Below are 57,120 nucleotides of genomic sequence, written 5' to 3'. Positions count from 1 at the left end.
CGTTAGGAGGTGTGGCCGAGTGGTTTAAGGCAACGGTCTTGAAAACCGTCGACTGTAACAGGTCCATGAGTTCGAATCCCATCGCCTCCGCCATATTGCTACACCGCAGAGCCCGCCTTTTGGCGGGCTCTGTCGTTTCTGTGGTTTGAGGAAGCTTTCTCTGCGAGCTGTGCCGTTTGCGCATTTGTTCCGGCCGTTTCCGCAAGTCGGGCTGAATTTAACTCAGCGGGTGGGCTTCACTATCTCTCCAGCCCGACGGTAAACCGTCTCAGTTATTCGCTTGTCGGTATGCCCCCAGAAGACGGCTTGCGTCACCCAAATCTAGGGTTTCACTCGCTGCTTTGGGGCGGATATCGCGGAATTGAAACCACCGAATGCTCTCGGCCAGCTTGATATCGCCATTCTCCTTCCTGTTTGATTGCCTCGTTACGAGCATCATCAAAGCGCAGGCGCAGCATGGGCGCAGTCACCTTCCGACCGTCCTCTGTGACAACCAAGTAGGGGTTGCGGTCGCCACTACGCAGTCGGGTCAACGAACTATTTACGCAAAGCCGAAGCGCTGCTGGCAGCCGCAGTATCGTGTCTTCCCTTTTGAATCAACTGCAGAGGCGTTGCGGTACGTCGAGCAGGGCAGATCAAAAGGTAAAGTCACCCTAAAAATCAAGTAAGTGCGTTACAAAAAAACTCGTAGATAACGTGTCTGCCCCAAATATCACATCCCAGCACCTGAATCAGAGGCACAGCCATCGCACAGCAGACACACGCAGAAGTAGCTGCAACTAGCAGTCTGACTTTTAGAACAGCCGCTAATCACCGGCAAATTTTCGTGCAGTTGCAGACCACGTTGAAATTGAAAAGGGTCGGTGTGGCGATCGGGATAATACATAGATCAACTTGCCACTTTTGTCTGGCAAGTTGATCTGCGTTTTTCAGATTACCGCGTAGGCAAGCGCTGCAAGTTGCTGAGCGCGTGGATCAATCATTGTGTGAGCGCCTGAGGTGGTTGTCACAAAGCTGAAGCTGATCTCACGTTCAGCGTCGGCGAAGGCAATTGGACCGCCCAGGCCTATATGTCCAAAGGTGTTAGGCCCCATGCAGTGCGAGGCATCCGGATCGGCTTTTTGCTCCATCATGCAACCTAGGCCATAACGCATTGGTCGCTTCCAAATGCGATCCATGCCGTTGCTGTGCTCTTTGGTGAACTCATTGAGCATCTCTCTACTGATCAAACGCCCAGCCAGTAATGTGCTGTAAAAGCCGGCTAAACCACCTGCCGTGCTGTGTGAACATGCACCGGGCTGTTGGAAGGCCCACCACCTGGGGTCAGATGAGCGCTTGGGCGTCATGCCTGGGTTGGTAAATGCCAGGGTTGAAATATCTTCTGAGTGGGTCACAACCAGATCTCGTAATTGCTTGGAGTAAGGATCGCCGATTCGTCCTTTAGCCGCGTCAAAATGGGCGATGCGACAATAATGGTGTTCTTCAACGCCCAGGTGAACTTCTAACCCATGGGGATGGGTTATTTCCTCACGGATAAAAGTGCAAGGGTTGCGACCGTCAGTTCGGCGTATCAGTTCTCCAATGATCCAGCCATAGGTTGTGGTGCCATACCCTAGCTCTGAGCCAGGTCTCCACCACAAGGGTTCAGCAGCCAAGACATTAACCATATGCTCCCAGTCATACATCGCAGGATTGTGGTCCGGCAGTCTCAACGTCGGAATCCCGGAGGTATGGCTCATTACATGGCGCAAGGTAATCTGCCCTTTGCCGCCCTGTGCGAACTCCGGCCAGTAATGAGCCACTGGGATGTCTAGTTCTAATTTCCCTTGCTCAACCAGCATTAATGCAGCAACTGCTGCGAACGGTTTGACAACGCAAAAGGTGTTGACCAATGTATCTTCCAGCCAAGGTTTATTGCCCTCAAGATCCGATGAGCCTGCCCATATATCAATGACAGTTTCATCGCCGATCTTAACGCAGAGTCCTCCCCCTCGCTCCTGTGGATCATTAAAGATAGACTCAAAAGCACACTTGACGCTTTCGAATTCTTTCGCCCATATCCCTTTTGCTTCCATGCTTAAGGCCCCCTGCGGTTAAAGTGGCTGTTATCGAACGTGAGTGTACGATGTCGTGATTGCGATTGTGCCAAAGGTTATGGTGAAGGCGTATTAACGCCAGAGCACTGTCGCTGGATTGTGCAAGTGCAGCGGATGCAGAGTAGTAATGTGGGTTACGTGTCTGTCTGAGTTTGCGTGTAACGGTTGGCGCGTTTATAGGTGCCAAAGTCATTAAAGCGAACACCCGCTTCGGCTAATAACTTGTGAGCAAACGCTGCTGTCATTTGGCGAAGGTAGAAGGGGTCTTTAACCACGAAATGATGAATGCAGTGCGTGCTTCCGAAGTTAAAGCAAAACAACTGGAATGGCCACAGCCACCAATGATTCATGACCTGAGTTTGCTGTAAAGCATTACGGGGCATCACATCGCCATAATAATGTATGTTGGAGCTAATAAAGAACAGGCAAAACTGGCGTATTATATTGGGCGCGATGATGATAACCACTGCGCTATTAATCACGCTCATCAGCAGGGAGGTGGTTGAGGAAGGCTGATACGCAAGGCCCATCATAGAGCACGCCCATGTGTAGAAGTGATACCCCAGGAACACATACCAGCAGCCCCAGTATAAAAGGCCCATGGGTGCATTTAAGCGAAGCACTTTGATCGTTAATCTGATTTTTTCTCGCCAGGTAGGCGCACACAAAGCATTCACAATGCCAAAAATGAATCCATCGACAAGTTTTAATAAGCGCTTGGCGCCCCACGGGCTACCGCTGGTGGTAATCCATGCTTCAACATCAGTATCGGTGCCCGACTCTTTATGATGGTGAAAGTGCAGTTCTCGTCTTAGCCAAGGGCTTGGCATCCCTGGCCGGGTGATCCAGCAAAGCAGCATCATCAGGTTATGTGCAAAGGGTTGTTTTCTGAAATATAAGCGATGGATTAAATCATGCTCCAATTCATGTATGAGTGACGTCAATAAAGCATTTATTAAAATGCACAGCCCTCCAGGTATCAGGCCTTTCACATACAGCGTACCCGTGGTTACCATGCCCGCCACAGAAAAGGCCATGACACTGGCACCTATCACGTTCTGATAGCCCAATAGCTTATATCGTGCGCGCAGATCATTACTGTGCTGTGTGATTTTTTGAGTAATGTCGTTTATTTGTGTTTGTTCTTTTTTTGACAAAGTAGGGGTTGAAACTTTATGTGTAGTGTTCATCACTTCATCCTTTGAAGACGATGGGTCGGTTCCGCTTCACTAGAAAAGCACATTTAAATTTTAGGGCAAGTTTTTTGAATTTTTTGAACGCTTGGCCTGACGAGCGGATATATAAACCGTTATTTTGTCTGACAATTAACTTGTTTGTGGGTCGTGATGGGGGGTGGGTTATAGGTAATCATCAATTTGGAATATAACGGGCGTGGGTGGATACCGATAACGGTCAGTTACTGAGCTATTCACTTTTTCGATCCCCCTGTGTTCCCATGGCCATGACATGTAAATCTGCCTGTGTGATTCCCGGTACAACGCGTTGCGAACAACTGACTGGTGTCGTGTGTTTTTCTGCACGGGCCTACAATCCGTACAAATGCCCCTGTGAATGACCTCCATAGCCGGGGTGACTGGCGTAACCGGTAAGGATGACTCGGAGGGGGGCAAGGCTCTATTGGCACGCGAGATGAATCTGGGGGTAAGAATTCCTTCAATGCAGCGGTAAATAGATCAGTCCAAGCTATTAATGCAGCTTTCCCTACTTTGCTGGCATTACTTGAATTTGTAGGGGGAGGTAACGTCACCCAAGCGGTGTGATTCGGCATACACACACTACGAGGGTATGCCACTGCGTCAACCGACAAAGCTTTCAGAAAGGGCCGGTACAGAAGTTTTGGAATGGCATGCTGATCATTGAACTTGGCTCAAATCCCCGAGCGGATCATCGGGTTGAGTAGGCGGCTCCCTAGGCTTAGCGCCTCTCCTACCATTCGGCGGAGGTCCGCGCTGTCGTCATTTTTCAGGCATAGCGCTAGGTTTTCGCCAATGGTGGTTGACGTTTCCGCGCCTTCAGGTTTTGCACGCAAAATGTGTAATCCATTGTTGGTCAGGATGACCTCGAAAAACGAAATGCCTGACATGCCGTCAAAATGGATGTACCCCACGTCAGCCAGCCATTTAATCGTGGCAAGGAAAAGACGTTCCTCTTTTTCGCAAGCCTCCCGATTAATGTCATGGGGGGATTTGTAGTCGATGAAGTCGGAAGAATCAATGTTGACGGGCAGGGGAAAGTTTCGGTAAAGGAGTCCCATCACCAAGCCGGTATAGCAGTCGAACAGTTCGATGTTGTTCGATGGCAAGGCGTTGATCGTGTGGACGTTTCTGTCTTTCAAGTGACCAGCTAGTGCTTTGAACATGCGAACCTCTGTCAGTGAAGTCTGTTTGGCGCCAGGAAATCTTCCATATGGGTATAGCACAAGGTCGCTCAGCGGCTCTGACAAGCCTCTGAGCGTGTAAGGTCAGCCCAAGATGCCTGCTGATGTTGCAGCCTTCAGCCAGTCCGGGAACTCTTCCATCAACTGGTCGTACAGTTGTTCTTCGCTGATGTCATTGAGGTCGTCCAGCGCAAAAAAACTACAGTTGTCGACTACCCGCCCCGGCATATCATCGAGTTTTTCCAGCACACCGTATCCACGACCGCCCAAGCCCACGAACTGCCAGAAAATCGGCAGTTTGGCGGCTTCGATCATCAGTTGGGTAATGGCGCGGTTTTCACTGACGCCGCCATCGCTAATGAACAGAACGTAGACCGGTGTACGGTCTGCGCTTTGCTGGTAATAGTCGATCACCTGGCGCATGGCTTTGGGTTCGTCATTGATGCGACGTCCCACATTCCAGTCGCGCCAGCCCTCGTTATCCTGTTCAACAAAGTGTTGATAGTTGCTCAGTGTGACGGGTGACAACTGGCAGGTTTTGGCACCGAATGCCCAGCAATCCAAGGCCCCGTCGTCGTCGAAATGCACGGCCAGTGGCAGCAGGCGATTAATCACTTCTTGTACACGGCCCTTGGCATATTGGCCGTGCATTGAGCCTGATGCATCGAGCACCAGCCCTACGCGAGCTTTTACGTTGTCGAGATTGGCTTTTGCAAGACTGATTTGGGCTTTTTTGGCCAAGCTGATCAATTGCGGTGCAGCGGTCGCGACTTTTTTCTCCAGGGAGATTTTTGCAGGCGCTGAAGCAGGCGTATCGATGACCGTTGCCCCAAAGTGGTTCACTAATGCTGCCAGGCCAGCGTTGAAACCTTGCAGGTTTGCTGCCAAGCGCCATTCACCATTTTTGCGATAAATATCTACCACCATGATGGCTTTCTCTTCGGCGAAAGTTGCGCCGTTGAAAGGGCAAGTGGCAAGCTCCTGATCCGCATGCATCACGGTGAAGTTGCTTGACTGGATATCACGCAAGCTGCCGTTTCCATCAACTGAGGCGCTGAACACCAGTCGTTCAATCGTCGCAGGCACGCGAGCGAGGTCGATGCTGAATGCGTTTCCGTCAGAGAGCGACAAGCTGTGGCAGGGGGATACGGGTTGATTGAAAAAAACCATATAGCGGTCGTCAGACAGCTTGCCTTGTGCATCGAGGCCAAAACACACGCAATCGAGTGTTAACGGGCTTTTAATATTGATGGTCAGCTTTATCTGCATCTCGTGAGTAAGGGTTGTCAGCGCGAGCCGCTGGCCTTGAGCGATGAGCATAATCAGGTGGTTTCCTTGACGTTAAGTCAGTCGTTAGAGGTAATAAATACTAAAAAAATCAGATGCATAACTGGAATTTTGAACCTGCGCTGCTATTACTGTTGGGCATCCGCAAATGTGTATGGTCGTTACTTAATTATTGCGCCGATGCTACTTCTTTTTGGAGGGCGAATGCCCAAGATCGCCTGGCTATGCCAAACCCTGGTGGCTGCGACCTTGCTGAGTGTGTTGGCGACGCCGGTGTATTCATCGCAAGGTCGGACCCTGAAGCTGGCTATTGGTGATGAACCCACTGAGGGGTTCGATCCCATGCTCGGTTGGAGCCACGGCAGCTATTTGCTGTTGCACAGTCCCTTGCTCAAGCAGAACGAAGACCTGTCCTGGAGCCGCTTTCTGCTTAGCGATTATCAAACCAGTGCGGATGGCAAAACATGGACCCTTACGCTCAAACCTGACTTGAAGTTTTCCGACGGCTCAGCCCTGACAGCCAAGGACGTTGCGTATACCTACAACAATGCCGCCGCGAGCGGGGGCAAGGTAGACATGGGCAATTTCCTTGATGCACACGTCCTTGACCCTCTCACTGTGCGTATTCATCTCAAGGCCCCGCAAAGCACGTTCGTCAATGTGCTTGGTTCACTGGGTATTGTGTCTGCCGACAAGTACGACGCTAAAACCTATGCGCAAAAGCCAATAGGCGCAGGACCGTACCGGTTGACCAATTACCAGCCGGGGCAACAGCTTGTTGTGGAAACCAATCCGTATTACGCCGGGCAGAAAAACGACTTTGACACGCTGGTATTTGTCTTTCTTGACGAAGACAGTGCATTCGCAGCAGCGCAAAGCCAGCAATTGGGCATTGTACGAATTGCCCCCTCGTTGGCGGTCACGCCTGCGCAGGGCATGAAGCTCTGGGTGCGGCCCAGTGTTGAAAACCGGGGCATTGTGCTGCCGACTATGGCATCTGGCGAAAAGGATGCGCACGGCGATCCCGTCGGTAATGATGTGACCGCTGATGTTGCGATACGTAAAGCCATCAACTATGCAATCAATCGTCAATTATTAGCCGATCAAATTCTTGAAGGTCACGCGATTGCCGCTTACACAGGTGTGCAAGGGCTGCCGTGGAACAACCCTGAGGCGGCCTTCAAAGATGGTGACAGTGCCAAGGCCAAACAGATTCTGAACGATGCAGGCTGGGTCGAAACGGCCAGCGGGACTCGCGAAAAAAACGGCCTTCCAGCAAAAATTACGCTGTGGTACGCCAGTGGTGATGCGACACGGCGTGATCTGGCTCAAGCGGTGCGCTCAATGCTCAAGCCCATCGGCATAGACATGGAGTTGAAGTCAGGCAGTTGGGAAACCGTCGAACGAAATATGCACGCGAATCCAACGCTTTTTGGCTGGGGCAGCCTCGACCCTATGGAGCTTTACCATCACTACAGCAGCGAAGCAGCGGGTGTTGAGTTCTACAATCCTGGTTACTACAAAAATCCTGTTGTTGATCAACATTTGCAGCAGGCACTGAATGCGCCAACTTGGCAGCAAGCCGTACCGTTTTGGCAACAAGTTGAATGGGACGGTAAAACGGGCGTAGGGATTAAAGGCGATGCAGCCTGGGCGTGGTTGCTTAATGTGCAACACACTTATTTGGCCGATCAGTGCATTGATTTGGGCAAAGGTGCCCCAGAAATTCACGGTTCCTGGTCACTGCTCAACAGTCTTGATAGTTGGCGGTGGACCTGTAAGTGATGTGCTGCTTTGCCAGGTTTAAAACGATCCTGGTGGCAGGATCTACACAAAACGCGCTCATGCGAAGTCAATCGAATGAGCGCGAGCCTGCAGCGCAAAATTTACAGCGCCAAGAATTCACCGTTTCACTTTTTACTGTCTGGATCACCAAAGCCTCTGTAGAAGCCTGCATAGGCATTGTGTCCTTTAGTGCTGTTGTCGTTGTTGCCAGCACGTTCGAGCTTATCTTTGCCATATTCTTCCGAGACTTTGCCTGCCATGCCAATACCTGCGCCAAACACTTTGGCTCCTAAGCCACCCGCAGCGCCGATTCTTTTGCCAGCCCCTTGCATCATCGCTCCGCCCAGCATCCAGCCAGCCCCTTGGGCTTTTTCTTTAGTGTCACTCTCAATGTGCAGTGCTTGTGGGAGTAACGCGTGTATTTGCTCGTTAAATGCTTGCTTGAGTGTGTCTGCCAGCGACGCGCGCTCTTGAGGATGAAGGGCGGCGGGGAAATAAGACTGCACTTCTGTCTTGATGGCTGACGTGAGTTTTTCCGATAGGGTGGACTTCGCTTTTTCGGGCGCAGGCGAAGTGAGCGGGGTAGTGATAGGCACAAGGGTTTCATGAATTTTCATAGGGGGTGACATTGTCCGATTACTGATTAATGCCGTCCTGACTAATTTAGTGTTCCATTACAAGTTTTTGTGGGGAAAACATTCCAATCAGTTCCATTGGCAGGTTTAGCCTGAAAGGACTGTAAGTAAATAAGCTCTATGGTTACCGAAGCGCACTCTGTGCTCAGGGGAAAATGGTCCATTGAATTGCGAGACAGCATCATGTTCTTGAGTACTCTGCGAGCCAGAACCGGACGGCCTCAACAGCCAGGCTCTTCAGCCAGCACGTCAGCGATCTCTGTGGCTGTAGCTTTGCTTGGCGCAATTATGCGTTTGGCAGGTCTGCTGCTGGTGACGGCTGCGGGTACGTTTACCCTGCTCAGCTTTTCGCCGGTTGATCCGATTCGAGCTTATATTGGCAGCGACTTGTTGCATGTCCCGCCTGATCAATACCCGCTGATCGCTGCACGCTGGGGTCTGGATTTGCCGTTATGGGAGCGTTTTGTGCACTGGTTTGTGCAGATTTTGCAGGGGGATTTTGGCTACTCGATGTTGTACAACGCCCCGGTCTCTCATGTCATCGGCGAGCGTTTTGCTACATCGTTCATGTTGCTGTTTTCGGCATGGATGTTCTCCGGGTGTGTGGGTCTTGCGATGGGAATGACAGCCGGGCGCTATTTGAATCGTTGGCCGGATCGGTTGCTTTCTACGGTGTCTTACGTATTGGTGTCCTTACCGACGTTCTGGATTGGCCTGTTGTTGCTGTCGTTGTTTGCGGTGACGCTTAATTGGGCCCCCATCTGTTGTGCGTGGACCCCAGGCAGCGATGCACAAACAGCGACGTGGGGCGACAAGCTCCGACACTTGGTGTTACCGATGCTGGCGCTGGGGTTGTTGGGTGTAGGCAATATCGCGCTGCATACCCGCTCACGGGTTGCCGAGGTGATGAACAGCGAATTCATTCGTTTTGCGCATGCTCAAGGCGATAAAGGATGGCCGTTGATCAACTTTCATGTGTTACGCCATGCCCTCACGCCAGCGGTGTGCTTGCAGTTTGCGTCGGTGGGGGAGTTGATTGGCGGCTCGTTGCTGGCTGAAAAAATCTTTGCTTATCCAGGCCTGGGGCAGGCCACAGTGGATGCTGGTTTGCGTGGGGACATCCCATTGTTAATGGGTATCGTCATGCTGTGCACGGTGCTGGTATTTATCGGCAACAGCATTGCGAATTCACTGTTACTGCGCCTCAACCGCGGGGTGGTGCGCCCCTCATGACCTACAATCCTAATCGCGCTTTATTACGCCTGAGCGCGTCTTTGCTGCTGTTGTTATCTCTGATTGCCTACGGCGTTTCAGTGTCGGGCGTGGATGTGAGCGTCGACTTGCTCGCACGGCGCCAGGCGCCCTCAAGCGCGTTCTGGTTTGGCACTGACAGCTTGGGGCGCGACCTTTGGTTGCGGTGCTTTCAGGGCATGACCACCAGTTTGCAAATCGGTCTGATCGCCGCCTTTAGCAGTGGTGCGCTGGCGATGCTGGCGTCCAGCCTGTGCGCCGTTAATAAAACCCTGGATTTCATCGTTCGGGGTGTCATTGACAGCCTGCTGGCATTGCCGCACCTGCTCTTGCTGGTGCTGATCTGTTTCACACTGGGTGGCGGTAAGCAGGGGGTGATTCTGGCGGTTGCATTGACGCATTGGCCACGGCTGGCGTTGATCCTGCGGGGCGAAATTTTGCGTATCCGTGAGACTGACTTTGTGATGCTGTCCTACCGCTTGGGCAACAGCCGTTTTTATTGCTGGCGCCATCATTTGCTACCGTTACTGCTGCCGCAATGGATCATCGGCACCTTGTTGATGTTCCCTCACGCCGTTTTGCACTCGGCTGCGCTGAGCTTTTTAGGGTTCGGTCTGGCACCCCATGATCCGTCGTTGGGGCTATTACTGGCGGATGCGTTGCGTTACCTGAGCAGTGGAGCCTGGTGGTTGGCATTATTTCCGGGTTTGATTCTGGTGGGATTGGTGTTGGTATTCGATCAGTTCGCCCGGGCGTTGCAGCAATTATGGATAAGGATCTCCTGATGCTCAGATTCGACCAATTTGCAATCGATATTGCGCAGTACCACTGGCTAGGCCACAAAACCTGGCACCCGTTGTTAAGCAATATCTCGCTTGAGATTCACCCCGGTGAACTGGTAGCGCTGGTGGGTTCCAGCGGCGAAGGCAAAAGTTTGCTACTGCAAAGTGCGCTGGGCTTGTTGCCTGAAAACATGCGTTGTCGTGGTAACACATGGCTGGATGGGGATGTGCTGGGTGAGGCCGATAAAGTTCATCAGCGCGGTAAAGTGCTGTGCTATGTGCCGCAGGGCGTTAGTGCCTTGAACCCGCTTATAAAAGTGGGCCCGCAGTTGCAACGTGCAGCGTTGTTGAGTGGCACCACGCTAAGCCTGGAGGAGGTTTCGCAACAACTTCAGCATTACAACTTGCAACCCGAACTGGTTAACGAGTACCCGCGCAGGCTCTCAGGCGGAATGGCCCAGCGGGTCTTGGCCAGCTGCGCTGCGCTTACCCACGCACGCTATCTCTTGGCAGATGAAATCACGGCTTGGCTGGATGACGAACACGCCTGTCAATTGTTGGCCCATCTCAAAAGCTATTGCCAGCAGGGCCGCGGGATTTTATGGGTGACTCACGATCTGGCGCTGGCGGCCCGTTTTGCCGACAAAATAGCGGTGCTGCATCAAGGCGAACTGCATGAAACCTTAAGCGCACAAGACTTGCGCGAGCATGGCGGTAGCCCGTGGTTACAGTCACTGTGGGCAGCTTTGCCCGAGCAACAGTTCATTGCTGGCCGCGTACCGGCGCTTGAGCGCCAGCCTTATGCTTGAGGTGGAGCAATTAACGATTGTGCAAAACGGCCAACGATTGTGGGACTCGGTGTCGTTTCAGGTCAGTGCAGGCGAACGTAAAGGTATTTCTGCCCCCAGTGGCTATGGCAAAACCACCTTGGGCCGTGTTCTGGCGCAATGGCAAAACGCAACCTCTGGCCGGGTGACCGTGGGCGCCAAACCGCTGTTGAAAAAGGGCTATTGCCCGATTCAACTAGTGCCTCAGCACCCGGAGCTGACCTTTAATCCTTACCGCACCACGGGTGATAGCCTGCGCGATGCTTGGTCTCCCAATGCGGCGTGGCTTGATCGTATGGCGATCAGTCCAGTCTGGCTGACTCGCCGCCCGGATGAGCTGTCGGGTGGCGAGTTGGCCCGTATCGCGCTGCTCAGGGCACTGGACCCGCGCACCCGTTACTTGATTGCCGATGAGGTGACGGCGCAGTTGGATGCGCATATTCAGGCGCAGGTGTGGCAGGTCCTGCTCGAAGAGGTCAAGCGCCGTGAACTGGGGCTGATTGTGTTCAGTCACAACAAGGTGTTGCTTGCGAAGGTGTGTTCAAGTATCTGGACGCCATTGCTCGACACGTGAGCACCCCAGGCCACTTTTGGGTGCGCAGCCTCGTGTGACGCGTCAAAGGCTACCGTTACGGTGTGACCAACCCATGAAATTTACAATATTCAGCCCATGGCATGCCTGCCATTTGTGCGACTTCGCGATGCACCTCCAGACGCTGGGCTTGAAAGGCGTCATCGCTTTCGCTGGTGAGTTTCAATGTCAGCTCCCAGGCAAAAAAGTCTAAACGCTCGGCCTCGGCTTCAAAGGCCTCATTCAGCCGTTCCTGGCGGTACTCCTGCATCGTTTGACCCACAGCGCGGGCTTCTAGCGGGTTAAGCGTGTCAAGTTGTTGTTTAAGATCCGGGTGTTCAGCAAGGAACCGATCAAGGGCTTTTTGATGTTGGGGGCAGGGTTCTGTCACGTGATTCTCCTGTGTTCAGCGGTGTTCATGCTGCTTGCGGTAGGCGCCCGGTTGCACGCCAATGGCTTTGTTGAACGCCCGGGTGAAGGCGGCGATCGATTGATACCCCACGGCGGCACACACGTGTTCAACGGTGTGCCCGGTTTGCAATAACTGGCAGGCATGACGCATGCGCAGCGCCAGCAAGACATGGCCGGGGGATTGCCCGGCATGTTCGCTAAACCGCTTGAAAAACGCCGAGCGTGATAATCCGGTACAGGCCGCCATGCTCTCCAGTGTCCACGGCTGCTCGGGGTGCTCAATCAATTGTTGCAGCAAGCCCGAAAGCGCCGGTTGCCGCGCCAATGCCACAAGGCCGCCGAGGTTCGGGTTATTGCTCACTTGCTGACGCAGCACATACAGAAACAGCAAATGGCTTAAACGCTCCAGCAGGGCATCGGAAGGCGCCGGAGTGCGTTGGCATTCTTGCAGGATCAACTCAAAGACGCTGCGCGCTGCGCTGGCGCCCGCATCACATGCTCGCAGGATCAGCCAACCGGGCATGGCCTCGATGATCAGGGCGGACAGGCCCGGCTGAAAATGAAAAAAGCCGCACACCAGTCCTGTGCCATCTTCGGCCAGGGGGTCGAGGGCCTGCATTGTTTGACGGGGCAACTGGCCCGCAAGCGCGCTTTCGGGCGCACTGGACAGCCGGTAATTCAAGTCTTGCAGCAAAAATAACGCATCGCCGGTATCGAGCCTGATGCCTTGCTCATGACCCTCAATGTGCAGCCAGCAATGCCCTTGCACCACCACATGAAAACTGGCACGGGCCAAGCCCTGTGTGCTGCTGTGCCAACCGCCGCAGTAGCGGCCAACATGGAACAGGCTGGCATCCAGCTCAAGGCTCTCTAATAACCAATCGATCAGTGGACTGGACGAATTCATCTAATGGAAACACTCAGAAGCAAGTAATCGCTACTTTAGAATATGGAATCAAATTTTTATAACCAACAGACTGATCAGACACCCTTTGCAGGAGTCACTTCATGTCCCGTGTAACGCTTCATACCCTTGAAACTGCCCCTGAAGCCGCCAAGCCATTTTTGCAAACCGCTCAGAAGAACTCCGGGTTCATCCCCAACCTGCTGGGCATTCTAGCCAATGCGCCAGCGGCACTGGAGACTTATGTCACGGTTTCGGGAATCAATGGCAAGGCTGAGCTAACCCTGCAAGAAAGGGAAGTGGTGCAGTTGATTGCGGCGACCCGCCATGGTTGCGATTTTTGTGTCGCAGGTCATACCGCTGTGGCGCAGAACAAGGCCAAACTGCCCGACGACGTGGTGACGGCGCTGCGTGGGCAAACTGAGCTGCCGATTGAGCGCCTGGAAGCGCTGGCCGCGTTCACCCGCGAAGTGATTGCCAAGCGCGGCGATGTCAGCGACGACACCTACACCGCCTTCAAAGCTGCCGGGTTCACCGAGGGGCAGGCGCTGGAGGTGATTCTGGGCGTTAGCCTGGCGACCTTGTGCAACTTTGCCAACGTGTTTGCCCGCACCCCGTTGAACCCTGAATTGGCGCGCTATAGCTGGACCCGACCGGCGTAATCTGGCGGTCCCGATTTAAAGGAGAAATCGACATGCTTGACCCTGTATTGAGTCATTGGCTGGATGCCGAAGCTGAGGCGCTAGACCTCGGGCACAGTGATCCGCAACACGTTCTGTCGCAGTTGGCATCGGCCAATGTGTTACGGGTCGGGATCAATACGCAACTGGGCGGTACGGGTGGCAACCTGGCTGACGCGCTGGAGGTCATGGCCAATGTGGCCAGCCATTCGCTGGCCTCGGCGTTCGTGTTTTGGGGCCAGCGTGCCTTTATCGAGTACTTGCTGCACAGCCCGAACAGCGGCTTGCGTGAGCGCTTGTTGCCCCCATTGCTGAGTGGCCAATTGGCTGGGGCCACCGGGCTGTCCAATGCGATGAAATTCCTTTCGGGGATCGAGTCTTTGCAAGTGCGGTCGCGTGCCGAGGCTAATGGCTGGGCGCTTAATGGTCGTTTGCACTGGGTCACCAATTTACGCAAAAGCGGGTTCGTGGTCGCCGCCGCCATTGAGCGTGAAGAGGGCGGTGCGCCGTTTGTGCTGGCGATTGCTGATGCATTGCCCGGTTTGCAGCGTTCGGATGATCTGGAACTGATGGGGTTGCAGTCGAGCAACACTGCGGCGCTCGATTTCAAGGATGTGCAGGTCAATGAGCAGTGGTTGTTGCACGACAACGCCAAGCAGTTTTTACCGGCTGTACGCCCGGCGTTTTTAGGGTTGCAGTGCGGCTTGTCGATTGGTTTGGCCAGGCGTTCGTTGCAAGAAGCCGAGTCTCACCTGCAAGGCCCGCGTTCTGCGTTGCTCGGGTTGCTGCACGAGCAGCAAGCACAATTAGAGGCGCAGGTGCAGGCGCTGAAAGCAGGGCTGCTGGACGGGCGTTTTCTGGCCGACCCTGCCGCCCTGTTCAACATCCGCATTGCCTTGGCTGAAGCCACGGCCAGCGCGGTGCAATTCGAGCTGCAAGCCAGCGGTGGCAAAGCCTATTTGTGTGCCCACGGCAGCGCGTTTGCGCGGCGCTGGCGCGAGTCGGCCTTCGTCCCGATTGTGACCCCAAGCCTGGTGCAGTTACGCGCCGAGCTGTTACGCCAGGCTCAGGTCAGTGCGCAATGAGTACGCTGCTGCTTGAGGCGCGCAACATCACCGTGGGCTATGCCGGCGAGCACGGCTGGCAATCGGTGCTCGAAGGGTTTGACGTGCAACTGGTGCCGGGTGAAGTGGTGTCGGTACTGGGGCCGAGCGGGGTGGGCAAGTCCAGTCTGTTGCGGGTATTGGCGGGTTTGCAAACCCCGTACTCGGGCAGTGTCAGCCTGCTGGGAGAGGCTGTCACTTCGCCGCACCCGCGCGTAGCCGTGGCCTTCCAGGATCCCAGTTTATTGCCGTGGTTGAACCTCGAAAGCAATGTCGCGTTCGGTCTGGATTTCGCGCGCCAGCCAAAAGTGGCGGCGGCTGAACGTAAGGCGCGGGTCGAACAGGCGATTGCTGAAGTGGGGCTGCAACACGCGACGGGCCACTACCCGGCGCAATTGTCGGGCGGCATGGCGCAGCGTGTTGCATTGGCGCGCTGTCTGGCGCGTCAACCGCAAGTACTGTTACTCGACGAGCCGTTTGGCGCGCTAGACGAGATCACCCGTGCCGACATGCAGCAATTGTTGTTGAGCGTGATTGCGCGGCACAACACCGCGGCCTTGTTGATCACTCACGATATTGATGAAGCCTTGTTGCTCAGCGACCGGATACTGCTACTGGGCCACAGCCCGGCGCACACGGTGGGTGAGTGGCGCATCGATTTGGCGCAGCCGCGCACAGACCGGATTGATGAGCTGGGCGCGTTGCGCATTGAGATCCTTAAAACCCTTCGGCGGGCGAGCCGCACCCCTGACCCTGTTACTGAACCTTTGCCCGATTCGCTGGAGCTTGCACATGTGCCTGGACGATTTCACTCACACACGGCGTGACATTTTAAAACTCAGCGCCATGCTGACGGCTGCCGGTGCATTGCCGCTGCTCGCCAGCTTGCAAGCCCGTGCCGCGGCAGAGCCCGATGCCCCGGTGCGCATTGGCTATCTGCCGATTACCGACGCCACGCCATTGCTGGTGGCCCACAACAACGGGCTGTTCGAGGAGCAAGGGATCAAGGCCGAGCGCCCGGTGCTGCTGCGCAGCTGGGCGCAGGTAATCGAAGCGTTCATCTCAGGGCAAGTCAACGTGATCCATTTGCTGTCGCCGATGACGGTATGGGCACGCTATGGCAGCAAAGTGCCAGCCAAAGTGGTGGCCTGGAACCACGTCGGTGGCTCGGGTCTGACCGTGGCGCCGCACATTAGCGACGTCAAGCAACTGGGCGGGCAGTCCATCGCTATCCCGTTTTGGTATTCGATTCACAACGTTGTGGTGCAGCAGCTGTTTCGTGACAACGGTTTGCAGCCGGTCACGCGTGCGGTGGGCAGCCCCTTAGCGGCCAATGAAGTGAACCTGGTGGTGATGCCGCCCTCCGACATGCCGCCCGCACTGGCGACCCAACGAATAGCCGGTTATATCGTGGCCGAGCCGTTCAATGCCTTGGCCGAGGACTTGAAGGTGGGCCGTGTGCAGCGTTTTACCGGCGACCTGTGGCGCAACCACGCATGCTGCGTGGTGTTCATGCACGAGCACGATTTGAATAATCGCCCCGAGTGGTCGCAAAAAGTGGTCAACGCGATCGTCAAGGCGCAGCTGTGGACGCGTGATCACCGCGCTGAGGCCGCCCAGTTGCTGGCTAAGGACGGCCATAACCGCTACACCCCGCACAGCAGCAGTGTGTTGCAGCGCGTGCTGGCACCTGCGATCAGCGAGCGCGCAGGCTATGAGGCCGATGGCGCCATCCAGCAGGTGAGCTGGGATGAGCAGCGCATTGATTTCCAGCCTTATCCGTTCCCCAGCTACACCGAAGAACTGGTCACGCGGCTCAAGAGCACCTTGATCCAGGGCGACAATCAATTTTTGGCAGCGCTCGATCCCAAGCACGTGGCCGCTGATCTGGTGGACGATCGCTTCGTCAAAAACAGTATTGGCGCAGTGGGCGGCCTGAAGGCGTTTGGTTTGCCAGACAGCTTTGAGCGCACCGAGGAGTTTGGCTTTTGAAGGCGTTGATTCCCTCACGTAAACGTCAGTGGTGGCTCGGCAGTGCTGGGCTGCTGAGCCTGTTATTGGCTTGGTGGCTGGGCGTCGAGGTGCTGGGCAGTGGGCAAGCCTTGGCCGCGCGTTTCTCACCGCAAGCCACCTTTGCCAGTCTGTTTGAGCTGCTGGGCAGCGCGCAGTTGTACGAAAACGTATGGGTGAGTCTGAAACGGATTGTCATCAGTCTGCTGATGGCATTGCTGATGGGTGTGCCATTGGGGCTGTTGATCGGTGGCTCACGCAACCTGGAAGCCGCCACCACACCTGCTTTTCAGTTTTTGCGCATGATTTCGCCGTTGTCATGGATGCCGGTGGTGGTGATGTTGATGGGCGTGGGCGATCAGCCGATCTACTTCTTGCTGACCTTTGCGGCCGTGTGGCCGATTGTGCTCAACACCGTTGCCGGTGTGCGTGCGCTTGATCCGCGCTGGCTGCAACTGAGCCGCAGCTTGAGCGCCACGCGCTGGGAAACCTTACGTCGGGTCATCCTGCCCGGTGTGGTGGGCCACGTGTTGACCGGCGTGCGGCTTTCAATCGGCATTTTGTGGATCGTGCTGGTGCCGTGCGAAATGCTCGGTGTCAGTGCCGGATTGGGCTATTTCATCCTCGACACGCGCGACCGCCTCGCCTATTCGGAACTGATGGCCATGGTGGTGTTGATCGGGGTATTGGGGTTTGCGCTGGATGCATTTGCCCGAGGGCTGCATCGGCGTTGGGCGCATGCGGGGTGATGGTCACTTTTCGCTGAGCTGTCCGTTCCCGCAGGCTAAGGTGGGCGCTGGAGCCAAGTGCTCGGTGTGGCGCTTGGTCAGGATGTACAGCACGTCAATCCCCACCAGGGTGATCGCCGCCAGATAATGTGCCCTGGGCAGGCGCTGGTCGCGTTCATAAAAACTTTGAGCGTGGCGACCCACCCCACCGGCCAGCGCCAGCTGCTTTTGTGTCAGGCCCAGTCGTAAGCGTTCTTCTTGCAGGCGTTTACCGTAGGTACTCATGTCGTAGCCTGTGCGAGGCATTCAGCGATGCTGAAAGAGTAATCCAAGTCGCAACCAGGGAAAAGGCTGATGTGACGATGGGCGCGCAGCTCAGTATCAACGGTGACAGGCCGCGGCAGGCTCTGGCTGACAGATCCTGCCGCGGGTCTTGGCTCACGCGCCGGTTTTTTTCTCGGCTTCAGGCAAAAACCAGTTCAGCAACAACGCGCAGATACCGCCTGTGGCCACGCCCGATTCAAGCACGTTGCGCAATGCCGCCGGCATGTGTGCCAGGAACTCGGGCACTTGCGACACGCCAAGGCCCAGGGCCAGCGAGACCGCAATAATCAGCAACGCGCGTCGGTCCAGCGTGGTGCTGGCCAGAATGTTGATGCCTGAGGCGGCCACCGCGCCAAACATCACCATTGCCGCACCGCCAAGCACGGGTTCAGGCACCGCCTGAATGGCCCCGGCCACGCAGGGGAACAGTCCCAGCAAAATCAACATGGCGGCAATCCACACGCCAATGTGGCGACTGGCAATACCGGTCAGCTGAATCACCCCGTTGTTTTGCGCAAAGATCGAGCTGGGGAAGGTATTGAAAATACCGGCCAGTAGCGAGTTGGCACCGTTGACCAACACGCCGCCCTTGATCCGCTGCATCCACACCGGACCTTCTACGGGCTGGCGCGACACTTTACTGGTCGCCGTCACATCGCCAATCGCTTCAAGCGAGGTGACGAGGTAAATCACCAGCATCGGAATGAACAAGGCCCACGAGAAGCCCAAACCAAAATGCAGCGGCACCGGGACCTGAAACAGTTCGGCCTGGTGCATGCCGGTGAAGTCCAGTCGCCCCAGATAGCCTGCCAGTGCGTAGCCGACCGCCAGCGCAATGACAATGGCGCAACTGCGCATCCACACCAGCGGGATGCGGTTGAGGATGACGATAATCGCCAGCACCACGCCCGACAGCATCAAGTTTTCGCCATTGGCGAAAGTGCCGTTGCCCATCGCCGTAAAGCCGCCGCCCATGCTGATCAGGCCGACTTTAATCAGGGTCAGGCCAATCATCAGCACCACGATGCCGGTAACCAGCGGGGTGATCATGCGTTTCACAAAAGGCAGCACGCGCGAGATCCCCATCTCGACGAACGAGCCGGCAATCACCACACCAAAGATCGCCGCCATCACGCTTTCAACCGGCGTGCCTTGCTGAACCATCAGCGCACCACCCGCAATTAGCGGGCCGACAAAGTTGAAACTGGTGCCTTGCACGATCAGCAACCCGGCGCCAAACGGGCCGAAACGCTTGCACTGTACAAACGTCGCGATGCCGGAAATCACCAGCGACATCGACACAATCAGGTTGGTGTCACGGCTCGACACGCCCAGCGCCTGACAGATCAGCAGGCCGGGGGTGACGATGGGCACGATGATAGCGAGCAGGTGTTGCAGGGCCGCCAGAAAGCCGATCCACGGCTTGGGGCGGTCTTCAAGACCAAAGACCAGATCGCTGTTCTGGGACTCGGCTTCAAGCGGCGTTTTGGGAGAGGTCATGGCGAGCGCCCTGGAAAAAAGAGCGCGATTCTACTGGTCTTGGGCCATCACGCACAGCGTTTGCTTGCGCGGGCTTGGCATTGAGCCAAGTGCGGACTTTAATCATGCGAATGTTTTGCGCCCTGCGCGGTCGGAGAAAGCGCCGCCCCGGCTCTTTCAATCCCTGACCCAAGGACGTGTGCCCATGCTTGAACCCACCTGGACCGCCTTGAAGCATCACCGCCGTATTCATCAGATCGTGGCCACGCTGGTGCGCTTTGGCGCGCAGGACGTGCTGCTGCGTTTGGGGCTGGGGCGCTTGCTCAATGACGTCGTCGCGGCCGAGCCGGGTGACGGGCTGCCCGCCAGCACGGCGCAACGGCTGCGCATGGCGCTCGAGGCGTTGGGACCAACGTTTATCAAGTGCGGGCAGATTTTGGCCACTCGCAGCGACATCTTGCCGCCCGAGTGGGTATCAGAGCTGCAAGCGTTGCACAGCAACGCTGCGACCTTGCCCTGGGCCGAATTGGAGGCCCAGGTGCTGGACGATTTGGGTTGCGACCTTGACCGCGTATTTGCCGAATTTGAGACCCAGCCGCTGGCGGCCGCTTCGATGGCGCAGGTGTACCGCGCACGTTTGTTGAACGGCGATCAGGTGGTGGTCAAAGTGCAGCGGCCGGGGCTGCGCGCCACGATGACGGCCGATCTGCAATTGCTGGAAAGCGTCGCACAGTTGCTTGAGCAAAATGAAGCGCTGGCCGTCTACCAGCCTCGACAGCTGGTGCGCCAATTGGCGCGGGCGATGCTGGAGGAGCTGGACTTCACTCAGGAAGGCCAGCATGGCGACAGCGTGGCGCATAACTTTGCGGGTGACCCGAATATCGTCATCCCGCGCATCTACTGGGCCTACAGCAGCCAGCGATTGTTGGTGCAGCAGTTCTTGCCCAGCTTCACGCCGCTGGAGCGCGAAGCGTTGATAGCCCAAGGGCTTGATCCAGCGCTGCTGGCGCAACGCGGCGCGCGCGCGTTTATCAAAATGGTGCTCGAAGATGGCTTGTTTCATGGCGACCCGCACCCCGGCAATTTACGGGCGATGAGCGATAACCGTGTGGGTTTCATCGATTTGGGCATGGTTGGGCGCCTCGATGAGCGTCGACGTTTTGAGGTCATGACCTTTATGCGCGCCCTGACCGAGGGCAGCACCGAGGCGCTGATCGGGGTCTTGATCGACTGGAGCGGTGAGCGGGTGCAGGACCTGACTCACATTGAACGCGCTGCGCGTCACTACATGGCGCGCCACTGCGGGCGGGCGTTGAAAATGAGCGCGCTGATCACGGACTTTCTCGACTTGATGCGTGAACATCGCCTCATGTTGCCCCCCCGATCTTTTGGTGTTGTTCAAAGCCTTGATCACCGCTGACGGCGTATTGACCCGGCTCGACCCTGAACTGGACCTGGTAGCGGCGGCCAAGCCTGCGGTCGAGAAAATGCTCCGTGAGCAAGTGAGCTGGAAGGTCGCCAAACGCATTGGCATTGAAGGGTTGGAGCTTGGGCGCGGGGTGTTGGGCGACTTGCCTAAACTGACCCGGTTGCTGGTGCATCGCCTTAAGCACGGCGTGCTGGATCTGAAAGTCGACATGCCAGGCATTGAAAAGCTGGAGCGCTCGTTACGTCTGGCTTCTACGCGGCTCTCGCTGGCGCTGCTGATCAGCGCGCTATTAATCGCCTTTGGCCCGCAAATCGCGGCGGCAGGGCCAGTGTGGCATGGCTTGTCGGCCATTGGCTGGTTGGCCGGGCTTGCCACGCTGGGCGGCCTGCTGGCGTTTTTGTGGAGCCTCTTCAAAGGCTGACAAGCTCGGCAGGCTGCGCGTTTTTCAACCTTTAAAAGCGCGCAGTCTGCGAGTGTGTGGCGTTTACACGTGCAACGCATGCCCCAGCGCACGCAAGGCTGCTTCTTGCACCGCCTCGCCCAAGGTGGGGTGCGCGTGAATGGTGCCCGCGATGTCTTCCAGGCAGGCCCCCATTTCCAGCGACTGGCCAAACGCCGTCGACAATTCCGAGACCCCAACCCCCACGGCTTGCCAGCCCACAATCAGGTGATTGTCACGCCGCGCGACAACCCGCACGAAGCCGGTTTTGGATTCCAGCGACATGGCCCGGCCATTGGCGGCAAACGGAAAGCTGGCGCTCAAACAATCCAGCCCGGCTGCTTGGGCCTCGGTCGGAGTTTTGCCCACCACCACGATTTCAGGGTCGGTAAAGCACACCGCTGCAATCGCCACAGGGCTGAATTCGCGGTGTTTGCCTGCGATGATTTCAGCGACCATTTCGCCTTGCGCCATCGCACGGTGAGCCAGCATCGGCTCCCCGGTCACATCACCAATCGCCCATACGTTGCGCATGCTGGTCTGGCAGCGATTGTCGACGCCAATGGCCGCACCGTTCATGGTCAACGCCAACGTTTCAAGGTTAAAACCCCGGGTACGCGGACGGCGCCCGACGGCCACCAGCACTTGATCGGTTTCCAGTGTCTGGCTTACGCCCTGGCGATTGCGCATCGACAAGGTACGCGTGCTGGCCTGGAAGCCTTCGACGCTGTGTTCCAGGTACACGGTGATGCCCAGCGCCTTGAGGGACTCAGCGACAGGCTGTGTCAGCTCCATGTCATAAGTCGGCAGGATGCGCTCGCGCGCTTCCACCACAGTGACGTCGGCGCCCAACTTACGATATGCAATGCCCAGTTCCAGGCCGATGTAGCCCGCCCCCACCACGGTCAGGCGTTTGGGGATCGCGTCAGGGTTCAGGGCCTCGGTGGACGAAATGATCGCGCCGCCAATGGGCAGCATCGCCAGCTCGACAGAGGTTGAGCCGGTGGCCAGCAACAAGTGCTCGCACTCAATGCGCTGGCCGTCCACCTCGACTGCTTTGCCATCCAGAATATTGGCCCAGCCATGAATGACCTTGACCCCATGCTTTTTCAGCAAGGCGCCGACTCCCGTGGTCAGGCGGTCAACGATGCCGTTTTTCCACTGCACGCTCTGCGCGATGTCCAGGCTTGGCGCAGCGGTTTTAATGCCCAGTGGCGAACTGTTGCCGCTGTAGCGCTGAGTGGTGTGGAACTGTTCGGCGACGTGAATCAGCGCCTTGGACGGAATGCACCCGACGTTCAGGCAGGTGCCGCCCAGCGACTGGCCTTCGATCAGCACCGTCGGGATGCCCAACTGGCCAGCGCGAATCGCCGCTACATAGCCGCCGGGGCCGCCGCCGATAATCAGCAGCGTGGTGTGTTGAGTTGGCAGCATGGTCACTCCACAAACAAGGTGGCAGGTTGTTCGAGCAAGCCACGCATGGCCTGAATAAATTGCGCCGCGTCCATGCCGTCGACTACGCGATGGTCGAAGGAGCTGGAGAGGTTCATCATTTTGCGTATCACGATCTGGCCTTTAACCACCACCGGGCGCTCGACGATACGGTTAACGCCAATGATTGCGACTTCAGGCAAGTTGACTACCGGGGTGCTGACAATACCGCCCAATGCACCGAGGCTGGTCAGGGTGATGGTCGAACCCGACAGCTCTTCGCGGCTCGCTTTGCCGGTGCGCACGGCGCTGGCCAGACGCGTGATTTCATCCGCGGCGCCCCACAGCGTCAGGCTTTCGGCGTGGCGCACCACGGGCACCATCAAACCGTTGTCGCTCTGCGCCGCGACGCCCAGGTGCACCGCGCCAAAGCGGGTGATGACCTGCGCTTCGTCGTCGTAGCGCACGTTGATCTGCGGGAAATCGCGCAGCGCCACGACAATGGCGCGGGCCAGAAACGGCAGCAGGGTCAGTTTGCCGCGCGTGTCACCCCATTTCTGATTGAGCTGGGCGCGCAGTTCTTCAAGGGCCGTGACGTCGACTTCCTCGACGTAACTGAAATGCGCGGCGCGGCGCTTGGCGTCTTGCATGCGCTGGGCAATTTTACGCCGCAGGCCGATAACCGGGATCTGCTGTTCATCATTGCGCTTGGCGTAACCGCTGGCCGGTGTCTGGCCGGGGCTGGCGTCCTGCGCCAAATACGCCTCAAGGTCATCGTGCAAGACCCGACCTGCGGGGCCGCTGCCGATCACAAAACGCAGCTCAATGCCTGCATCCCATGCGCGTTTACGCACCGCAGGCGAGGCGAGCGGGCGTTCGTTGGCTTCGCGTGCCACCGGCGCCGGGCGAGCAGCCGGGGCGCAGGCTGGCGCGGCTTTGGCGGCCGCAGCGGCCACACTGGCCACTTCCACGCGGGCTTGTGGCGCCGCTTTTGGTGCGCCAGCCGGGGCCGGTTCAGCCGCCGGGTGCGCGGGTTCACGCAGGTTGCCCGCGCCTTCGACCTCGATGCGGATCAACTCGCTGCCCACGGCCATCACTTCGCCGGGCTGACCGCCCAGTGCCAGTACCTTGCCTGCCACAGGGGAGGGGATGTCTACCGTGGCCTTGTCGGTCATGACATCGGCAACCACTTGGTCTTCGCTGACCATGTCCCCGACTTTGACAAACCATTCCACCAATTCAACTTGCGCAATGCCTTCGCCAATGTCCGGCATCTTGATAACGTGCGTACCCATTCAGACCTCCATAACCCGTTGCAAAGCCGCACCCACTCGCGCCGGGCCAGGGAAATAGGCCCACTCTTGTGCGTGCGGGTAGGGTGTGTCCCAACCCGTCACACGTTCGATTGGCGCTTCTAGGTAGTGGAAGCAGTGCTCTTGAACCAGTGCGATCAGCTCGGCGCCAAAGCCGCAGGTGCGGGTGGCCTCGTGCACGACGACGCAACGGCGGGTCTTTTTCACGGAGCTGACGATGGCGTCCAGGTCCAGCGGCCACAGGCTGCGCAGGTCGATGACTTCAGCGTCAATGCCGGTTTCTTCGGCGGCCACTTGCGCCACATACACCGTGGTGCCGTAGGTCAGGATGGTGACTTCAGTGCCGGGGCGCACAATCGCGGCGCAGTCCAGTGGCACCGTGTAGTAGCCGTCGGGCACCAGGCTGGCGGCGTGTTTGGACCACGGCGTGACCGGGCGTTCGTGGTGGCCATCGAACGGGCCGTTGTAGAGGCGTTTGGGTTCGAGAAAGATCACCGGGTCATCGTTTTCGATAGAGGCGATCAACAGGCCCTTGGCGTCATAAGGGTTGGACGGCATTACGGTGCGCAGGCCGCACACCTGGGTGAACATCGCTTCCGGGCTTTGGCTGTGGGTCTGACCGCCGTAGATGCCGCCGCCGCAGGGCATGCGCAGGGTCATCGGGGCAATGAACTCACCGGCCGAGCGGTAACGCAGGCGGGCGGCTTCAGACACGATCTGGTCAGAGGCGGGGTAGAAGTAGTCGGCAAACTGGATCTCGGCCACCGGGCGCAAACCATAGGCCCCCATGCCGACCGCTGCGCCGACAATGCCGCTTTCGGAGATCGGCGCATCGAACACCCGTGAGCTGCCGTATTTGGCTTGCAGGCCTTCGGTGCAACGAAATACGCCGCCGAAGTAGCCCACGTCCTGGCCAAACACCACCACGTTGTCGTCGCGCTCAAGCATCACATCCATCGCCGAGCGCAGGGCCTGGATCATCGTCATGGTGCTGGTGCTCACGGCGTTCTCCATCTGAATTTTATTGTTGTCGTTCATCTGGTTATAACCCCAATTGCTGACGTTGGCGGCGCAGGTGCTCGGGCATGTCTTTGTACACGTCCTCAAAGATGGTCGCCGCGCTGGGCATTTGCCCGCCCGCCAACGTGCCGAAACGCTCGGCTTCTTTTTGTGCACCGATGATTTCGGCTTCCAGTTCTGCGCTGACGGCCAGGTGCTCCTCCTCAGACCAGTTGCCTGTGGCAATCAGGTGCTGTTTGAGGCGAACTATCGGATCACCCAGCGGGAAGTGGCTCCAGTCATCAGCGGGCCGGTATTTGGAAGGATCGTCAGAGGTGGAGTGCGGGCCAGCGCGATAGGTGACCCATTCGATCAGCGTCGGGCCCAGATTGCGGCGTGCGCGCTCTGCGGCCCACACCGATGCCGCATAGACGGCGATGAAGTCGTTGCCGTCCACGCGCAATGACGCAATGCCACAGCCCACGCCACGCCCGGCAAAGGTCGTGGACTCGCCACCGGCAATGGCCTGAAAGGTCGAGATCGCCCACTGGTTGTTCACCACGTTGAGGATGACCGGGGCACGGTAAACGTGGGCGAACGTGAGGGCGGTGTGAAAGTCGGACTCGGCGGTGGCGCCGTCACCGATCCAGGCCGAAGCAATTTTGGTATCGCCCTTGATGGCCGACGCCATGCCCCAGCCCACGGCCTGCATGAATTGGGTGGCCAGGTTGCCGGAAATACTGAAAAACCCGTAATCGCGGACCGAATACATGATGGGCAACTGGCGGCCCTTGAGCGGGTCGCGTTCGTTGGACAGCAGTTGGCAGATCAGGTCCACCAGCGGCACGTCGCGGGCCATCAAGATGCTTTGCTGGCGGTAGGTGGGGAAGCACATGTCGTCGATGTTCAAGGCCAGGGCCTGCGCGCTACCGATGGCTTCTTCGCCAAGGCTTTGCATATAAAACGACATTTTTTTCTGCCGCTGGGCGACCACCATGCGCGTGTCGAAAATTCGCGTTTTGAGCATGGCGCGCATCCCGGCCCGCAGCACCTCGCTGCTCACGCCTTCGGCCCACGGCCCAAGGGCTTGGCCCTGATCGTCAAGCACACGGATCAAGCCTTTGGCCAGGTCAGCGGTGTCAGCCGGTTCTACGTCGATAGGGGGCTTGCGCACCAGACCGGCGTCGGTCAGGCGAAGGTAGCTGAAGTCGGTTTTGCAGCCTGGACGGCCAGAGGGTTCGGGAACGTGCAGGCGCAGTGGTGCATAGTCTTGATTCATGGCTTTCTCTACGCTCGATCTTGTCGTGATTATTAGGGCGCGGGAGCTAGGTAATGCATGCAAGAACTTTGCGGGAAACCCGCAGATCTTGTCCTACAACAATCATATTCCGGACAGTGAAGATTATTTATCTGTAGTTCGTTGTGCTTTGCAGCGATTAAGGATAAGAATTCTGCATAAACATAAAAAACAGGTGGTTTTGTCTCATGCGTAAGCTAGATCGAACGGATATCGGGATTCTCAATCGCCTTCAGGAGAACGCGCGCATCACCAATGCGGACCTTGCGCGCTCGGTCAACTTGTCGCCCACCCCGTGCTTTAACCGGGTCAAGGCGATGGAAGAACGTGGCTTGATTCGCGAACAAGTCACCTTGCTTGACGCCGACATGCTGGGCTTGCACGTCAATGTGTTTATCCATGTGAGCCTGGAAAAACAGGTCGAGGAAGCGCTCCAGCATTTCGAAGCGGCGATCTCGGACCGTCCCGAAGTGATGGAGTGCTATTTGATGGCGGGCGACCCCGACTATCTGATCCGGGTATTGGTGCCGAGCATTCAGGCGCTTGAGCGCTTCATGATGGACTTTCTGACTAAAGTGCCGGGCGTGGCCAACATCCGCTCCAGCTTCGCCCTTAAGCAAGTGCGCTATAAAACGGCATTGCCCTTACCGGCGGGCGGGTTGGTGCTGGAGGAGTAGGGCGGCTCAGAATCGCAGTCGCCAGCGCCCGTTAAAACGCAGGTCGACGATGGCCAGCGGCTCAATGTCGATCAGGTTGAAGGACGCGGTGCTGGCGGCCAAGGCATGCAGGAGGGCGGCGCGTATCACGAACGGGTGAGTGACCACGGCAAAATGGCCGTCTTCGCCAAACGTGTCGAGCCAGTTGCCCACGCGCAGGCACAAATCCTGTACCGATTCGCCATTGTGCGGCGCAGCATTGGGGTTGCTGAGCCAGTCAGCCAGCACGTGCGGGATGCTCTCTTGCAGGTCTGCAAGGCTCTGGCCTTTCCAATCGCCGAAATCGTACTCCTCCAGCGCGGGCACGATTTCAATCTCGCCGCCCAACGCGTGTGCTGTTTGCAACGCACGGGTTTCAGGCGCGCACAGGATACGCACGGGCTTCTTCAAAACAGCGGCCATTTGCGTGGCTTTTTCCAGGCTTTTGGCTTCTGCCGGTTCATCCAGCGCAAAGCGTCCCAGGCGCTGGGCCTGGGTGCGGGCGTGGCATACAAAGCTGAGACGAATGGGCATGGGTAAAAACCTCCGGATCATGATCAGGCGATCAGTGTGGGCAGCGCAGCGCCTCCATCGAGCTTAGGCGCGTATTATGACCGCGTATTTCCAATCAAAGGACATTGTCATGCCGGTCACTCTGCTGAAAAACCTTTTCAATGCCACGGCCCTGCTGGCGCTGATGGCCAGTGCGGGGACTGCGTTTGCCCATGCTCATCTCGAACAGTCGACGCCCGCCGCGGACAGCACCGTTGCCAGCCCTGCGCAGCTGCTCCTGCAATTCACCGAAGGGGTCGAGCAGGCGTTTACCAAGGTTGTGATCAGTCGCGATGCAGCACCCGTTCCCGTGAGCAGCGTAAAGACCGAACCCACGGACAAAAAAGTATTGATCGTCACGCCTGCCGCGCCGTTAGCCCCCGGTGACTATCAAGTGAAGTGGCATGCCGTGTCGGTTGATACCCACAAAAGCGAGGGGCAGTACCGTTTCACCGTGAGTCAGTGAGTTGATGCCTGACCCGATGGTGGTGTGCCGTTTTGTGCATTTTGCCGCGGTACTGCTGATGTTTGGCGCCAGTGCCTTTCGGTGTCTGCTGCCAGGCCGTGAGGTGAGCAGGGCGGTTGATCAGGCGTTACTCACGGTCTGCCGCGTACTGGCCTGTGCGGCGCTGGCCAGCGCAGTCTGTTGGTTATTGCTGACCACGCAAGCAATGGCAGGCAGTTGGTCAGACACCTTGCAACCTTCGACCTTGTGGTTGGTACTGGGTAGCACCTTTTTCGGTCAGGTGTGGGCCGCGCATTTACTGTTCAGTGGCCTGTTAGTCACGGCTATGTACGCTCGCGTTCAGCTGCGGATTCGTTCCCTGCTCAGTTTTTTGTTGCTCATCACCCTGGCACCGGTTGGGCATGGCGCCATGCTCGACGGTTGGCAGGGGCAATTGCTCATGCTCAATCAAGCGATACACCTGACGGGCGTGGGCGCTTGGTTGGGCGGTTTGCTGGTGTTATGGCTGGTCCTCAAACACCCCGGCGAGGTGAATGTGCAGCGGCTGCTGTGGCGCTTTAGCCAAATGGGTGGTGTGCTGGTGGCTGCGATCGTGTTCACAGGCCTGGTCAATACCCGTGTGCTCACGGGGCAGTTTTGGCCGACGCCGTTGTTTAACGGTTTCGCCTTGATCTTGTTGATCAAGGTGCTGGTGGTGGTGGCGATGCTGGGGCTGGCGCTGTTCAACCTGTTGATGAGCCGTGCGGGTCATACCAGGGTCTTGCGCCGCAGCGTGCTGGTGGAAGGGTTGCTTGGGCTGGCGGGTGTGGCTGCCGTGTCGTTGCTGGGGACGTTGCCGCCGCTGGTGATCTGAAGCATTAGATCGCAGCCTGCGGCAGCTCCTGCACGGTGACTCAACTGCTGCGCCTGCATCAGATCAACAGGAACAACGCCAGCAAACCGGCGAAAATGGCCCATTTTTCCAGGTAGTAACGCGTGCGATTGCGTTTTTTCAGTTCTTTGCCGCGTAAACGAATTTTGTACAGCTTGGTAAAGGCGCGATTAAGCCCGCCGACTTTGTCGTTCGCGTCATTCGGTGAGCTGGCGGATGCCATCACCGTGCGGCTGAACCACTGGTTAAATGCTGCCGCCCAGCGGTACTGCATCGGGCGTTCAATGTCGCAGAACAAAATGATGCGGTTTTTGTCGGTTTTGTTCTCGGCGTAATGGATGAACGTTTCGTCGAACATCACCCCTTCGCCATCACGCCAGTAATAGTTCTGGCCGTCCACATTGATGTAGCAGCCAGGATCGTTGGGCGTATCCAGACCCAAGTGGTAGCGCAAGGAACCTGCATACGGGTCGCGGTGGCGCACCAGCTTTGAACCCGGAGGCAGCTCGGCAAACATCGCAGCCTTGATGGTGCCGATGCCGTTGAGCAGTTCGATGGTGCGGGGGCATAACTCGACGGCAGAGGGGTGATTGTCGCCATACCATTTGAGGTAGAAACGCTTCCAGCCAGTTTTGAAGAACGAGTTGAAGCCGACGTCGTTGGGGGTTTCGGAGCGCTTTATCTCGCCCGCGTGCATCAGTTGGCGCGCTTCCTCGCGAATCTCTTGCCAATGTGCTTGCAACACGTTCAGTTCGGGAAAGTCCGCCGGTTTGAAGTACGGCTGGCTGGGCACTTTGGAGAACAGGTACAGGAAGCAGTTGATGGGCGCCAGAAAGGTGGAGTGGTCGCTTAATTGACGGCCCAGCTTATGCCGAACCTTGCCCCGCAGGTGGACATACGCGATGGACAAAACGTAAACAGCAATAATGATGAGTTTCAAAAGTATCGTCACAAGTCGAGAGAAAACGCCGTCCCGCGTGCACGCAATTGGCCCGAAATCTTGAAGATTTACCGGGCACAGGTGTCGCAGGAGGTAAGCCAATGGGTAAGGTTAAAACAGCCCTTTGGGCATTTTCCAGCTTTTATGAAGATTTTTATACATTTTTGCTTACAGTCTTTGGTCGGGTTGCTTGTAGGATTTTTACTGAGTGCTCTTGTGCTAAATCTATTTTTAAAGATTGAAATCCGCATATCGGGCCATGAAAGCGTCGATTTCATGGTCGTGTGGCGCAGTCGCCGGGCCTCTGCGTGTGACCGCAATGGCGGCGCCAGCGTTGGCTCGACGTGCAGCAACAACCGGTGATTGACCGGCCATCAATGCGGCGATCAATACCCCGGTGTGAGCGTCGCCAGCACCATTGCTGTCGACGGCCTGCACGCTGAACCCGGCAAGGGCGTGTTGGCCGTGCGGGTCGCTGATCCAGCAGCCCTGCGCACCATCGCGGATCACCTTCAAGCAGTCGCGCGCCAAGCGCTCTTGCAGCGCGAGTAACGCCTGGGCAAGGGTTTGAGTGCCCGTCAGGATCTGCGCCTCAAGGCGGTTGCTGGTCCACAGGTTGAGGCGCGGTAGCAACGCGTGCATCAGCTCGGCGGGGATGTCCCCAAGCAAAGGTCCAGGGTCAAAGCTGACGTGCACGCTGTGCGCCAATCCCAGTAACCAGTGCAGTAACGGCTTGGCCTTGGCGCTGTGCAGCAGGCTGTAACCGCTGACATACACCGCGTCGTGTGGCTCAACCCGAACCCGCGCCAGATCATCGGACGTCAACACACCTTCCGCGCCAATATAGGAAATGAACGTGCGCTCCGCGCTGGCCTCAGTCAGTGCCACGCACAGCCCGGTGTCTTGGTCCGGATCTGGCGCCAGGGTGGGGGTAATGCCTTCTGCGAGCATCGCCTGACGCGCCAGGTCGCCGAACGGGCCTTGGCCATATCGACCCAGATACCAAGTGGACAGGCCGTTGCGTTGCGCCGCCGCCATCACATTAAAGCCGCCGCCTGCCTCAAAACGGGCACTTTTTGCCAAGGCATCGCCCCCGCTGACCGGCAGGGTGTCGAGTGCCATTATCAGGTCGATGATGATTTGGCCGGTGTGCAGCAATCTAGACATTGGCAAATCGCTCTACAGCCCGTCGCCGGTCTTTGGCGCCACCCATCACGGCATACAAGCCGCCCGCCACCACCAAGGTGACGACCCAGCCCAATCCGTGATGGCCCAGCCAGGAGTTCGCCAATGGGCCGACGAACCAGTCCGTGTCGTTGCTGCCCACGCGGCTAAAACAGAACCCCAGCACCAGCGCAACGGCCCAGGCACTCAGGGCGCGCCATTCGATACCGCCGCTGTACCAGTAGGCGCTGCTCGCACTGACGTCCAGTAAGTCGTTGGCGCTGTAGTAATGACGATGGATCAAGTCCACGACAAAGATGGCTACCCACGCAGTAATTGGAATTGCCGTCAGGGAAATAAAGGTAATGAACGGCCCGTAAAAGCTGTCGGCGTAGAGCATGAAGTAAATCGAGCCACAAAAAATAGCGACGATATCAACCACGACTGCCTGCACCCGTTTGATCTTTACCCCGAGGGTCAACGTGGTCAGGCCAGCGGAATAGACCGACAGGTGATTGGACAGCAACAAGCCGCCAAACGCGCTGAGCAGATAAGGCACGGCCATCCATGCCGGGAGCATGTTGCGGATCGCGGCAACGGGGTCTGTGGCGGAGGCTAACGTCTGATTGCCCACTGACAGTAAGCCGCCGAGCGTGATCAACAGCACCAGCGGTATACCCGCGCCCCACGCAGCGGACGCCACCAGTTGCGTTGCGCTGACGGTGTGCTTTTGGTAGCGCGACATGTCTGCGCCCGCGTTGGCCCAGCCGATCCCGGTCCCTGCCGCCATGATGCCAATTCCGATAACCACTGCGCTCATGGGGGCAGGGCTGGCGCTAAACACGGCCTGCCAATCGATGGTGGCGCACAGGAATCCACCCACCAGCAGGTTGAGCGCGCCGAACACATAAGTGGCCCACTTCTGGATTAGCAGCAAGGTGGCATGGCCCAAGCCCGACACTGCCAGCGTGAGCAGGGCAAAAATACCGATGAAGGTCAGCGTCAGCAGGGGGGCGCTTTTAGCTTCGGTCGGGGTGCCAAACACGATGCTGCTCAGTGCCAGTAATACAAAGGCTGCCGTCGTGGTGTTGACGGTTTCCCAGCCGACCCGTGAAATCAGCGAGACCAGCGTGGGACCGATGTTGCCCCGCACCCCGAAAATAGCCCTCGACAGAGTCAGGCTGGGCGCACGCCCACGGCGGCCAGCAATAGAGATCACCCCGACCACGGCGAACGAACCGGCAGCGCCAATCAAGGCAACGATGATGACTTGCCAGATAGCCAGTTGGTGAAAGGCGACCAGTGTGGCGCCCAGTGGCAGGCCGAGGATGCTGATGTTGGCGGCAAACCACACCCAGAACAGTTGCAGCGGGTTGCCATTGCATTCGTTTTCGGGGACTGGCTCGATGCCGCGGGTTTCCAGTTGTCCGGCACTGTGCCCGACGCGAAGGTGACTCATGGGATGCAGCTCCTGAGGCTGTTTTTATGGTTGTAAGCAGCGTGTCGCGCAGGCTTCAGTGTTCAAGCCTGTGTGCATTCCATTGCGCGGGAGATTAAGCGTTGCGCAGGTTCAGTAGCGCCTTGACCAAAGGTTCAAGTTGCAACTGATTGACCTCTTTTACGTGGGCTATCAGCGGTACAGGCCAGCGATCCAGCCCTTCGCACGCGCCGAGCATGGCCCCGAGTACGGCGCCAATGGTATCGGTATCACCACCAATGCTGGCGGCCATGCACAGCGCGTCGAAACTGTTCATGGCGCCACTGGCCACACGTTGCGCCAGCGCAAAAGCGGCGACTACTGACTCTTGCGAGGCGACAGAGGTGCCAATCACGTCATACAGCAAGTCGCCCAGGTTATCGTTATTGCACCGTGTGCTGGCTTCGCGCGCCCAACGTATACGCGGCCCGATGCGAGCACCTGCCACCCAATGCCCATGATGCTCGGCTCTAAAGGCCATTTCAGTGCCAGCATTGAGCGCGTGTTCCAGTGTTTTGCCATTGATGCCGCTTGATACCACGGCTGCCACGGCGGCTGCGCTGGCGATGCCCAGGCTGGTGTTATGGGTCACTTGGCAGGCTTGAACGACTGTGTTGATGAAGTGGTCGGGGCGGGCGATATCGCAGGCGATCCCCACCGGGGTGATGCGCATGGCCGCGCCGTTGGTGGTGCCGAAGCGTCCCGCCTCTGCCACACTGTGGCCGGCCAGGATCAGGCTGAGTGCGTGCTTGGTTGAAGGGCCCAGCAAGTCTTGTGAGCCTTTGGCTTGCATGCGGGCTTCCCAGTCGATCAACCGACGCGCCAGTTGTGCGGGATCTATGCGGGTATCCCCTTCGACCAGCAACTGTGCGACCAGAATGGCTTGCTCGGTGTCGTCGGTGATGGATCCCTTGGGCATGTTGGGCGCAATGGGTTGATCGGCGGGGGCGTCTTGCAGATCGGTGATGGCGCCGAAACGCTCGAGGATCTGGGCTCGGCTAAACGATTGGGTGGGCATACCCAAGGCGTCGCCCAATGCCAGCCCGTAAAAGGCCCCCAGGGCGCGATCCAGTTGACTCATGTTGGCGCTCCAAACGATTGGTGCATCCGAAAGTGCAGGGGATCAAGCCAGCTTTCGACCTGTTCCATAAAACGCCCCTGCCGGTCGTAGGTGGTGCGCAAGGCTTTGAGGAAAACCGTGCCGGGCGCACGACCCAACAGCAGCGCTTCTTCCTCGCTCAAAGGTTCGGCCCCGATCCATTGATCACCCCGCTCGCCCACGAAGCCATAGGCGGCGAGGGTAATGGTCAGCGAATCATCGATCAGTCCCACACGCGGCAAACTTTCAAGACCGTGGGTGGCAGGCATCAGTGAGCGCTCCAGCGAAACGGCGGTGCCATCAGCCCGTCGTCGCCGACGGTCGAGCGCAATGAAATGGCTCACGCCAAATTGATGGAGCAACTCAGGCCGTTCGATGGTTTCAAATCGCAGCAACTCAGTGTGGATGCGCGCGCCGGTGTCGGCCAGTGCCTGAGTCCAGCCGTTGTTTTGGTCCAGCGTCATGCCGTCATAGGTGACAACAGAGCCGCCGCCGGTTTGCATCGCGATGTAACGCCGGTGCTCCAGTTCAGTCAAGGCCTGACGCAACGTGCTACGACTGACGCCCAACTCTTGAGCGAGCTGGTCTTCTTCAGGGAGGGGTAAACCATCGGCTAACAGCCCGCTTTCTATCCGGTGAACGAGTTCATCAACCACGCGTTGTTTCTTGTTGGAACGAGCTTGTCTAATCATGTGCAGAGTAATAGCTCAGTAATGGCACTTGGGCAATAAATGGACCTCTTTGATGAGGGTAAAACGCCAAGGCACCCCAACCGGTCTACTCATGTGTGGACACCTTGAATCCTGCATTGGGTGCAGGACCCAAGGCTAAGTAAAGCCGACTTTTAATTCAGCCGCAGGCCTTGAGATTAACGGGGCCGACAAATTCATTTCCGCGGCCCATGACACAGGCAACCGCCTGGTTACGTTGACGTTCCCACGCCTGCACCGGGTAGGTTTTATCCCAAGCCTGGTACAGCTGAAGGTCTTGTTTGGACAGGCGTAAATTGTAGCGCTTGCTCATATAAAAGTAGGTGCGTGCAATCATCCCGCGAATGGAGGGGCGTGGCATGACCTTTTTGGCTTTGAAGTCGACCTGGGTCAAACACGAACCGTACTGGGCGGGTTGTGCCGGGAGCCAGCCAAAGCTGAAATTGTTACGGTCGCCATTGACCTCGCCAATGCTTGGCACCAGGTTGTGCAAGTCGGCCTCAGCCACCTTGTACACCGGGTCGTTGCGGGTGCAGTTTTTGCGTCCACCTTTTTGCCAGCATTGACGTTGATGACCAATTTGCCACGCCGGAACAATATGTTCCCATTCAATGCGTGCCGCGCGATTGGCATTTTTTCGCGGCACGTAACCACAGGCTTGCAAGTTGACGCGGTTGCCAGTGTATTTACAGCCACAGTAAAACTCGGTGGACTGTGGCGCGTAGAGCTTCCAGGCAACCTTTTTTGCTTCGCTAAAGGTTTGCGGCGCAGCCGCCTGTACGCTTAAAGCAGTGAAGAGGCTGGCGAGTGCCAGTAAACGAACCCTCATTAACTCAGTCTTCCTCGAGCACGGTCCAGAAAACGTTGACCCCACCACAATCCCGGTGGGCAATGGTGACGTTATCGTTTTCGGAGATTTCTTCTATCAGGCGTTCCCACCACTCCGGGTTGTCACCTTCCTGACGCAAAAGGACAGCCATTTTGGCTTTTTGTGCCTTGGGAGAGCTGATTTCTTTTTGAATGCGAAGTCCGAAAAGTTCGTAGGGGGTCGGAGGGGTTGGCGCTTTCGCTGCTTTTTTAGCCATGATGCGATCCTTGGTTAGCTGTATGCGCATACAGTATTTAACTGCGCGTCATTTCGCAACCGTTTGTGCATCGGCGATGTTTTTACGCGGTGTCCGGTTATCCATTGCTGACATGAGCGGCTCCGTTTGCGGCCCTGTATACAGGGCCGCAAACGAGTTTGCAGCGATGTGAAAATGCCTTAGCTCTTGGTTAACCCCTTAACAATCGCCTCGATATTGCGTTGCAATTCGGCGACCGGGTCAGCCCCGTCCGTGATGATCACCAGCAGTTCACTGCCACCTTGCGTCACCGCTGTTTTTAATGCGTCGGACGGTGCGCGATGGTCCAGCACCAATGCAACGTCATTGTCTTTCAGGGTTTGGGTCAGGGCCTTGAGGGTGTCGGGTGTCCACGTCTGGTCGCGAGTGTGCTCGAAGTCCACGCGCTCCAGATTCAAGCCGCCCAGCAGGTAGTCCAGTCGATCGGACAAGCTCACCACGCTCAGGTTATCGGCCTTGGCCAGTTGCGCTTCGCTGTCTGCGTTGAGTTTGAGCAGGCGTTGCTTGAGGGCGGCCAGGTTGGCTTCGATCTGCGGTTTGGCGGCGGGCGCCAGGCGCACCAAGTCGGCTGCGATAACGTCGGCCATACGCCCCATGTTGTTGCTCGCCAGCCACGGTTGACTGTTGAGACCGTCGTGCGGGGTGCCCGGTTGCAAGGCGATGCCCGGCAAGCTGCCGTCGACCGGGCGTGCCGCATCGACTTCGACGATGCGGATGTTGCTGCGCCGTGCCATTGGGTAGAGCGGATCATCGCTCCACACGGAGCGCAGCCCGATCACCGCGTCGGCGTGTTCAGCCAGTTTGTGCAGGGCAGGGGCGCCGCGACCGCTGAAGTAGGCGCTCTGTCGACTGCCGGGCAAGTTGGCGGCAGCGGCGCGTTCCAGGCTCACGCCGCTGTCGTTGAGCAACCATTGGCCCAAGCCATAGGTGATGGGCAGGCTGGCCAGAATGCGCACCGGTGGTGAGGGCGCATCGGCGGCCTGAAGCGGTGAACTGAACAGGCCGGTGAGGGCCAGCGCGAGGGTGAGGGTGCGCAAAGTGTGCATTTATCCAATATTCCCTTTCAGGCTGGGGACCACCCCGCGCGCAATGGCAGCGAGGGCGAAGGCGATACCGGCCACCAGAATGATCGCAGCGCCGGAGGGGATGGGCAGGTCGAACACAATCGGTAGCAGGATCCCGCAGAGCGTGCTGACAGTGGCAATCAGGACCGAGATCCAGAAGAAGCCTCTGAGCGACTGGCTGAGCAAGCGCGCAGCCGCTGCGGGTATGACCAGCAAAGCGCCGACCAGAATCGCACCGATGACTTTCACGGCGGCCACGGTGATGAGCGTCACCAGAATCACGAACAAGTAGTCCAGCGACTTCACGGCGACCCCGCGCACGGCGGCCAGTTGCGGGTTGAAGCTGGCGAGCATGATGCGGTTGTACAGCGGCAGGCTCAGCCCCAGCACCAACGCGCCGACAATGGCCAATACCAGCAGATCGTTGCCGTTGACGGTCAGAACGGAGCCAAATAGTACGTTTTCGAGAATGTGCACGTTGATCTTGCCCGCCAGAATAAGCAGCAGGCTGGCGCCCAGTGCCAACGAGACGGACAGGAATACCCCGATCAAGGTGTCCGGGGCTAACCCGGTGCGATTACGCAAGTAATTCAGGGAAATGCCGAACAGCAAGCAATAGCCGAACAGGCTGCCATACGGGCCGGTGTAGGGTTCGCCGAGCAAGATACCAATGGCCACGCCGGTCAGCGCCGCGTGCCCGACCGCTTCGGAAAAGAACGCGAAGCGTTTTACGACCACCAGCGTGCCCAGGCCGCCGAGCACGGGGCCGATCAGCAGCCCGGCGAGCAGGGCGTTGACGACAAAACCATAGGCCAGAACTTCGGGCAGGTAACCCGCTGTGGCCCAGCCCTGCACCATCAGGCGAAATGCTTCGTAACTCATGAGTGAGCACTCCCCTGAACGGTGGGGTGGGTTGAGAACAGGCTCAGCAAGCGATCGGGGCTGAGGGTGTGCTCGGGAGGCCCGTCAAACAGCACGCGGCGATTGAGGCCGGTTACGCGCTCTGCCAAGCGTTTGACCGCTGCCAAGTCATGCTCGATCCACACCACGGTGACACCGCTCTGCCGCCAGTCGGCGAGCAGGCGCTCAAAGACTTGAGCACCGGCTTCGTCCAGCGCAGACATCGGTTCATCCAGTACCAGCAACTGCGGGGAGGGAATCAGCCCTTGCGCGAGCAATACGCGCTGGCGCTCGCCACCGGACAGAGCGCCCATGCGCCGTTTGCGTTTGTCTTGCATGCCCACCCGCTCCAGCGCGTCACCAATCGCTGGCGCCACCTTGCGTGACAGCCCCATGAATGCAGGCAGGCGCTGACACATGGCGGCCATGAAATCGTCGACGGTCATGGGCAAGCCGCGGTCGAATTCCAGTGCTTGTGGCACGTAGCCGATCAGGCCAGGTTCGGCAGGCCAGCTCAGGCACAGACGGCCTTGATGGGGCATTTGCCCCAGCAGGGTCTTGATCAGTGAGCTTTTGCCGCCGCCGTTGGGTCCGACCAGTGCGTGCACACTGCCGGGGCGAATGTTGAAGCTGACATGGTCCAGAATCAGGGTGCGCCCCAGAGTCAGCGAGACCTGATCAAACGCCACGCCCGGGCCTACAGTGACGGTGCCCAAAGGCTCAGCTGCGCTCATGCGCCTGCCTCCTGTATCGCCTTGACCACGGTATTGAGGTTGCCGGTCATTTCTTTTTCGTATTTATCGGCGCTGTAATCGCCATACGAAATGTGCGACAGCGGGTACAGCTTGACCCCGGACTCACGCTGAATGGTCTCGACATAGGTGGACGGGAAGTCCATCTCCGAGAAAATCACTTTCACATCCAGCGCGCGCAATTGGTCGATGGTTTTTTTCAGTTGGCTGGGGCTTGGTTCGATGCCGTGTGCAGGCTCGACCACGGCGGTGACCTCCAGGCCGAATTCGCGCAGCAGATAGTCGTAAGCCGCGTGTACGGTGGCCACGCGCAGGTCGGCATTGGGTGCTTCGGTCAGTTTCGCCAGCGCTGCGGCGCGCATCTGGCGCAGGCGTTTGCCATAGGCGCGCGCATTGGCGGTGTAGGTTTTGGCGTTGGCCGGGTCAAGCTTGCCCAGCTCGCGGGCAATGTTGTTGACCTGAGCAATCGAGGCGCTGATCGACAGAAAGGTGTGCGGGTTGACCACCTTGCCAGCACCGCGAGCCGCATTGCCGGTGGCTGCCAGCAACGGGACGTTTTGGTTGGCCTCGATCACCGGGATGTCGGGGCGTTCACTGGCTTCGATCATGCGGTCGGCGAAGTCGTCATGGCCAACGCCGTTGAGCACGATCACGTCCAGCGTGCCGATGCGTTTGATGTCCTCGGCACGCGGTTCGTAGGCATGGGGGTTAAAGCCTGCCGGAATCAACGGCACGACCTCGGCCTTGTCGCCAACGATATTGCTCACGTAGCTGTAATACGGGTGCAGGGTGATGCCAATGCGCAACGGTTTGGCCAGCGGTGCAGGGGTGTCGGCAAAGGCTTGCGGCGCAAGGCAAAAGGCAAACAGGCCGGCCAGCAACAAGGTGCGGCGACGCAGAACAGATGAAATGGACATGGCGAGCAGTCTTCTCTCAGGTCAAGCGGTGGGTTCAGTGCCGATGCTGGCGAGTCACCCCGGCATCGAATTGCGCGATCACTTGCTGCCAGCCATTCTGGTTCAGGGCTGCATCGCTAAAATCGGTCGGAGCGCTGACAGCGCTGTTGCGGTTAAGCCACACGTCAGGCTGCGCGCCAATGCGCAGTAAAAACGAGCCGGCAACGCTTGGGTTCGGGCTGATGCCCAGATACGCCTGCTCGCCGAGCAACTGCCATTGATGGCCGCCGCGACTCACTGAGCTGGCATCGGTGGCAAACGGTGCAAAACCTTCAGCGGCCAGTTCGGCGGGTTCGGGAAGGGCGTTTGAGTCTTCGCCTAACAGCTGGATTTCGTCGAGGGTGACGCGCAGGTCGGCATAGATCCCTTGTTCGGCGGCGTTCAGATCGCGTCGTGCATCCAGTTGATGGGACGCCACCGAGGTGACGGCTTGCGTTTCGTGACGCCAGGCCACCACCGAACCTGCGACCGTCAGGATCAACAGGCATAACAGCAGCACATAAAGGGTTTCATGCCCGGCTCCGGCCGGGCGCACGACGTAAGTGTTCATGGGGCCTCGATGTCGGCTTGGTCAATTTCGACGATGTGGCCGGGACCTGCGTCGAACAGCACATAAAACTCAGCATCGGGCTTTTTGAAGGTGAGGGTCGAATCGGTCCCCAGCTTGCCGGGTACCAGAATGGTCTCGTCGTAGCCGATGACGTCCAGGGTGACGCCCGGCGCACCGCTGCCATCCGAGAACCCACCCGTGCAGCGTATTTGCGCCCCTTCGATTTCTTTGCATTCGCACATGGGGTTGTGGGCCAACGCCTGATGGCTGACCCCCAGCAATACCACCAAACCTGCGGTCATTAGCCGTCGTTTTTGGCGGTTGGACAAACGTGTGCTCATGATTTGCCTCCTCGTTGTTTGAGCCAGGCCACCGTGGCCGGTGAGGCTTGCTTCAGGGGAATGGATGCCTGATGCACTGAACCGTCCCAGCCTTCCAGGGTGATCCACAGGTCGGCCTCCTCTTGGGTGCGCAGGGGGATCGGCACGGTGGCTCCCAGGCGATAAGGCGTGCCGAAGAAAATCACCCCGGCGGTGCGCAAGCTGCGCGGCTTGCCAACACGCAGGTAAACGGCCTTGACCGGTTCGATGCAGGCGTCGCACAAGGCCGCGTTAAAGCTTTTCATGTAGCCTGCGGGGCCATCGGGGCGCGGGGCTTCATCGCGCAGTTCGGCCAGTTGCAGACTCCAGGGGCCGACCTCTACGGTGCCGATTTCGCGCTCGCCCAAGCCGCTGTCGCCGCGAAACAGCGACGCATCGGCAAAGTATTTGGGCATGAAGCCCAACGGCACCAGCAACAGCAGGAGGTTGATGTGAAAGCGCCATTTATGCCAAAACCGGCTCAGGCTGCTGGAAGTCGGCTGTGCAGCCGCTGCCTTGCTCATGCGTTGGCCTCCGAGGTGGCGTCAGTGCGGGCGGTGGCCGCTTGGGCGGGTACTGAGCGTGCGGGCTTATGGCTGCGCTTGAGCGCATTGGCGGTGGCCAGCGCGGTGCGTTTGGTCCAGATCAATAGCCCGCTCAACACCATCATGCTCAGGATCAGGCCGAAGAAGAACCAGATCAGCTTGACCCACAGGCCGCCGAAGTCACCGGTGTGCAAAGGGCGCATGGACTCTGTGACCAGCTCCAGGCCGGAGCGGTCGGCGATCATCCGTGAGCCTTCGATCAGGCCGTTATACGGGTTGATGTCGGCGGTCTGGAACAGCAGGGGATACCAGCCCGGCCCACCGACTTCGATGTGGCCGAAGGCATTGCTGGGCAAACTGATGAAGCTGGCTTCAAGCCCTGGGATTTTCTCTGCAGCAATGGCCACGGCCTTGTCCAGGCTGATCTGCGGGGCCGGTTTGCCGTCTGGCATGATCGGGACATCCTGACGCGCCACCACCGGCGGGTTGCCTTCCGTGGAAATGGAAATCTGGTTATCGAACATGAACGCCTGGATCAGAAACCACAGGCCGCTGATGGAGATCACCGCGATAAACCAGATGGACCAGATGCCGCACAGGCGATGAAAGTCGCCCCAGAAAATCCGTGCGCCGTGCTTGAAGCGCAGGTTGGGCTTGAAGAAGCCTTTCCAGAATTTTTTGTACACCACCAGCCCCGTGACCAACGAGGCCAGCAGCGGCAAGCCGAGGAAGGACACCAAATACCAGCCCCAGCTGTAGCCGTTGGTGAACGGCACCAGCCACCAACCGTGCAGGGCGCGGGTAAAGGCCTTGAAGTCGAAAGTGGGGCTCTCGCCCTGAATCGCCCCGGTGTACGGGTTGATATAGAGCGACGGTGAACGCCCGTCCGGGTACACCACATCGGCCACCAGCGCGAAATGCGATTCGTCCGGTCGGCTGATCGACTGCACGGCAAGCTTGGGTTCTGCCTGATGAATGGCGTTGAGCACTTGCTCATAGGTGAGCAACGGTGCGTCGTCCGAGGGTTGGCTGGCGCGGGCTTCAGGGGTGGCGAGCCACACAATCTCCTGGCTGACCACTGCCAGGGTGCCGGTGACGCACACAATCAGCACAAAGAACCAGATCGGCAGGGTGAGCCAACTGTGAACCAGAAACCAGAGCTTGGAGCGGGACTTTTTGGACATGGGAAACGGCAAACTCGCGGTTGAGCGGGTGTTAATCGCCATTGAGAAGCGATTGCTTATCCATGTAGGACGGATGAGAAAGGCAAAACCCTAACCTTGAGATGTAAAGAATTGTTTCTACGGGCGTCTGGGGCGCAGAAACATCAGCGCCCGGCGGCCTTTGCTGGCCGGAAAATGAAGGGCTATCACTGGTAACGAATGAGGGAATGGAAAATTAGCCGTGGACGGGCACTTGATGTTCAGCACAGACATGCTGGAAGTGTTTGACGAAGGCCGTCACCAAAGATGGGCCGCGTTCGCGATACGCCAGCGCGACAGTGCTCTCACAGCCGTCATCAGCCAACTCAATGCCGTGCAAAGACCACGCCCGCACTGTGGAGGCAGGCAGCAATGCGATCCCGAATCCGGCCTGAATCAGCATCGACTGCGTACTTTTGAGTGAATAAACCTGCGCTGATTTTGGCGAAAACCCGGCGCGCGCGCACAGATCGTAAGAAAGGGAACTCAGGCCGCCACGTTTGGCGTGGGTGATCGTTACAAAGTGTTCGTCCTGCAACTCGACCAGTGTCATGCGCTGCCGGGAGGCCAGCGGGTGACTGGGGCTCACGGCCACCACCACGTTCTCGGTAAAGAGCGGGACAAGCGTGATGTCATTCAATTGATGCAGCACCGGGAGTCGGAGCAAGCCCACATCGGTACGGCCCTCCACCAGGTTCAATAGTTGTGTTTCTGAGGATTCTTCTGACACTTCAATGCAGACATCAGGGGATGTTTCCAGGTACAGCCCCATGACCTCTTTTAACCTGCCGATCAGTGGCACGGTGCTGGCGTGGCCCAAGCGGAGTGTGCCGCTTTGCCCCAGACCTATTGAGGTGGCCAGGCGGCTGGCACTTTCAACGTCAATCAAAATAGCTTTGGCTCTGGGTAAGAAGGCTAAACCGGCGTGGGTCAGCTCCGGTTGGCGCGCGGTGCGCTCAAATAACAGAATGCCCAAGTGTTTTTCTAATGCCTGGATTTGCCGGCTGAGTGCCGATTGAGCAATAAACAGCGTTTGTGCCGCTGCCATGAAACTGCCGTTTTCTGCGATGGCTACAAAATAGCGTAACTGTTTCATCGAAATCATAAGAGCTATGCCGAAATGAGATAGGTGGCTTGTTTTTTTGATATTAGTCGAGCTTTTCAGGGTTGGGTAGGCTATCTCAAATACCTGGGAAGTTCTGGCAATGCTCGATTTTATTCTTCATACCCCGTATGCGCAGGCACAGTTTTTAATCATCTTTGCGACAGTCAGTGTGGCGTATGTCATTTTTGGTATTGCGGGGTTTGGAACGGCGCTGGTGGCCGGACCTGTGCTGCTTCATTACATGCCGCTGTCGCAAGTCATTCCCTTGTTGGTGTTATTGGACTGTGTGGCGGCTTTTGGCCGATTGGCGCGCTCATATAAAAATGTGGTGCATGCAGAGTTGTTCAGGTTAGTGCCCTTTATGGCGCTCGGCAGTGTGGCGGGCATCGTAATACTGCTGAGCACTCAGGCGGATGCACTGCTGTTGATGATGGGCTGTTTTGTCACGTTGTATGCCGTCTATGCGTTATTCACGCCGCGACCAAAGACGGGATTACCGACTGCATGGGCAATGCCCTTGGGGGTCAGTGGCGGATTAGCGGGCGCGTTGTTTGGCAGTGGCGGATTTTTGTACGCCATTTATTTAAATGGTCGTCTACAGACCAAAGAAAAAGCCGGTGCCACACAAAGTACCTTGATCGGTATCAGTACCTTGGTACGGCTGACGATGTTAACCCTGGCGGGCACCTACACCGATCTTTCATTGTGGGTGATGGCGCTCTATTTATTACCGGCCTTGATCGTGGGGCTTTGGGCGGGCAACCACATTACGCTCAGAGTGTCGCGTGAAACCTTCATACGGGTAGTGAATGTGATCCTATTGGCCAGCGGTGCGATGCTGATCTATCGCGCTTATATGAACGGGTTTTAGTTCAGGTTCAAACAGGGCTGTTTTACCTCGCAAGGTGGCGTTAAATGGGCAGGCATTCAGGGGCATATTCCAAGACCTAAGATGAATCATCCCGCGAGGCACGTTGATAGCTTTATGCCGCGTGATCGGTTAAAAGCGTCCCTGAAAAAATGGACTAAGAGGTCGCAATGGACGCCGCACGCACAAAAATATTACCGGCAGTTGTCTTGGGTGTGTGTCTTACGCTGCTGTCAGGGTGTGGGACGATATTAAGTCAACGAACAGGCACGTTTGATGGTGTTAACGAAGATATAAAAATAGTTAGTGAGCCTTTATTTTGGGTAGTTAGCTTAGGTTTAGTGCCACTGATGGCAATAGTCTCCATGCCAGTGGATCTGGGAGTGGATATTGTTTTATACCCTTACGATGCCTATCAAAAAAGTAAGCCGGCGGTGGTGTACATGCCCCCTCCGGTGGGCTATTCGGCACCGCTTTACAGCATAAATTTAACCGGTGCCAGCGACTTCGATTACATGGCTTGGCCTCCTTATTCGGCGCCGACCGGCAATACGGATTTTATTGAAAACGCGCCCTTCAGATTAGAGAGAGCCCTTATTGCAAAAGCTGTAGCAGCACCCGACCCCAAGAGCGGTGTTGAACCCGTCGCGGGGACGATTAATCCGGCGCAATTGTTTGCGGCTGATCCGCGCAGTTCGGGCAAAGCCATGAGCTTTCACAAAGTAGGGCCGGTGTATCAAGCGCGTAATGGGGTCAACTATAGAAATACAATAAAAATAAAAGAAACCCTTCTGGCCAGTGCTGAGAACGTGGCAGACAAGTCGATCATCATTTACTTCATGCCGTGCAATGAACTGGTCTTTGTTCGATCAAATACGGCGGTGTATGACCCGGGCGCGTTGAATCAACCTGAGGTGCAGGCTGTCTTTAAATCGTTGAAACAGCAGGCCGCGCAGGGTAAGTGCCCTTTGCCTGCGCCGCATAACAAGGCTGTTTTGAACCCTCGCAAAGTGGTTTGAACAATCGCATGCACGCACGGGTGTGCCTTACTCCAGCGACCGCCCCAATTTCCAATAACCCATGAGCGTCAGTTGCTGGCGCTCCAGGCCTTGTTCGTTGATCAAGAACCTGCGAATGGCCATGACCGCAGCCGATTCCCCCGCGACCCACGCATAAAAATCGCCCCGTTTGGCACTGGCCCGTTCCCATGGGCGCTGTGTGTTCAGGTCCAGTTCTTCAATGGGCGATGTGCTGTCCAAATTGCCGCGCACCGGCGGCAAACGCGCCAGTTCGCGGGCGGCCAGGGTCATGCCTTCGCCATGTTGCTTGCCCAGGCTGGCACGGGGCAACCAGTGCACCTTGGCGTTCAAGCCGCACAGCAGCGCCAGGCAATCTGACTCTTCAGGCACTTCAATAAAGGCCTGTACGTGCGGTGCATCCGGGTGCTCGGTGAGTTGTTCGAGAATACCGGCGATGGCAGGCAAGGCGGTTTCGTCGCCAATCAGCAGCACCTGACGCACGCCTTCAGGCGGTTGCCATTCGTAGCCGCCGGGGTCGCTGCGGTACGTGGCATTGGGCGCGACGATTTGTAGCCCGTCGCCCGGCACACTGCGTGCGGCCCAACGCGAGGCAGGCCCTGTTTCGCCGTGCAGCACAAAGTCGATGTCCAGCTCGTTTGCTTCGGGGCGCAGGTTGCGCAGGGTGTAAGTGCGCATGGGCGGTGTTTGGTTGGCGCTCATGGCGCGGCGCGCAGCCTGCCAGTCGCCGGTTTTGGGCAGATCGGGGGCGCTGCCATCGGCAGCCGGAAAGAACAGTTTGACCCGCTGGTCTGGCGCGAGCGTGCGCATCAGGGCCACGTCTTTGCCGCTGAACACACAGCGCAGCAGTGAGGGGCTCAAGGCAACGCGTTGCTTGAGCTGGATATCGAACAGTTCATAACCGCTGGGTTTGCTCAGGCGTTTGCGCAGGGTTTGCACCAGCGTGGCGGCGACAGACATAAACAGCACCATGTTAAACAGGAGTCGTTCTCTATAACGTTGCCGGGGCGCTTCAATTTAAGACCGCTGGTGCACGGGCTCAGCGCGTTAATTTTTCGCGCTGTTCATCCGTTCCGTAGTGATAGCCGAGCCAACGCTCGATAGCCAATACGTACGGAAGAAGCCAGATGAATGCTGAGAAGTCCCTCAAACTTGCCCGCCGGTTCATCGAGTTACCGCTGGAAAAGCGCCGGTTATTTCTCGACGGCTTGCGCGCAGAAGGGATCGACTTTTCGCAGTTCCCGATTCCGGCAGACGTGGCGCAGGACGACCGCCATGCACTGTCTTATGCGCAGCGGCGCATGTGGTTTTTGTGGCAGCTTGATCCGCACAGCGGTGCCTATAACCTGCCAGGTGCTGTGCGCCTCACCGGAGCCCTGAATATCGCGGCCCTGGAGCAGGCCTTCGCCCATGTGGTGCAGCGTCACGAGACCCTGCGCACGGTGTTTCACCAACAGGCAGATGACAGCCTTGAGCAGGCGGCCCTGAGTCAGCCGCTGGTGGTTGAACACATGGATTTCACCCTATTGCCCGCCCTTGAGCGTGAGCAGGCGATCGCTCGCGAGGCACAGCGCCAATCACTATTGCCCTTCGATCTGGCCAGTGGCCCGCTGTTGCGCATCAAGCTGATCAAGCTGGGCGATGACGAGCACGTCCTGCTGCTGACCCTGCATCACATCGTGTCTGATGGCTGGTCCATGAACGTGCTGATTGACGAGTTCATTCAGGGCTACGACGCCTTTGAGCGCGGCCAGCAGCCTCAGCTCCCCGACCTGCCCATTCAATACAGTGACTATGCATTGTGGCAGCGCCGCTGGCTGGAAGCCGGGGAGCAGGCGCGCCAGCTCGAATACTGGCAGGCCAAGCTCGGGGACGAGCACCCGGTCATTGCATTGCCCACCGATTACCCGCGCCCGGCCATGCCCAGCTACCGCGGCACGCGCCATGAGTTTGCGGTCGATCCGGCGCTGGTCGAGCAACTGCGCGCGCTGGCACAACGGCACAATGTCACGTTGTTCATGTTGCTGCTGGCGGCGTTCAACATCTTGCTGCATCGCTACAGCGGCCAGACCGACGTGCGGGTTGGCGTGCCCATTGCCAACCGCAACCGCCGCGAAGTCGAAGGGCTGATCGGCTTTTTTGTGAACACGCAGGTGCTGCGCAGCGAGCTGAATGCGCAAACCCGCGTGACGGATTTGCTGGCCGCCGTGAAGGAAACCGCGCTCGGCGCACAGGCGCACCAGGAGTTGCCGTTCGAGCAGTTGGTTGAAGCCTTCAAGCTGGAACGCAACCTGAGCCATAACCCGCTGTTTCAAGTGATGTACAACCACCAGCCGCAGGTGGCCGACATAGAAACAGTCAGCACCGCCTCGGGGTTGGCGCTGGGCGTGATCGAGTGGGAAGGGCGCACCACGCAGTTCGACCTGAGCCTCGATACCTGGGAAAAAGGCGGGCGCCTCAATGCTGCGCTGACCTATGCCAACGATCTGTTCGACGCCTCGACCGTCAGCCGTATGGCGCGGCACTGGGGCAATCTGCTGCGGGCCCTGGTCGACAACGCCGACTGCCGGATTGGCGAGCTGGCGATGCTGGATGCCAGCGAGCTGCACACCCAGGTACGCGACTGGAACAACACGGGCGCCGTGTACCCCGTCCATGTGTGCCTGCACCCGTTGATTGAAGCGCAAGTGCTGCGCACACCGCAGGCCACCGCCCTGGTGTTTGGCAATCAGTCCCTCACCTATGCGCAACTCAATGCGCGGGCCAACCAGTTGGCGCGCCGCTTGCGCGAACAGGGGGTGGGGCCGGATGTGCTGGTCGGCATTGCACTTGAGCGTTCGGTCGAGATGGTGGTCGGCCTGCTGGCCATCCTCAAGGCCGGCGGTGCGTATGTGCCGTTGGACCCGGAGTACCCGCAGGAACGCCTGAGTTACATGATTGAGGACAGCGGCATCGGGTTGTTGCTGACGCAGCAAGCGCTGCTGACCCACTTGCCGGTGGCGGGTATTCAGGTCATCGCTCTCGATCAGGCTGTCGAGACGCTGCAAGACGATGACGACAGCAACCTGAACCTGGCGCAGGATGCCCGGCACCTGGCCTACGTGATTTACACCTCAGGTTCTACCGGTCGCCCCAAGGGCGCGGGCAACACCCATGCCGCACTGGTTAACCGCCTATGCTGGATGCAGCAAGCCTACGGTTTGAACGAGCACGACACGGTGCTGCAAAAAACCCCGTTCAGTTTTGACGTGTCGGTGTGGGAATTCTTTTGGCCGTTGCTCACCGGCGCGCGGCTGGTAGTGGCGCAACCGGGCGAGCATCGCGAGCCGCTGCGCCTGATTGAGACCCTGCGCCAGCATCAGGTCAGCACCGTGCATTTCGTGCCGTCGATGCTGCAAGCCTTTATCCACGAGACCGGGGTTGAGCACTGCACCAGCCTGCGCCGCATCGTGTGCAGCGGTGAGGCGCTGGCGGTCGACGCGCAACAACAGGTGTTCGCCAAACTGCCGGGCACCGAGCTGTACAACCTGTACGGCCCGACCGAAGCCGCCATCGACGTGACCCACTGGACCTGTGTCGATGAAGGCGCCGCCAGTGTGCCGATTGGCCTGCCCATCGCCAACCTGCGCACGCTGGTGCTGGATGCTGACCTGTCCCCCGTGGCACTGGGGGTGGCGGGCGAGCTGTACCTGGGCGGTGCCGGTCTGGCACGCAATTATCATCGCCGCCCGGGTCTGACCGCCGAGCGTTTTGTGCCATGCCCGTTCAATCAGGGCGAACGCCTGTACCGCACCGGCGACCTTGTGCGCCAGCGGGTGGACGGGGTGATTGAGTACCTGGGCCGCCTCGACCATCAGGTCAAGCTGCGCGGCCTGCGGATCGAAATGGGCGAAATCGAAGCGCGTCTGGCTGAGCACGCGGCGGTGCGCGAAGCCGTGGCGCTGGTGCTCGATGGCAAGCAGCTGGTGGCTTACGTGGTGCTCCAAGACCCGGCCACGGCAGGGGACTGGCAGGCCGCGCTGGCGGCGCATCTGCTGCGCGGATTGCCCGAATACATGGTGCCCGGCCACTGGATCAGCCTGGAGCAACTGCCACTCTCGCCCAATGGCAAACTGGAGCGCCGCGCTCTGCCGCGCCCCGACCTGTCGTCTGCGCAGCAGGATTACACCGCGCCCGCCACTGAACTGGAGCAACGACTGGCCGACATTTGGCAGACGGTGCTGGGTGTCTCGCCCCTTGGCGTTGACGACAACTTTTTCGCGCTTGGCGGCGATTCGATCATCTCGATTCAAGTGGTCAGCCGCGCGCGTCAGGCCGGTATCGCCTTCAGCCCGCGTGACCTGTTCCAGCACCAGACCATTCGCAGCCTGGCGCGGGTCGCCGAACTGAGCACGCACACCGCCATTGACCAAGGCATCGCCCACGGTGCCGTGGCGTTGGCCCCGGTGCAGCAATGGTTTTTCGAGCAGGCGATGCCCGCCCCTCATCACTGGAACCAGGCGTTGCTGTTGCAGCCGCGCCAACCGCTAGAGGCGGCGCCGCTGGAACAGGCGTTGCGCCAACTGTTGCGCCATCACGATGCTCTGCGCCTGCGTTTCGAGCAGCACGATGGCCGTTGGCAGCAAGCCTATGCCGACCTGTCAGCCGACAGCCTGCTGTGGCACAAAGCGGCGGCTGGCACCGATGAACTCAACGCCTTGTGCGAGCACGCCCAGCGCAGCCTCGATCTGCAACAGGGGCCATTGTTGCGTGCGCTGCTGGTTGACATGCCCGACCACACGCAACGCCTGCTGCTGGTGATCCACCACTTGGCGGTAGACGGTGTTTCATGGCGGGTATTGCTTGAAGACTTGCAGCAGTTTTATGCCCAGCCGTCCCACGCGCCTCAGCCCAAGACCAGCGCCTATCAGGCCTGGACCGCGCGGCTTGCCGAGGAGGCGCATGCACGACTACCGGAGCTGGCGCTGTGGCAAGCCCAGTTGGCGGCTGCGCCCCACGAACTGCCCCGCGATCACCTCGAGGCGGGGCTGCGCACGCGACACGCACAAAAGGTCGAGCTGACCCTGGACGCTGAACGCACCCGTCAGTTGCTGCAAGTGGCCCCGGCCACGTACCGCACTCAGGTCAACGACCTGTTACTGACGGCATTGGCACGGGTGATCTGCCGCTGGAGCGGTCACGCCAGCAGCCTGATTCAGCTCGAAGGTCATGGCCGCGAAGAGCTGTTTGCTGACGTGGACCTGTCGCGCACGGTGGGCTGGTTCACCAGCCTGTTCCCGGTGCAACTCACCCCCGCGGCCGGGCTGGGCGAGTCGATCAAAGCCATCAAGGAGCAACTGCGCAGCGTGCCGGACAAAGGCGTCGGTTACGGCCTGTTGCGTTATCTGGCAGGCGAGGCGGCGGGGGCGCAACTGGCGGCGCTGCCTACCCCGCGCATCACGTTCAACTACTTGGGGCAGTTCGACCGCCAGTTTGATGAACAGGCCCTGTTTGTCCCGGCTGCCGAAAGCGCGGGCCAGGCTCAAGACCAAGACGCACCGTTGGCCAACTGGCTGAGCATCGAGGGCCAGGTGTACGGCGGCGAGTTGAACCTGCAATGGACCTACAGCCGCGAGATGTTCGACGCGCACACCCTTGAAGCGCTGGTTGAGGACTACCAGCAGGAGCTGTGTGCGCTGATCGAGCATTGCGTGACCCATGAAACGGGCGGCATGACCCCCTCCGACTTCCCGCTGGCGCGTCTCACCCAGCAGCAGCTGGACAGCCTCAAAGTGCCTGCCAGCGCCATTGAAGACATCTACCCGTTGTCGCCGATGCAACAGGGTTTGCTGGTGCACACCTTGCTTGAGCCGGGTTCGGGCATCTACTTCATGCAAGACCGCTACATCATTGACAGTGACATCGACCTGCCGCGCTTCACGGCGGCCTGGCACGCCGTGGCCCAGCGTCACGATGCCTTGCGCGCGTCCTTCAGCCTGGACGATGACGGGCAGATGCTGCAAATCATTCACCGCGATGCCGCGCCCAAGGTTCAAGTCCACGACTGGACCGGGCGCCCCGAAGCCGAGCACGAAACCGCGCTGCAAGCGCTGTTGGCCCAGGACCGCGCCGAAGGATTCGACCTGCTCAACACGCCGCCCTTCAACCTGCGTCTGATTCGCCGCCGCGCCGGTCATTACTGGTTCATCCTCAGCAACCACCACATCCTGATTGACGCCTGGTGCCGTTCGCTGCTGCTGCAAGATTTCTTCGCGCTCTACAGCGGCCAGCGCAGCCTGCCGCCTGCGGCGCGATACCGCGATTTTATTCAATGGCTGCAAGAGCAGGGCGAGCGCGAAGCCCTTCAAGCATGGACGCAGGAATTGGCGGGGTTCGAGCAACCCACACCGCTGCCGTTCGATCGGGCTTTGCGCCGTCAGGGTGGTTTCTCGCAGATCGGCGACGTGTATGCCGACCTCGAGGTCTGTCAAGGGCGTGCCTTGCGTGAGCTGGCGCAACGTTATCAATTGACCGTCAACACCTTGACCCAAGCTGCCTGGGCACTGGTGTTGCAGCGCTACAGCGGGCTGGATGAAGTGCTGTTCGGCGTGACCGTGGCGGGGCGACCGATCAACCGCCCCGAAATGCAGGACACCGTGGGCCTGTTCATCAACAGCATCCCGCTGCGCATGCGTCTGCCGCGTGCGGGCCAGCAGGTCAGCGTGCGTGAGTGGCTGCAAGGCTTGTTCGAGCACAACCTGGCGTTGCGTGAGCATGAACATTTGCCGTTGTTGCAGATTCAGGCGTGCAGCGCGCTGGACAAAGGTCAGTCGATTTTCGACAGCCTGTTTGTCTATGAAAATGCACCGGTCGAGAGTGCCGTGGTCAGCGGCGCGGAGCAAATCAGCGCCAAGTCCGACAGCGCCCGTACCCACACCAACTACCCGATGACCGTGGTGGTGTACCCCGGCGATGCGCTGGGCCTGCACCTGTCATACGACAAGCGCTTCTTCGACGACGCCACCGCCGAGCGCTTGCTGGCTGACTTCAAGCGGTTGCTGCTGGCCATTGGCGAACATGCCGATGGGTTGTTTGCCGACTTGCCGGTGGTGGACGCCGGTGAACGCGAGCACGTGTTACAGGCCGGCAATCAAACCGCGCGCGATTACCCGTTGGCGCACGGCTATGTGCGCCTGTTTGAAGCGCAATGTGCGGCGCACCCGCAACAGGTGGTTGCGACCTGCCTGGATCAGCGCTGGACCTATCGCGATCTGGACACCCGCGCCAACCGCCTCGGCCATGCCCTGATTGAGGCCGGTGTGCGTGTTGATCAGCCGGTGGCGCTGCTGGCAGAGCGCAGCCTTGAGCTGCTGGGCATGATGCTCGGCAGCTTCAAGGCAGGCGCGGCTTACTTGCCGCTCGACCCGCAACTGCCCGCGCGGCGCTTGCTCGACTTGCTGCACTTGGGGCAAGTACCGCTGCTGGTGGCCAGTGCCGCCTGCCGCGAACAGGCGCATCAGATACTGGCGCAGTTAGCCCCGGCGCAACGCCCGCAATTACGGGTCTGGGAGGAGGTGCAAGGCGCGCGTTTCTCCAGCGCACAGCCGGGCATCTACACCGCGCCCAACAACCTTGCTTACGTGATCTTCACCTCGGGTTCCACCGGCACGCCCAAAGGGGTGATGGTGGAGCAGGCGGGCATGCTGAATAACCAGCTGAGCAAAAAACCGTATCTGGATCTGGGCAGTGCCGACGTGATTGCACAGACCGCGTCCCAGAGTTTCGATATTTCAGTTTGGCAATTTCTCGCCGCGCCGTTGTTTGGCGCGCAGGTCGACATCGTGCCCAACGCCATCGCCCACGACCCGGCCGCGCTGCTGGCGCACGTGGCGGCGCGAGGTATCAGCGTGCTGGAAAGCGTACCGTCGCTGATCCACAGCCTGCTCGACGAACCACAAGGCAGCCTGGCGCCGTTGCGCTGGATGCTGCCGACCGGCGAAGCCATGCCGCCTGAACTGGCACGCCGCTGGTTGCAGCGTTACCCGCGCATCGGGCTGGTCAACGCCTACGGCCCGGCTGAATGCTCCGATGACGTGGCGCTGTTCCGGGTGGACGCAGCGTCAGCCGAGGGGGCCTACCTGCCGATTGGCCTGGCCACTGACAACAACCGTTTGTACGTGCTCGACGGCGGTTTGCAACCGGTGCCGACCGGGGTGGTGGGTGAGTTGTACGTCGCGGGCACGGGCGTGGGGCGCGGCTATTTTGGCGACCCGTTGCGCAGCGCCAGTGTGTTTTTGCCCAACCCTTACGCGCAGCAGCCGGGTGAGCGTCTGTACCGCACCGGTGACTTGGCGCGGCGCCGTGCGGATGGCCAGTTAGAGTACGTGGGCCGCATCGACCAGCAAGTCAAAGTGCGCGGTTTTCGCATTGAACTGGGTGAAATCGAATCGCGCCTGCGTGACCTCGAGGGCGTGCGCGAAGCCGCCGTGGTGGTGCAGGAAGGCCCGATCGGCAAGGCATTGGTGGCCTTTGTCGTGGCCGACGATGACGCGCCGCACTGGAACACCCTGCGTGAACACCTCAAAGCCGGACTCAAGGCGCAACTGCCGGACTACATGGTGCCGTTGCAGTGGCTGCACCTCGATCAGTTGCCGCTCAATGCCAATGGCAAGGTCGACCGCAAGGCGCTGCCGCAGGCGCAAGCCGCCGACTGGCAGCGTGAAGTGGTGCAACCCCGGGCCGGGATTGAGACGCTCATGGCCTCGATCTGGCAAGACGTGCTCAAACTGGACGCCGTGGGCCGGGACGATAACTTCTTTGAACTGGGCGGGCATTCGCTGCTGGTGGCGCAGGTGGTGTCGCGCGTGCGTCAGCAATTGAGCATCGAACTGCCCCTCAGCAGCCTGTTTGAATACAGCGTGCTCAGTGACTTCGCTGCCCGCTGCGCGGCGCAACCACAAAGCGTCAGCCAACCGCTGCTGCGTGCACTGCCAGCAGGGCAAGCGGGCGTGCTGTCGTTTGCCCAGCAACGGCAGTGGATTCTCTGGCAACTGGACCCTGACAGCGCCGCCTACAACCTCCCGGCAGCCTTGCGCCTCAAGGGTGTGTTGAACCGCGAAGCCCTGCTGCGCAGCTTCAGCGACCTGCAAACGCGTCATGCCACCTTGCGCACCACGTTCACCCAGGACGGTGAACAGGCGCGCGGCGTGCTGCACGCCAGCCTGCCACTGGCAGTGCGCGAACTGGCAGTGTCAGCGCCTGGCGCCGCTGAAATTGAAACGCTGGTGGCCCAGGAAATGCGTCAACCGTTCGACCTGCGCAATGGTCCGTTGTTGCGGGTGCTATTGCTCAACGTCGCAGCCGAGGAGCATGTGCTGGTGCTGACCGTGCACCACATTGCTGCCGATGGCTGGTCGATGCAGGTCATGGTGGATGAGTTCTGCGCCTTGTACCTGGCCCATGTTCAGGGGCAAGCCCCGCAGCTGCCAACGTTGAACATTCACTATGGCGATTACGCCGCCTGGCAACGCGACTGGTTGCAGGCGGGTGAGGGCGAGCGCCAACTGAGCGCCTGGAAAGCCCACCTGGGCACGCACCCTGCGCCGCTTGAGCTGCCTAGCGAATTGACCCGTCCGGCGATTCGTAGCGAACGCGGCGCGCGCCTTGAACTGTTGATTGAACCCGAATTGGCCGCCGGTCTGCGCCAGTTGGCCCAGCAACAGAGCGTGACCCTGTTCATGCTGCTGCTGGCCAGTTACCAGACCGTGCTGCATCGCTACAGCGGCCAATCGACAATCAACGTCGGGGTGCCAAACGCGGGGCGTAGCCGTCTCGAAACCGAAGGCTTGATCGGCTTCTTTATCAACACTCAGGTGCTGCGCGCCGAGATCGACGGCCAGCAGACTTTCGCCAGCCTGCTGCAACAGGTCAAAAAAGCCGCCCTGTGGGCACAAGCGCATCAGGAGCTGCCGTTCGAGCAGCTGGTCGAAGCGCTGCAACCGGAACGCAGCCTGAGCCACAGCCCGCTGTTTCAGGTGCTGTTCAACCATCAGCGCCAGCTCGGCGAAAGTGTCGAGCGCAGCCTGCCGGGGCTGAGTGTCGAGCGCATGGACTGGCAGCAACACACGGCCCAGTTTGATCTGGCGCTGGACACCGAAGAGCAGGGCGAGCAGTTACACGCCAGCCTGACCTACGCCAGCGACGTGTATGACGCCGCCACCATGACGCAGCTGGGCGGGCACTGGCTCAACCTGCTGCGCGCCGTGGTGCGTGAGCCGCAACAACGGATTGCCGCACTTGAGCTGCTGGAGCCGTGCGAGCAGCAAGCGCTGATTGAGCAATGGAACCCGAACGTTCAGCGCCAGCCGGTGGCTGCGGCCTTGCACCAGCTGTTCGAAGCGCAAGCCGCCGCGCAGCCGCACGCCGTGGCGCTGCGGTGGGGTGACGAGGGGCTCAGCTATGCCGACCTTAACGCCCGGTCCAATCGGCTGGCGCGCAAACTGCGCGAGCTGGGCGTTGGCCCGGAAGTGCGCGTGGGCATTGCCACCGAGCGGGCGATACCGCTGGTGGTCGGCGTGTTGGCGATTCTCAAGGCCGGGGGTGCCTATGTGCCGCTGGACCCGCAATACCCGGCCGAACGCTTGAGCTTCATGATCGAAGACAGCGGCATTGCCTTGCTGCTGACCCAGGAGCACCTGCTGGAGCATTTGCCGCCCCGCGTTGGGGTGCAGACGCTGTGCCTGGAGCATCTGGCGCTGGACGCGTTCAGTGCTGACAACCTGGCCAACCAGACCCTGCCGGACACTCTGGCGTACGTGATCTACACCTCCGGCTCCACCGGGCGACCCAAGGGCGCGCTGCTCAGCCATGCCAACGTCACCCGCTTGCTGAGTGCCACGCAGCAGCCGTTTGGCTTCGGCGCGCAGGACGTGTGGACGCTGTTCCATTCCTACGCGTTCGACTTCTCGGTCTGGGAACTGTTTGGTGCCCTGTGCACCGGCGGTCGCCTGGTGATCGTGCCGTATTTCATCAGCCGCGAGCCGCAGGCGTTCCATCAATTGTTGTGTGACGAAGGCGTCACGGTGCTCAACCAGACGCCGACGGCGTTCCGTCAATTACTGCCCATTGCCTGCCAGAGCACACTACCACTGGCACTGCGGTGGGTGATCTTCGGGGGTGAGGCGCTGGACGTGTCGAGCCTGCGCCCGTGGTACGAGCGCTTCGGTGATCAAAGCACCACGCTGGTGAACATGTACGGCATCACCGAAACCACGGTTCACGTGACGTTCCGTGCGCTGAGCCCGGCGGACCTGGACGCCAAGGTGCAAAGCCCGATTGGCCGCCCGCTCAGCGACCTGAGCTGGTATTTGCTCGACAGCCAGTTGCAGCCGGTTGCAGCGGGCTGCGCGGGCGAGCTGTATATCGCCGGGGCGGGGTTGGCACGGGGGTATCACGGCCGCACGGGGCTGACAGCGGAGCGTTTTGTACCCAGCCCGTTTGCGCCGGGCGAACGCCTGTATCGCAGCGGCGACCTGGCACGCCAGCGGGCGGACGGCAATATCGACTATCTGGGCCGTATCGACCAGCAGGTGAAAATCCGTGGTTTCCGTATCGAGCTGGGTGAGATCGAAGCCTGCCTCAAACAGCAGGTTGGCGTGGCGCAAGCGGTACTGAGCGTGCATCCAGGCACTCACGGGCCGCAGTTGTGTGCCTATGTGGTGGCCGATCAAGCGCCCGCCGACCCACTGGCGTGGCGTGAACATTTGCGTGAGGCGCTTAAGGTCGACTTGCCGGACTACATGGTGCCGACCCATTGGCGGCTGCTTGACGCCCTGCCATTGACCGGCAACGGCAAGCTCGATCGCAAGGCCTTGCCACCGCCCGACGTCGAAGACTGGCAGCGTCCCTACAGCGCACCGGTCGGCGAGCTGGAGCAACAGCTCGCGGCAATCTGGGCCAGCGTGCTGAACGTGGAGCGCGTCGGGCGCCACGACAACTTCTTTGAATTGGGCGGGCACTCGTTGCTCGCGGCCCAGGCCAGCGCCCGGGTTGAACTTGAATTGGGCATCGAGCTGGCGCTGCGCGCGCTGTTCGAGGCCGCCGACCTGCAAGCCTATGCCGCGGTGGCACAGGCACAAACGCCTGCGGATAACGATGGTCGTCTGAGCGCGCTCGAATCGCTGCTCGACGAGATGGAGATCAACTGATGGAACACTCGACCGCGTGGCGCATTGCCAACCGTTTTGCCAGCCTGGCGCCTGAACAGCGCCGTGAGTTCCTGCAAAAAATGCAGGCGCAGGGCGTCAGCTTCGGCCAGTTGCCGATCCCGGCCACGGCCCCTGCCGATGGTCTGTGCGAACTGTCGTATGCACAGCAACGCCAATGGTTCCTTTGGCAGTTAGACCCTGAGGGCGCCGCGTACCACATCCCGGCGGCCCTGCGCCTGCGGGGCGGGTTGAATATCGACGCCTTGCAACACAGCTTCGACGCGTTGCTCAGGCGCCATCACAGCTTGCGCAGCGTTTTT

The 57,120-nt window shown here is 58.9% G+C and carries 50 protein-coding genes, 1 tRNA gene and 2 pseudogenes (1 of these 53 running past the window's edge); 21 read left to right on the top strand and 32 right to left on the bottom strand.

What is annotated here, in order from left to right; translation table 11 throughout:
* Window positions 1-5 precede the first annotated feature (5 nt).
* Window positions 6-93: transfer RNA gene (locus TU86_RS20470), tRNA-Ser, on the top strand.
* Between the two features lie 129 nt (window positions 94-222).
* On the opposite strand, the pseudogene TU86_RS23410 reads toward TU86_RS20470, so the two are convergent.
* Window positions 223-509: pseudogene (locus TU86_RS23410) on the bottom strand (site-specific integrase); the annotation flags it as partial.
* Window positions 510-578: 69 nt separating this feature from the next.
* Here TU86_RS23410 and TU86_RS22985 point away from each other — a divergent pair.
* A pseudogene (locus TU86_RS22985) lies at window positions 579-668 on the top strand (zinc-binding dehydrogenase); the annotation flags it as partial.
* 261 nt (window positions 669-929) lie between these two features.
* On the opposite strand, the gene TU86_RS20460 reads toward TU86_RS22985, so the two are convergent.
* The 4 genes from TU86_RS20460 to TU86_RS20445 all read right to left on the bottom strand — a co-directional run bounded on the left by TU86_RS20460 (window position 930) and on the right by TU86_RS20445 (window position 5,814).
* Window positions 930-2,075 (bottom strand): serine hydrolase domain-containing protein, encoded by a 1,146-nt coding sequence (locus TU86_RS20460; protein ID WP_048366139.1) that lies wholly within the window; start codon window positions 2,073-2,075, stop codon window positions 930-932.
* A gap of 155 nt (window positions 2,076-2,230) precedes the next feature.
* The gene (locus TU86_RS20455; RefSeq protein WP_048366138.1) at window positions 2,231-3,286 is read right to left on the bottom strand and encodes a fatty acid desaturase; all 1,056 of its coding nucleotides are present in this window, start codon (window positions 3,284-3,286) and stop codon (window positions 2,231-2,233) included.
* Window positions 3,287-3,984: 698 nt separating this feature from the next.
* Complete coding sequence (locus tag TU86_RS20450; RefSeq protein ID WP_048366137.1) at window positions 3,985-4,476, bottom strand: hypothetical protein; 492 nt, start codon at window positions 4,474-4,476, stop codon at window positions 3,985-3,987.
* Window positions 4,477-4,578: 102 nt separating this feature from the next.
* Entirely contained in the window at window positions 4,579-5,814 is a 1,236-nt protein-coding gene (locus TU86_RS20445; RefSeq protein ID WP_048366136.1) for a VWA domain-containing protein, read from the bottom strand.
* A 171-nt stretch (window positions 5,815-5,985) separates the two neighbouring features.
* Here TU86_RS20445 and TU86_RS20440 point away from each other — a divergent pair, with 171 nt between their 5' ends.
* Entirely contained in the window at window positions 5,986-7,566 is a 1,581-nt protein-coding gene (locus tag TU86_RS20440) for an ABC transporter substrate-binding protein (protein WP_048366135.1), read from the top strand.
* 125 nt (window positions 7,567-7,691) lie between these two features.
* Here TU86_RS20440 and TU86_RS20435 read toward each other — a convergent pair whose 3' ends face one another.
* Window positions 7,692-8,183 carry a hypothetical protein gene (locus tag TU86_RS20435; RefSeq protein WP_048366134.1) on the bottom strand — a complete coding sequence of 164 codons (492 nt, stop codon included), beginning with the start codon at window positions 8,181-8,183 and terminating at the stop codon, window positions 7,692-7,694.
* Between the two features lie 306 nt (window positions 8,184-8,489).
* Between TU86_RS20435 and TU86_RS20430 the strand changes: the two genes are divergently transcribed.
* From TU86_RS20430 to TU86_RS20415, 4 genes are read left to right on the top strand one after another with little or no spacing between them, the layout of a single operon-like run.
* A complete protein-coding gene (locus TU86_RS20430) occupies window positions 8,490-9,434 on the top strand; it encodes an ABC transporter permease (protein ID WP_048366133.1) in 945 nt (314 codons plus the stop codon).
* Window positions 9,431-10,237 (top strand): ABC transporter permease, encoded by an 807-nt coding sequence (locus TU86_RS20425; RefSeq protein WP_048366132.1) that lies wholly within the window; start codon window positions 9,431-9,433, stop codon window positions 10,235-10,237. The genes TU86_RS20430 and TU86_RS20425 overlap by 4 nt, the downstream gene beginning before the upstream one ends.
* Window positions 10,237-11,043: an ATP-binding cassette domain-containing protein gene (locus TU86_RS20420; RefSeq protein WP_048366131.1), complete on the top strand. Its 807-nt coding sequence runs from the start codon at window positions 10,237-10,239 to the stop codon at window positions 11,041-11,043. The genes TU86_RS20425 and TU86_RS20420 overlap by 1 nt, the downstream gene beginning before the upstream one ends.
* Window positions 11,021-11,635: an ATP-binding cassette domain-containing protein gene (locus TU86_RS20415; RefSeq protein WP_239658843.1), complete on the top strand. Its 615-nt coding sequence runs from the start codon at window positions 11,021-11,023 to the stop codon at window positions 11,633-11,635. The genes TU86_RS20420 and TU86_RS20415 overlap by 23 nt, the downstream gene beginning before the upstream one ends.
* Before the next feature lie 55 nt (window positions 11,636-11,690).
* Here the strand turns inward: TU86_RS20415 and TU86_RS20410 are convergent, their stop codons facing one another.
* Together TU86_RS20410 and TU86_RS20405 are read right to left on the bottom strand one after the other, a co-directional pair.
* Window positions 11,691-12,023, bottom strand: a complete 333-nt coding sequence (locus tag TU86_RS20410; protein WP_048366129.1) for a DUF6388 family protein — start codon at window positions 12,021-12,023, stop codon at window positions 11,691-11,693.
* Window positions 12,024-12,038: 15 nt separating this feature from the next.
* Window positions 12,039-12,950, bottom strand: a complete 912-nt coding sequence (locus TU86_RS20405; protein ID WP_048366128.1) for an AraC family transcriptional regulator — start codon at window positions 12,948-12,950, stop codon at window positions 12,039-12,041.
* A 101-nt stretch (window positions 12,951-13,051) separates the two neighbouring features.
* On the opposite strand from TU86_RS20405, the gene TU86_RS20400 reads away from it, so the two are divergent.
* Genes TU86_RS20400 through TU86_RS20380 form a run of 5 tightly spaced genes read left to right on the top strand, consistent with a single transcriptional unit; the run spans window position 13,052 to window position 17,489 of the window.
* Window positions 13,052-13,609: a carboxymuconolactone decarboxylase family protein gene (locus tag TU86_RS20400; protein ID WP_048366127.1), complete on the top strand. Its 558-nt coding sequence runs from the start codon at window positions 13,052-13,054 to the stop codon at window positions 13,607-13,609.
* Between the two features lie 32 nt (window positions 13,610-13,641).
* On the top strand, window positions 13,642-14,712 hold the full coding sequence (locus TU86_RS20395) for an acyl-CoA dehydrogenase family protein (RefSeq protein ID WP_048366126.1): 1,071 nt from the start codon (window positions 13,642-13,644) through the stop codon (window positions 14,710-14,712).
* The gene (locus TU86_RS20390) at window positions 14,709-15,557 is read left to right on the top strand and encodes an ABC transporter ATP-binding protein (RefSeq protein WP_048366125.1); all 849 of its coding nucleotides are present in this window, start codon (window positions 14,709-14,711) and stop codon (window positions 15,555-15,557) included. Before TU86_RS20395 ends, TU86_RS20390 begins: the two co-directional genes overlap by 4 nt.
* On the top strand, window positions 15,523-16,722 hold the full coding sequence (locus TU86_RS20385; protein WP_048366124.1) for an ABC transporter substrate-binding protein: 1,200 nt from the start codon (window positions 15,523-15,525) through the stop codon (window positions 16,720-16,722). The genes TU86_RS20390 and TU86_RS20385 overlap by 35 nt, the downstream gene beginning before the upstream one ends.
* A gap of 8 nt (window positions 16,723-16,730) precedes the next feature.
* Complete coding sequence (locus tag TU86_RS20380) at window positions 16,731-17,489, top strand: ABC transporter permease (RefSeq protein WP_048366188.1); 759 nt, start codon at window positions 16,731-16,733, stop codon at window positions 17,487-17,489.
* A 3-nt stretch (window positions 17,490-17,492) separates the two neighbouring features.
* On the opposite strand, the gene TU86_RS20375 is transcribed toward TU86_RS20380, so the two are convergent.
* The gene (locus tag TU86_RS20375) at window positions 17,493-17,753 is read right to left on the bottom strand and encodes a helix-turn-helix domain-containing protein (protein ID WP_048366123.1); all 261 of its coding nucleotides are present in this window, start codon (window positions 17,751-17,753) and stop codon (window positions 17,493-17,495) included.
* A gap of 153 nt (window positions 17,754-17,906) precedes the next feature.
* Complete coding sequence (locus TU86_RS20370) at window positions 17,907-19,292, bottom strand: nucleobase:cation symporter-2 family protein (protein WP_048366122.1); 1,386 nt, start codon at window positions 19,290-19,292, stop codon at window positions 17,907-17,909.
* A 184-nt stretch (window positions 19,293-19,476) separates the two neighbouring features.
* On the opposite strand from TU86_RS20370, the gene TU86_RS20365 reads away from it, so the two are divergent.
* Both TU86_RS20365 and TU86_RS23405 read left to right on the top strand, forming a co-directional pair.
* On the top strand, window positions 19,477-20,691 hold the full coding sequence (locus TU86_RS20365; protein WP_239658842.1) for an ABC1 kinase family protein: 1,215 nt from the start codon (window positions 19,477-19,479) through the stop codon (window positions 20,689-20,691).
* On the top strand, window positions 20,663-21,121 hold the full coding sequence (locus TU86_RS23405) for a hypothetical protein (RefSeq protein WP_239658841.1): 459 nt from the start codon (window positions 20,663-20,665) through the stop codon (window positions 21,119-21,121). Before TU86_RS20365 ends, TU86_RS23405 begins: the two co-directional genes overlap by 29 nt.
* 63 nt (window positions 21,122-21,184) lie before the next feature.
* Here TU86_RS23405 and lpdA read toward each other — a convergent pair whose 3' ends face one another.
* Genes lpdA through TU86_RS20345 form a run of 4 tightly spaced genes read right to left on the bottom strand, consistent with a single transcriptional unit; the run spans window position 21,185 to window position 26,161 of the window.
* A complete protein-coding gene (lpdA, locus tag TU86_RS20360; RefSeq protein WP_048366121.1) occupies window positions 21,185-22,573 on the bottom strand; it encodes a dihydrolipoyl dehydrogenase in 1,389 nt (462 codons plus the stop codon).
* A gap of 2 nt (window positions 22,574-22,575) precedes the next feature.
* On the bottom strand, window positions 22,576-23,865 hold the full coding sequence (locus TU86_RS20355) for a dihydrolipoamide acetyltransferase family protein (RefSeq protein WP_048366120.1): 1,290 nt from the start codon (window positions 23,863-23,865) through the stop codon (window positions 22,576-22,578).
* Window positions 23,866-24,921 (bottom strand): alpha-ketoacid dehydrogenase subunit beta, encoded by a 1,056-nt coding sequence (locus TU86_RS20350; RefSeq protein ID WP_048366119.1) that lies wholly within the window; start codon window positions 24,919-24,921, stop codon window positions 23,866-23,868.
* Window positions 24,922-24,925: 4 nt separating this feature from the next.
* Window positions 24,926-26,161 (bottom strand): 3-methyl-2-oxobutanoate dehydrogenase (2-methylpropanoyl-transferring) subunit alpha, encoded by a 1,236-nt coding sequence (locus TU86_RS20345; RefSeq protein WP_048366118.1) that lies wholly within the window; start codon window positions 26,159-26,161, stop codon window positions 24,926-24,928.
* Between the two features lie 206 nt (window positions 26,162-26,367).
* Between TU86_RS20345 and bkdR the strand changes: the two genes are divergently transcribed.
* Entirely contained in the window at window positions 26,368-26,856 is a 489-nt protein-coding gene (bkdR, locus tag TU86_RS20340; RefSeq protein ID WP_048366117.1) for a Bkd operon transcriptional regulator BkdR, read from the top strand.
* Between the two features lie 6 nt (window positions 26,857-26,862).
* On the opposite strand, the gene TU86_RS20335 is transcribed toward bkdR, so the two are convergent.
* Window positions 26,863-27,408, bottom strand: coding sequence for a histidine phosphatase family protein (locus TU86_RS20335; protein WP_048366116.1), 546 nt, complete (start codon window positions 27,406-27,408; stop codon window positions 26,863-26,865).
* Between the two features lie 109 nt (window positions 27,409-27,517).
* On the opposite strand from TU86_RS20335, the gene copC reads away from it, so the two are divergent.
* Together copC and copD are read left to right on the top strand one after the other, a co-directional pair.
* On the top strand, window positions 27,518-27,892 hold the full coding sequence (gene copC / locus TU86_RS20330; RefSeq protein ID WP_048366115.1) for a copper homeostasis periplasmic binding protein CopC: 375 nt from the start codon (window positions 27,518-27,520) through the stop codon (window positions 27,890-27,892).
* Window positions 27,893-27,896: 4 nt separating this feature from the next.
* Entirely contained in the window at window positions 27,897-28,745 is an 849-nt protein-coding gene (gene copD, locus TU86_RS20325; protein ID WP_048366114.1) for a copper homeostasis membrane protein CopD, read from the top strand.
* A 58-nt stretch (window positions 28,746-28,803) separates the two neighbouring features.
* Here the strand turns inward: copD and lpxO are convergent, their stop codons facing one another.
* From lpxO to TU86_RS20245, 16 genes are all read right to left on the bottom strand, one after another.
* Window positions 28,804-29,703, bottom strand: coding sequence for a lipid A hydroxylase LpxO (gene lpxO / locus TU86_RS20320; protein ID WP_048366113.1), 900 nt, complete (start codon window positions 29,701-29,703; stop codon window positions 28,804-28,806).
* A 231-nt stretch (window positions 29,704-29,934) separates the two neighbouring features.
* The gene (locus TU86_RS20315) at window positions 29,935-30,870 is read right to left on the bottom strand and encodes a PfkB family carbohydrate kinase (protein WP_048366112.1); all 936 of its coding nucleotides are present in this window, start codon (window positions 30,868-30,870) and stop codon (window positions 29,935-29,937) included.
* Window positions 30,863-32,326 (bottom strand): purine-cytosine permease family protein, encoded by a 1,464-nt coding sequence (locus tag TU86_RS20310; protein WP_048366111.1) that lies wholly within the window; start codon window positions 32,324-32,326, stop codon window positions 30,863-30,865. Before TU86_RS20310 ends, TU86_RS20315 begins: the two co-directional genes overlap by 8 nt.
* Before the next feature lie 94 nt (window positions 32,327-32,420).
* A complete protein-coding gene (locus TU86_RS20305; RefSeq protein ID WP_048366110.1) occupies window positions 32,421-33,425 on the bottom strand; it encodes an ADP-ribosylglycohydrolase family protein in 1,005 nt (334 codons plus the stop codon).
* Window positions 33,422-34,135: a GntR family transcriptional regulator gene (locus tag TU86_RS20300; protein ID WP_048366109.1), complete on the bottom strand. Its 714-nt coding sequence runs from the start codon at window positions 34,133-34,135 to the stop codon at window positions 33,422-33,424. The genes TU86_RS20305 and TU86_RS20300 overlap by 4 nt, the downstream gene beginning before the upstream one ends.
* A 157-nt stretch (window positions 34,136-34,292) precedes the next feature.
* Window positions 34,293-34,982 carry an endonuclease gene (locus tag TU86_RS20295; RefSeq protein WP_048366108.1) on the bottom strand — a complete coding sequence of 230 codons (690 nt, stop codon included), beginning with the start codon at window positions 34,980-34,982 and terminating at the stop codon, window positions 34,293-34,295.
* 4 nt (window positions 34,983-34,986) lie between these two features.
* Window positions 34,987-35,238 (bottom strand): DUF1654 domain-containing protein, encoded by a 252-nt coding sequence (locus tag TU86_RS20290; protein ID WP_048366107.1) that lies wholly within the window; start codon window positions 35,236-35,238, stop codon window positions 34,987-34,989.
* A gap of 179 nt (window positions 35,239-35,417) precedes the next feature.
* On the bottom strand, window positions 35,418-36,323 hold the full coding sequence (locus TU86_RS20285) for a metal ABC transporter solute-binding protein, Zn/Mn family (RefSeq protein ID WP_048366106.1): 906 nt from the start codon (window positions 36,321-36,323) through the stop codon (window positions 35,418-35,420).
* Window positions 36,324-37,223, bottom strand: a complete 900-nt coding sequence (locus TU86_RS20280; protein WP_048366105.1) for a metal ABC transporter permease — start codon at window positions 37,221-37,223, stop codon at window positions 36,324-36,326.
* A complete protein-coding gene (locus TU86_RS20275) occupies window positions 37,220-37,975 on the bottom strand; it encodes a metal ABC transporter ATP-binding protein (RefSeq protein ID WP_048366104.1) in 756 nt (251 codons plus the stop codon). Before TU86_RS20275 ends, TU86_RS20280 begins: the two co-directional genes overlap by 4 nt.
* Complete coding sequence (locus tag TU86_RS20270) at window positions 37,972-38,910, bottom strand: metal ABC transporter substrate-binding protein (RefSeq protein ID WP_048366103.1); 939 nt, start codon at window positions 38,908-38,910, stop codon at window positions 37,972-37,974. Before TU86_RS20270 ends, TU86_RS20275 begins: the two co-directional genes overlap by 4 nt.
* A gap of 34 nt (window positions 38,911-38,944) precedes the next feature.
* On the bottom strand, window positions 38,945-39,499 hold the full coding sequence (locus TU86_RS20265) for a DUF6162 family protein (protein WP_048366102.1): 555 nt from the start codon (window positions 39,497-39,499) through the stop codon (window positions 38,945-38,947).
* Window positions 39,496-39,801 carry a hypothetical protein gene (locus tag TU86_RS20260; RefSeq protein WP_173427004.1) on the bottom strand — a complete coding sequence of 102 codons (306 nt, stop codon included), beginning with the start codon at window positions 39,799-39,801 and terminating at the stop codon, window positions 39,496-39,498. The genes TU86_RS20265 and TU86_RS20260 overlap by 4 nt, the downstream gene beginning before the upstream one ends.
* A 35-nt stretch (window positions 39,802-39,836) precedes the next feature.
* Window positions 39,837-40,382: a hypothetical protein gene (locus TU86_RS20255; protein WP_048366100.1), complete on the bottom strand. Its 546-nt coding sequence runs from the start codon at window positions 40,380-40,382 to the stop codon at window positions 39,837-39,839.
* Window positions 40,379-41,587, bottom strand: coding sequence for a PepSY-associated TM helix domain-containing protein (locus TU86_RS20250; RefSeq protein WP_048366187.1), 1,209 nt, complete (start codon window positions 41,585-41,587; stop codon window positions 40,379-40,381). The genes TU86_RS20255 and TU86_RS20250 overlap by 4 nt, the downstream gene beginning before the upstream one ends.
* A gap of 214 nt (window positions 41,588-41,801) precedes the next feature.
* Window positions 41,802-42,710, bottom strand: a complete 909-nt coding sequence (locus tag TU86_RS20245) for a LysR family transcriptional regulator (RefSeq protein ID WP_048366099.1) — start codon at window positions 42,708-42,710, stop codon at window positions 41,802-41,804.
* 94 nt (window positions 42,711-42,804) lie between these two features.
* On the opposite strand from TU86_RS20245, the gene TU86_RS20240 reads away from it, so the two are divergent.
* Window positions 42,805-43,581, top strand: coding sequence for a sulfite exporter TauE/SafE family protein (locus TU86_RS20240; protein ID WP_048366098.1), 777 nt, complete (start codon window positions 42,805-42,807; stop codon window positions 43,579-43,581).
* A gap of 167 nt (window positions 43,582-43,748) precedes the next feature.
* Window positions 43,749-44,597: a YceK/YidQ family lipoprotein gene (locus tag TU86_RS20235; protein ID WP_082152932.1), complete on the top strand. Its 849-nt coding sequence runs from the start codon at window positions 43,749-43,751 to the stop codon at window positions 44,595-44,597.
* A 27-nt stretch (window positions 44,598-44,624) separates the two neighbouring features.
* Here TU86_RS20235 and TU86_RS20230 read toward each other — a convergent pair whose 3' ends face one another.
* A complete protein-coding gene (locus TU86_RS20230; RefSeq protein WP_082152938.1) occupies window positions 44,625-45,575 on the bottom strand; it encodes a siderophore-interacting protein in 951 nt (316 codons plus the stop codon).
* 167 nt (window positions 45,576-45,742) lie between these two features.
* Between TU86_RS20230 and TU86_RS20225 the strand changes: the two genes are divergently transcribed.
* Both TU86_RS20225 and TU86_RS20220 read left to right on the top strand, forming a co-directional pair.
* Window positions 45,743-56,800 carry a non-ribosomal peptide synthase/polyketide synthase gene (locus TU86_RS20225; protein WP_048366095.1) on the top strand — a complete coding sequence of 3,686 codons (11,058 nt, stop codon included), beginning with the start codon at window positions 45,743-45,745 and terminating at the stop codon, window positions 56,798-56,800.
* Window positions 56,800-57,120, top strand: partial view of a non-ribosomal peptide synthase/polyketide synthase gene (locus TU86_RS20220; RefSeq protein ID WP_048366094.1) — the beginning only. Its footprint extends 11,415 nt past the window's final position; only the first 321 of its 11,736 coding nucleotides appear in the window; the start codon lies at window positions 56,800-56,802; the stop codon falls past the right edge of the window. The genes TU86_RS20225 and TU86_RS20220 overlap by 1 nt, the downstream gene beginning before the upstream one ends.

Source organism: Pseudomonas weihenstephanensis (assembly GCF_001043055.1).
GTDB lineage: Bacteria > Pseudomonadota > Gammaproteobacteria > Pseudomonadales > Pseudomonadaceae > Aquipseudomonas > Aquipseudomonas weihenstephanensis.
Note: the sequence above shows the minus strand (reverse complement) of the source record. Positions and strands in the feature narration are given on the sequence as shown.

Bases quoted from the DNA above. Each gene is read 5' to 3' on its own strand.
- TU86_RS20455 (WP_048366138.1), bottom strand. From the start codon at position 3,286: ATGAACACTACACATAAAGTTTCAACCCCTACTTTGTCAAAAAAAGAA.
- TU86_RS20390 (WP_048366125.1), top strand. From the start codon at position 14,709: ATGAGTACGCTGCTGCTTGAGGCGCGCAACATCACCGTGGGCTATGCC.
- TU86_RS20335 (WP_048366116.1), bottom strand. From the start codon at position 27,408: ATGCCCATTCGTCTCAGCTTTGTATGCCACGCCCGCACCCAGGCCCAG.
- TU86_RS20460 (WP_048366139.1), bottom strand. From the start codon at position 2,075: ATGGAAGCAAAAGGGATATGGGCGAAAGAATTCGAAAGCGTCAAGTGT.
- TU86_RS20420 (WP_048366131.1), top strand. From the start codon at position 10,237: ATGCTCAGATTCGACCAATTTGCAATCGATATTGCGCAGTACCACTGG.
- TU86_RS20290 (WP_048366107.1), bottom strand. From the start codon at position 35,238: ATGGCTAAAAAAGCAGCGAAAGCGCCAACCCCTCCGACCCCCTACGAA.
- TU86_RS20235 (WP_082152932.1), top strand. From the start codon at position 43,749: ATGGACGCCGCACGCACAAAAATATTACCGGCAGTTGTCTTGGGTGTG.
- copC (WP_048366115.1), top strand. From the start codon at position 27,518: ATGCCGGTCACTCTGCTGAAAAACCTTTTCAATGCCACGGCCCTGCTG.
- TU86_RS20280 (WP_048366105.1), bottom strand. From the start codon at position 37,223: ATGAGTTACGAAGCATTTCGCCTGATGGTGCAGGGCTGGGCCACAGCG.
- TU86_RS20440 (WP_048366135.1), top strand. From the start codon at position 5,986: ATGCCCAAGATCGCCTGGCTATGCCAAACCCTGGTGGCTGCGACCTTG.
- TU86_RS20375 (WP_048366123.1), bottom strand. From the start codon at position 17,753: ATGAGTACCTACGGTAAACGCCTGCAAGAAGAACGCTTACGACTGGGC.
- TU86_RS20255 (WP_048366100.1), bottom strand. From the start codon at position 40,382: ATGAGCAAGGCAGCGGCTGCACAGCCGACTTCCAGCAGCCTGAGCCGG.
- TU86_RS20225 (WP_048366095.1), top strand. From the start codon at position 45,743: ATGAATGCTGAGAAGTCCCTCAAACTTGCCCGCCGGTTCATCGAGTTA.
- TU86_RS20425 (WP_048366132.1), top strand. From the start codon at position 9,431: ATGACCTACAATCCTAATCGCGCTTTATTACGCCTGAGCGCGTCTTTG.
- TU86_RS20405 (WP_048366128.1), bottom strand. From the start codon at position 12,950: ATGAATTCGTCCAGTCCACTGATCGATTGGTTATTAGAGAGCCTTGAG.
- TU86_RS20305 (WP_048366110.1), bottom strand. From the start codon at position 33,425: ATGAGTCAACTGGATCGCGCCCTGGGGGCCTTTTACGGGCTGGCATTG.
- TU86_RS20445 (WP_048366136.1), bottom strand. From the start codon at position 5,814: ATGCTCATCGCTCAAGGCCAGCGGCTCGCGCTGACAACCCTTACTCAC.
- lpdA (WP_048366121.1), bottom strand. From the start codon at position 22,573: ATGCTGCCAACTCAACACACCACGCTGCTGATTATCGGCGGCGGCCCC.
- TU86_RS20250 (WP_048366187.1), bottom strand. From the start codon at position 41,587: ATGTCCAAAAAGTCCCGCTCCAAGCTCTGGTTTCTGGTTCACAGTTGG.
- TU86_RS20345 (WP_048366118.1), bottom strand. From the start codon at position 26,161: ATGAATCAAGACTATGCACCACTGCGCCTGCACGTTCCCGAACCCTCT.
- TU86_RS20275 (WP_048366104.1), bottom strand. From the start codon at position 37,975: ATGAGCGCAGCTGAGCCTTTGGGCACCGTCACTGTAGGCCCGGGCGTG.
- TU86_RS20430 (WP_048366133.1), top strand. From the start codon at position 8,490: ATGCGTTTGGCAGGTCTGCTGCTGGTGACGGCTGCGGGTACGTTTACC.
- TU86_RS20395 (WP_048366126.1), top strand. From the start codon at position 13,642: ATGCTTGACCCTGTATTGAGTCATTGGCTGGATGCCGAAGCTGAGGCG.
- bkdR (WP_048366117.1), top strand. From the start codon at position 26,368: ATGCGTAAGCTAGATCGAACGGATATCGGGATTCTCAATCGCCTTCAG.
- TU86_RS20300 (WP_048366109.1), bottom strand. From the start codon at position 34,135: ATGATTAGACAAGCTCGTTCCAACAAGAAACAACGCGTGGTTGATGAA.
- TU86_RS20350 (WP_048366119.1), bottom strand. From the start codon at position 24,921: ATGAACGACAACAATAAAATTCAGATGGAGAACGCCGTGAGCACCAGC.
- TU86_RS20260 (WP_173427004.1), bottom strand. From the start codon at position 39,801: ATGACCGCAGGTTTGGTGGTATTGCTGGGGGTCAGCCATCAGGCGTTG.
- TU86_RS20385 (WP_048366124.1), top strand. From the start codon at position 15,523: ATGTGCCTGGACGATTTCACTCACACACGGCGTGACATTTTAAAACTC.
- TU86_RS20270 (WP_048366103.1), bottom strand. From the start codon at position 38,910: ATGTCCATTTCATCTGTTCTGCGTCGCCGCACCTTGTTGCTGGCCGGC.
- TU86_RS20365 (WP_239658842.1), top strand. From the start codon at position 19,477: ATGCTTGAACCCACCTGGACCGCCTTGAAGCATCACCGCCGTATTCAT.
- TU86_RS20400 (WP_048366127.1), top strand. From the start codon at position 13,052: ATGTCCCGTGTAACGCTTCATACCCTTGAAACTGCCCCTGAAGCCGCC.
- TU86_RS20370 (WP_048366122.1), bottom strand. From the start codon at position 19,292: ATGACCTCTCCCAAAACGCCGCTTGAAGCCGAGTCCCAGAACAGCGAT.
- TU86_RS20435 (WP_048366134.1), bottom strand. From the start codon at position 8,183: ATGAAAATTCATGAAACCCTTGTGCCTATCACTACCCCGCTCACTTCG.
- copD (WP_048366114.1), top strand. From the start codon at position 27,897: ATGCCTGACCCGATGGTGGTGTGCCGTTTTGTGCATTTTGCCGCGGTA.
- TU86_RS20245 (WP_048366099.1), bottom strand. From the start codon at position 42,710: ATGATTTCGATGAAACAGTTACGCTATTTTGTAGCCATCGCAGAAAAC.
- TU86_RS20355 (WP_048366120.1), bottom strand. From the start codon at position 23,865: ATGGGTACGCACGTTATCAAGATGCCGGACATTGGCGAAGGCATTGCG.
- TU86_RS20230 (WP_082152938.1), bottom strand. From the start codon at position 45,575: ATGTCTGTCGCCGCCACGCTGGTGCAAACCCTGCGCAAACGCCTGAGC.
- TU86_RS20285 (WP_048366106.1), bottom strand. From the start codon at position 36,323: ATGCACACTTTGCGCACCCTCACCCTCGCGCTGGCCCTCACCGGCCTG.
- TU86_RS20310 (WP_048366111.1), bottom strand. From the start codon at position 32,326: ATGAGTCACCTTCGCGTCGGGCACAGTGCCGGACAACTGGAAACCCGC.
- TU86_RS20295 (WP_048366108.1), bottom strand. From the start codon at position 34,982: ATGAGGGTTCGTTTACTGGCACTCGCCAGCCTCTTCACTGCTTTAAGC.
- TU86_RS20315 (WP_048366112.1), bottom strand. From the start codon at position 30,870: ATGTCTAGATTGCTGCACACCGGCCAAATCATCATCGACCTGATAATG.
- TU86_RS20265 (WP_048366102.1), bottom strand. From the start codon at position 39,499: ATGAACACTTACGTCGTGCGCCCGGCCGGAGCCGGGCATGAAACCCTT.
- TU86_RS20450 (WP_048366137.1), bottom strand. From the start codon at position 4,476: ATGTTCAAAGCACTAGCTGGTCACTTGAAAGACAGAAACGTCCACACG.